Below are 56,814 nucleotides of genomic sequence, written 5' to 3' on the forward strand. Positions count from 1 at the left end.
TCGCGGCCCTCTACGGTCAGGTCGCGGAGCTGGTCCGCGACGGCGGTGTCTTCATGAACGCGGACCACATGATCGACGACTCGACGCCCCGCATCAACGCCGCGGAGCGCGCGCAGCGCCACACCCGTATGGATCAGGCCAAGGCGAACGGTGCCCTGGACTGGGCCGAGTGGTGGCAGCTGGCGGCGAAGGACCCGGTCCTCGCCGAGCCCACGGCCCGCCGCTTCGAGATCTACGGCGAGCACGCAGAGGGCGACATGCCGCCCGTCGAGTGGCACGCGCGCGTACTGCGCGAAACGGGTTTCGGGGAGGCCCGGCCGGTGTGGTGCTCGCCCTCGGACACGCTGCTGCTGGCTCTCAAGTAGCGCCGGGCCAGCAGCACGAGGGAGGGGCGGTACGGGAATCCCGTACCGCCCCTCCACCTGCGAGTCGACCGTCAGAGCACCTTGGACAGGAACGCCTGCGTCCGCTCGTGCTGCGGGTTGGTCAGGACCTCGCGCGGGTCGCCGGACTCGACGACCACGCCGCCGTCCATGAAGACCAGGCTGTCGCCGACCTCGCGGGCGAAGCCCATCTCGTGGGTGACGACGACCATCGTCATGCCGGACTCGGCGAGGTCGCGCATGACGTCGAGGACGTCACCGACCAGCTCCGGGTCGAGGGCCGAGGTCGGCTCGTCGAACAGCATCAGCTTCGGGTCCATCGCGAGCGCCCGGGCGATGGCGACGCGCTGCTGCTGGCCGCCGGAGAGCTGCGAGGGGTAGCTGCCGGCCTTGTCGGCCAGGCCGACGCGGTCGAGCAGCTCCCGGGCGCGCTCCTTGGCCGCGTTCCTGCCCACGCCCTTGACCTGGATGGGCGCCTCCATGACGTTCTCCTGCGCCGTCATGTGCGGGAACAGGTTGAACCGCTGGAACACCATGCCGATGTCCCGCCGCTGCTGCGCGACCTCGCTGTCCTTGAGCTCGTACAGCTTGTCGCCCTTCTGGCGGTAGCCGACCAGCTCACCCTCGACGTACAGCCGACCGGCGTTGATCTTCTCCAGGTGGTTGATGCACCGCAGGAACGTCGACTTGCCGGAGCCGGAGGGGCCGATGAGGCAGAACACCTCGCCGGACTTCACCTCCAGGTCGATGCCCTTGAGGACCTGTACCGGACCGAAGGACTTGTGGACGCCCTCGGCCTTCACCATGGCCGTCATACCGAGCCCCTTTCGCGGCTGAAGGCCATCAGGTTGACCTTGATCTTCTGCCACGGCGTCGGCGGCAGGTTCCGCAGCGAGCCACGGGCGTAACGGCGCTCCAGGTAGTACTGGAAGACGCTGAACACGCTGGTCATGACCAGGTACCAGATGCACGCCACGAACAGCATCTCCATCACGGCGTACGACGTGGAGCCGATCGTGGAGGTGGCGCGCAGCAGTTCGTTGTACGTCACCGCGTACACCAGCGACGAGGTCTTCAACATGTTGATGAACTCGTTGCCGGTCGGCGGCACGATCACCCGCATCGCCTGCGGGATCACGATGCGGCGCAGCGTCTTCGCGTGGCTCATGCCGAGCGCGTGCGAGGCCTCGGTCTGGCCCTCGTCGACGGCCATCAGACCGGCGCGGCAGATCTCCGCCATGTACGCCGCCTCGTTCAGGCCCAGCCCCAGCAGGGCGGCCATGAACGGGGTCATGACGTCGACCATCTCGTCCTTGTAGAACGGACCGAGATCCAGCATGGGGAAGATCAGCGCCAGGTTGAACCACAGCAGCAGCTGGACGTAGACCGGCGTGCCGCGGAAGAACCAGATGTAGACCCAGGCCACCCAGCTCGTCACCGGGTTCTTGGACAGGCGCATCACGGCCAGGATCACGCCGAGGACCACGCCCATGACCATCGCGAGGACGCTGATCAGCAGGGTGCGGCCGGCGCCGGCGAGGACCGTGGGGTCGAAGACGTAGTCGCCGACGGCCTGCCACTGGATCTTCTCGGCGGAGGCGAAGGCGTTGATCAGCAGGCCCACCAGGGCCAGCACGACGACGGCACTGACCCAGCGGCCGTAGTGCCTGACCGGGATGGCCTTGATCGCCTCGGGCGGGAGGGCCCCGCCCTCCTTGGAGACGGCGGCCGACGGCTTCGCGTCGGCCGGCTCCTTGTCGAACTTGTCAGTCACTGTGACTGCCCTTCAGTCTTGCCCGGGACGGTCACTTGCCGCCGTTGATCGCGGCCTTGTCGATCGCGCCGGACTCGGCGCCCCACTTCTTGAGGATCTCCTCGTACGTACCGTCCTCGATGATGGCGTTGACGGCCTCTTCGAGGGCAGCGGTGAGCTCCTTGTTGTCCTTGTTCACCGCGATGCCGAACGGACCGGCGTCGACCTGCTCGCCGACGACCTCGAAGTCGTTGCCGCCACCGGACTTGCGGGACAGGTCCACGGCCACCGGGTAGTCGTTGACGCCGGCGACGGCGCCGCCCGACTTCACGCGGGTCTGGGCCTCGGTGTCGTTCTCGAACGACTCGATGTTGATCTTCTTCTTGCCGTCGTCCGTGCAGGCCTTGGACTGGGTCTGCAGCGCCTTCTCGTACGTCGTACCGCGCTGCACGGCCGCCGTCTGCCCGCAGAGGTCCTCGATCGAGTTGATCTTCTTCGGGTTGCCCTTCTGGACGTACACGGCGGTGCCGGCCGTGAAGTAGTCGACGAAGTCGACACCCGGGCCGAGCTTCTTGCCCTTGTCGTCCAGGCCATCCTGGCGCTGCGGGGTGTCCGTGATGGAGGACATGGCGACGTCGTAGCGGCCCGAGTTCAGGGCCGTGATCAGGCCGTCGAAGGAGCCGGAGGTGAACTGGAACTCCACACCCAGCTTCTCGCCCAGGGCCGCGGCGATGTCGGGGTCCACGCCGACGATCTTGCCGCCCTCCTGGAACTCCATCGGGGCGTACTCGGCGTTCGTGCCTGCCTTGATGACGCCGGCGTCCTGGATCTTCTTGGGCAGCTTGGAGAAGAGCGGGGCGCTGTTGGCGTTCCCCGTCTCGTTGGTGCCCTCGCTGCCGCCGTCATTCGTCTGGTCACCGCAACCGGTGAGAATCAGGGCGCCTGCGACCGCGATCGAGGCGACCGCTGCCAGCCGGGAGCGTGTGGCGGTCGTACGACGGGTGGTGCTTGCGGTCATGGTGGGTTCCTCCGGCGGATGGGTGGAGTTGCCGATGGGGCGGGCCCCCGCCGGGACTCGGCAGGTGCCTTGGTTTCATAGGCCGACGAGAGCACACGCCTTCGAGTGTCGCGACCTCGTGTGATTACGGCATCTTGCCATTCGGACTGAGGCATTCAGGGCGCTCGCGATGTCAAAATCGGATAACGGGTTACCCCCGAACCGTCTCAGGTCGGTACATCCTGACCGCACCTTCTGCGGGAATCTGCCCTTCCGGCCGGAAGATCTTCGGCCTATCTCAGGATGCGGGCCGGCCGTCGGCCTGGTGTGCGGGCTGTTGGCCGCCTTTCGTGGTTTCCAGTGTGGATTGTCTACTTATTGTCCGCTTATTTGGCCATGAATCGCAGTGGTTCCGTCGTCGGCTCGTGTCCGATTCGTGTTGTCGCTGTGGGTGTTTTCCTGCCCGCCATGTGATCTTGCACGTATTGGACTCGTCGGGGCGCGGTCCGTCCGGTAAGAAGGTTCTTTACACCCCTCATCCGGGGCTCGTGGCGCGTGTGCGGCGCGCCGTCGCGTATGGGTCCGTACGTCGTACGTCGTACGTATCAACGAGCAGGGCCATACGCGGTCCCGCCCACTTCTCACCAGGAGTGGTTCCACCCTCAAACCATGAACACTTAAGGGGTCAGACAAAGTGGCAGCGGAGATCGTCAATCCTCGCGGCGGAGGCAATACCGATCAGGACGGTGGGGTCGAACCCCTCGATTCCTTCGATCCGGCCTTCGCGCTGCATCGTGGCGGCAAGATGGCCGTGCAGGCCACCGTGCCGGTCCGTGACAAGGACGACCTGTCCCTGGCGTACACGCCCGGCGTCGCGAAGGTGTGCAGCGCGATTGCCGAGCAGCCGGAGCTCGTGCACGACTACACGTGGAAGTCGTCCGTCGTCGCCGTCGTGACCGACGGCACGGCTGTGCTGGGGCTCGGGGACATCGGGCCTGAGGCCTCCCTTCCGGTGATGGAGGGGAAGGCGATTCTTTTCAAGCAGTTCGGTGGTGTCGACGCGGTGCCGATCGCGCTCGACTGCACGGGCGTCGACGAGATCGTCGAGACCGTGGTTCGCCTCGCGCCGTCCTTCGGTGGTGTGAACCTGGAGGACATCTCGGCGCCTCGGTGCTTCGAGATCGAGCGGAAGCTGCAGGAGCGGCTGGACATCCCGATCTTCCACGACGACCAGCACGGTACGGCTGTCGTGACGCTGGCTGCGCTGCGCAACGCCGCGCGGCTGACCGGGAAGGGGCTCGGGGATCTGCGGGCCGTCATCTCGGGGGCGGGCGCGGCCGGTGTCGCCATCGCGAAGATGCTGGTCGAGGCCGGGATCGGGGATGTCGCCGTGGCGGACCGCAAGGGTGTGGTCTCCGCCGACCGGGACGACCTGACGTCGGTCAAGCGGGAGCTGGCCGGGTTCACGAACAAGGCCGGGATCACCGGGTCGCTGGAGGCGGCGCTGGCGGGCGCGGACGTGTTTATCGGGGTTTCCGGTGGCACGGTGCCGGAGGAGGCTGTCGCCTCCATGGCCGAGGGCGCGTTCGTCTTCGCCATGGCCAACCCGAATCCCGAGGTGCACCCCGATGTCGCGCACAAGTACGCGGCGGTCGTTGCCACCGGGCGGTCGGACTTCCCGAACCAGATCAACAACGTGCTCGCGTTCCCGGGGATCTTCGCCGGAGCGCTTCAGGTCCGGGCCTCCCGGATCACCGAAGGCATGAAGATCGCGGCGGCCGAGGCGCTGGCGTCGGTCGTCGGGGACGACCTGGCCGCGGACTACGTCATCCCGTCGCCGTTCGACGAGCGGGTCGCTCCGGCCGTTACGGCGGCCGTTGCCGCTGCGGCGCGGGCGGAAGGCGTTGCGCGGCGCTGATGTGCCGTTGAGTGAATGGCCCCGTCCGTCCGGACGGGGCCATTTCTCTGCCCCGGGCCGGGGCCGTTCGGGTGGGCAGGGGTTCGCGTCCAGACCTGCGCCGGCCCGTGTGCCTTGGCAAGAGGGTGTGTCTCACAGGGAGTCGCGGTTCCGTCGGTCGGCGGCGGAGCCTATCGTCAAGGTCATGTTCGCTGTCTACGCCGCCCGAATCGACCGCGACCAGCCGCTCTCCGGATTGGAGTTGGGGGAGCAGCCGGCCCCCGAGGTCCGTCCCGGCTGGAGTGCCGTCAACGTCAAGGCCGCTTCCCTCAACCATCACGACCTCTGGTCACTGCGGGGGGTGGGCCTGCCCGAGGACCGGCTGCCGATGATCCTCGGCTGTGACGCCGCCGGGATCGATGAGGACGGCAATGAGGTCGTCCTGCACTCCGTGATCGGACAGAGCGGGCACGGGGTGGGCCCCAAGGAGCCTCGTTCCATTCTCACCGAGCGGTATCAGGGGACGTTCGCTGAGCAGGTCGCCGTGCCGACCTGGAACGTCCTGCCGAAGCCCAAGGAGCTCTCGTTCGCCGAGGCCGCCTGTCTGCCGACCGCCTGGCTGACCGCGTATCGGATGCTGTTCACCAACGCGGGGGTACGGCCCGGAGACTCCGTGCTCGTGCAGGGGGCCGGGGGTGGCGTCGCCACCGCTGCCATCGTGCTCGGGAAGGCCGCGGGGCTGCGTGTGTTCGCCACCAGCCGGGATGAGGCCAAGCGCAAGCGGGCCCTCGAGCTGGGGGCCGTGGAGGCCGTGGAGTCGGGGGCCCGGCTGCCGCAGCGGGTCGATGCCGTGATCGAGACCGTGGGCGCCGCCACGTGGTCGCACTCCGTCAAGTCGCTGAAGCCCGGGGGCACGCTCGTCATCTCGGGTGCGACCAGTGGTGATCGGCCCTCGCATGCCGAACTCACCCGGATCTTCTTCCTGGAGTTGAAGATCGTCGGATCCACGATGGGGACCAAGGACGAGCTCGAGGATCTGCTCTCCTTCTGTGCCGCCACCGGTGTGCGGCCTGTGATCGATGAGGTGCTTCCCATGGACCGGGCCCGTGAGGGCTTCGAGCGGATGGAGTCGGGGGAGCAGTTCGGGAAGATCGTGCTCACCAACGAGTAGTCCGAAGTTCGGAGTACGACTACGGCACCTGCGGCTTGCGGCGGGTTCGGGGCTTTGCCTCGGGCCCGCTGTTTTTTCGGCCGGTCTGTCAACTGGGGTTGACGAGTCCAGGTGCGTCAACTTACGTTGACAGCATGACCGAAGCAACAGATCTTGCGGCGCGGGCGGGCGATCGTGATCCTCGGGTCGGGCTACGGGCCGTGGCCGCGCTGCGCCGGCTGCTGGAGCAGCTGGAGGCCGTGCAGGTGCGCAGTGCGCGCAATCAGGGGTGGTCGTGGCAGGAGATCGCCGCGGAACTCGGGGTCAGCAGGCAGGCCGTGCACAAGAAGTACGGGAGGCGTTGATGTTCGAGCGGTTCACGAAGGATGCCCGTGCCGTGGTCACGGGGGCCGTTGAGCACGCCGAGAGGGGAGGGGTGCAGACCGTCGGCGCCGAGCACATGCTGCTCGCCCTGCTCGATCGGGAGGGAAGCCGGGCCTCGTTCGCGCTTGCCGCGCTCGGCGGTGGGGAGTGGTTGGAGTCCGCGCGGCTGGCATTGGGGGAGGCTCGGCGGCGGGGTGGGCTTTCGCAGGCCGAAGCAGAGGCGCTGGCCGGGTTGGGGATCGACGTGGGGGAGATCGTCGCCCGGGTCGAGGAGGTCCATGGTGTGGGGGCGATGTCCGGGGACCGGAAGGACACGGGGTGGTGGTCGGGGCGCCGCTCCTTCAGCCGGGAGGCCAAGGACGTGCTGGAGCGATCACTGCGTATCGCCATCGCGCGCCGGGATCGGCACATCGGCGACGAGCACATCCTCCTGGCCCTGACCAGCCGCCCCGGCGTCCCGGCCGAGGTCCTCGCAGATCACGGCGTGACGTATGAGGCTGCGATCCGGGTGCTGGGGGGAGGGGGAGAGGGGGAGGCCAAGGCTGGGTGAGGAGGGGGAAGGGGTCGGGGAAGCCCGGCTGTTGTGCCGCTGGGCGTGGCTGCGGGGGCTCGGCTCCTGGGCCGGCCTGCCTGGGCAGTGCGGTGCCGCTGAAGTGGGCGCCGCGCTGCCCAGGGGCGTGGCGTCAGGGCTTCGGTGTGCGCAGTAGTGCTCCGATGTGTGCTGCCGCTGTCGACAAGTGGCGGCGGGCGTCGCGGAGTTGGTCCGGGGTCACGCCGTGGTCCCTTGCCGCGTCTCGGATGTCGTCGCGGAAGCGGTCGAGCAGGCGGTCGAGGTCGCGGGCCGGGTCGTCGGTGGGCGACTCGTGGGCCCAGGTGGGTTCGTAGTCGGCCGGGAAGTCCTCGGGGGTGCCGGAGTAGTCGGTGGGCTGCTGTGCCGACTTGGGGGTGCCGGGGCGGCCGAAGCCGAAGTCCCTGCCGAACTCCTTGCTGTAGTCCTTGCCGAAGTCGCCGAACTCCTTGGCCAGTTCGGTCAGGCCCTCCCGTACGCCCGTGGGCCAGTCGCCGCGCGCGAAGTGGTCCTGTACGTGTTCCTGGACCCGGCGGGCGATGCGCTGGACCTCCTCCTGGGCCTGGGCGCGGGCGTGGTCCTGGGCCTCCTTGGCCTGACGTCGGGCACGCTGGGCCTCCTCGCGGGCGCGGCGGCTCTCGTCCTTGGCGCGTCGGGCCTGTTCTTTCCACTCCTGCTTGGCGCGGCGCATCTCGTCCTTGGCGGCGCGCCACGCCTCCTTGTCGGTGTAGTCGGAGAAGTCGCCGAAGGGGCTGTCCGTCTTGGCGGACGAGCCCGTGCGGGCCTCGGTCGCGGCTGCCCGCATCTCGCGGCGCAGGTCGCCCGCCGCGCCGCGCACATCGGCCCGGATCTCGGCGGCGAGTTCGGCGACCGACTCCCTGATCTCCAGCTCCAGGTCGGCCAGCTCGCCGCTACGGTCGGCCAGTTCGGCGCGGCCGGCGTCGGTGATGGCGTAGACCTTGCGGCCGCCCTCGGTGGTGTGGGTGACCAGGCCCTCGGCCTCCAGCTTGGCGAGGCGGGGGTAGACGGTGCCGGCCGACGGTGCGTACAGCCCCTGGAAGCGCTCTTCGAGGAGGCGGATCACCTCGTAGCCGTGGCGCGGGGCCTCGTCCAGCAGCTTCAGCAGGTACAGGCGGAGGCGGCCGTGGGCGAAGACGGGGGGCATGTCAGAGCACCTTCTTGTCGGTCGTGCCGTCGGCCGGGGCGTGGGGTGGGGCGTCGGTCGGTTCCTCGCCCTGGCCGGAGACGGAATTGTCCCCCGGGCCATGGTGTGTGTCGCTCAGCGGGGCCGTCGTCGGGGCCCTGTCCGCCATCGGGACGGCGTCCGTCGTGGGCTCGGGGTCATCCCAGGCCTCCGCCTCCCACGGCTCCTCCTCCCGCGGTGGGCGGCGCAGCAGCGCGATCGAGCCGGAGACCGTCGTCGCCCGGAGCTTGCCGGTGCCGGCGCCCAGGCGGCCGGTGATCTTGTGGGCGCCCCACTGGCCGTGGACCCGCAGGCCCTCGAAGGCGTTGGAGATCGTGCCGCTCGCGGTGTTGGCCTCCACGTCCGCGTCCGCCGGGGCCGGCAGGCGGATGGCGATCTCGCCGGAGACGCTGGTCAGCCGGACGTCGGTCGGGCCGTCCGGGTCGAGGTCGACGATCATGGAGCCGCTGACCGAGTCGGCCTTCACGGAGGAACCCGAGCCCTCCACGACCGTGAGGTCGCCGGAGACGGAGTTGAAGCGGAGGTCGCCGGTGACGGCCTGGGCCTCCAGGTTCCCGGAGACCGTGTCGGCGCGGACCGGGCCGGACAGGGCGACGAGTGTGGTGTCCCCGGTGACGCCCTTGACCACCGACGGGCCCTGGATCCCGGAGACCACTGCCCCGGCGCCGACCACACCCACCTCGACGCGCGTGTCCGTCGGCACCGCGAGGGAGACCACCGCGCTGCGGCGCCAGCCCTTGCGGTCGAGCCACTTGAGGAAGCCCTTCCAGGGCAGGTCCTCGTACGCCACCGACAGGGTGCCGCCCTCCTGGGTGACCACCAGGGGCGGTCCCTCGATCTCGGAGACCTGCAGGCGGGCGGAACCTTCGTCCGTGCCCACGACGTTCACCGTTCCGTTGACGATGCGCACATGGAGCTCGCTCACCGGCTCGTCGAAGGTGAGCTTCCTGGGCTCTGCTACGGACCACTCGGACATGGTGCGGACCTCCTGGGCGACCGGACACGGCCGCGCGGGCCGGGGCGGACCTGAACAATGAGCAATGACACGCCATATCGCGTCTCCTGCTAAACACGATATATCGCGGACGGGGAAAGTCAAGGCACTCGTTCTGGTGATCACAAGTCACGCGAAGTGGATAAATCGGCCTAGCGTGTTGGCATGCCGACGGAAGAGTCCAGCGTCGCCCGCCAGGCCCGTCCCGCCCCGGGCGCCCTGCTGCTCTGCCGCGCGGACCCCGAGTCCGTCGGGCCCGTCGCCCGGCTGCTGCGCGAGGACATGCTGCTCGTGCCGGCCGGCGGGGAGTGGAGCGTGCTCGTGCCCGAGGGGCGGCCCTGGCTGGAGGACGACGAGCCGATCGACCGCGTCCTCACCGGCTGGGCCACCGCCCTCGCCGTCGGCGCGCACTGGCCCGTCCTCGCCCTGTGGTGGGACACCGACCGCGCGGGATACACCCTCGCCTCCGGCTTCCGTCGCCCCGTCGGTTACGTCTGGCTCGCCAACGGCACCCCGGTCGGCGAGGACGAGGCGATGCGCACCTTCGCGGGCCGGCTCGGTCTCGATCCGGTCCTGGACGTGCAGTCCCTCGACGAGCTGACGCGCCCCGACCCCGAGGCCGACGCGCGGGCACGCATGCGTGGCCTGGTCGCCGTCCTCACGCGCGCGGGACTGTCCCTGCCCGATGGCCTCGCGCCCGGCGAAAGCGCCGACAGCCTCGACTCGGCCGCCCGGGCACAGCCACACATCCGCCTCATCGAGTGGTGGGGCTGGCGCGAAGCCTTCCGCGCGGAACTCGACGCCGTCGAGGGCGGCCGCCTCGGCCCCTGGCTCCCCTGGGCCGGCGGCCGCAAGGCCCGCGCCCTCGCCCTGACCCAGATCGCGACCGGCCTGCCCCTCGCGGCCTGGGGCCTGCGCCGGCACAGCGGCGGCTGGCTCGCGGCGGGCACGGTGCTGTTGGCCCACGGTGTGCTGGGGCTGGCGTACGAGGCGGTGCGGCCGCTGGACTGACGGGGCTGGGGAGGTTGGGGGGTGGTGGCTGGGTTGAGGGGCTAGCGGCGAGCGAGGGGGGTACGGCGGCTGGGTTGGGGGGCTAGCGGCGAGCGAGGGGGGTACTACGGCTGGGCTGGAGGGCGAGGCGGTGGTGCGGCGCCTGCTGTGGGGTTTGCGGCGGTGGTGCGGGGGTCGCGCAGGGGTGCCTTGTCGGCGGATGGATGGGGGAGGGTGACGCCGGCCGGGTGGGGGTCGGAGGGGGCTGCGGTGGTGGTGTGGGGTTCGGGAGGGGGTGGGTCGGCTTGGCCTTGGCGGTGGGTGAATCGAGGTGGGTGGGGGTGGTCTGGGTAGCCGGGCCGGATTGGGGGCTGCGGCGGTCGTGCGGGGCTGCCTCGTCGGTCGCTCGATCGGGGAAGGTGACGCTGGTTCGGCCGCAGGGAGGAGGCGAGTCCACGGCCGTCGTGCGAGGTCCGCACGGCGATGGTTCGGCGGAAGTGCCGCTGGAGGAGGGCCCGCGGCGGAGGTGCGGTGCGGCCACTGGGCTGAGGGCTCTCCGATGCCGACGGTCGTCGCTGTCCGCCAGCCGTACTGCCGCGTGCCCCGGCCCCGCCACCGGTGCCCGCTCGGGAGGCCGTACAAGGGCGTCCCGCATCGAGGCGAAGGCATCCGCCGGGGGCGTCCTGCGAGAACGGACCCCTCACACCCGGAGAGTCGGCCGACCCCCTGCTCGTCGCCTAGACGTCGTCGTCCTCGTCGTCCAGCCGGGCCAGCCACGTCGCCAGACGCTCCACCGGTACCTCGAAGTCGGGGTTCAGGTCGACGAAGGTGCGCAGCTGCTCGGCCAGCCACTCGAAGGTGATCTCCTCCTCGCCGCGCCGCTTCTCCAGTTCTTCGATGCCTCGGTCGGTGAAGTACATGCAGTGAGGATATGTCGTGCCCGGCACGCATGCGTGCCGGGCCGGTGCCGCCAGTGCCGGGCCGTCCTCCGGCCCGTGGAACACTGGGCGGCGAGAGGTTGTCTATCCATACGGAGACGGATCTTCATGGGCGCGCACTTCGACCAAGTACCCCTTGTCGGAACGGGGCTTGATCCGGCCGGGGACATCGACGGCTGGCTGGCCTCCGCGCCGGTGCACGCCCTGGTCGAGGCATTCTCCAGGACCGAGCAGGATCATGAACTGGCCCGCGACCTGGCCGCCGAGAAGGGCGACGTCGCCGAGCGCCTGGCGCGGCTCGACGCGTTCACCGACCGGTGGGACACGCGCCGTGGCCGGGAGCGCAACCTGGCCGACGAGCTGCCGATGCGGCCGGACCAGGAGGAACTGGTGCTGGCGGCGGCTGAGGCGCTCGGCATGCACGGCGGCACCCGGCTCCGCTACGACCGCTACGACCACGTCCTCATGCTCGGCGGCCTCATCCGCGCCTGCCTGGTGCGCACCGCGTACGCCGCTCATCTGGTGCAGACCGGACGGGTGACCGCCGGCTCAGTCACCGCCCTCGGCGGCCACCGCCCCTTCGTGGGCGACGAGTTCGAGCTTGCCGCCCAGGCCGGGGCGCCCGAACTCGAGGAGGAGTACGAGGCGATGGACTTCGGGACGCGTCGTGCCTTCGGGCTCGGTGCGCCGGAGTCTGTGGAGGGTGAGGAGTCCGACCTGCCCGGCGGAACCTGGGGCGTGCGCCGGTACCGGACGCCCGACGGGATGCCTGTCCAGGTCGTGGCCGCGCCGTCCAGCGAGCCGGAGCGGCGGCGTGCGGACACACCGGACAGCTACGCCTTCTTCGCCAAGCAGATCGCCGCGCTGCAGCCCGGGGAGCGGCTGCTGCTGGTGACCACGGCCATCTATGTGCCGGCACAGCACGCCGCCGCCGTGCGGATGCTGAAGCTGCCGTACGGGGTGGAGGTGGACACCGTCGGGAACGAGCCGGGGGTGCTGGCGGGGATGGCCGCGCAGCAGTTCAGCGCGACCAAGTATCTGCTCGAGGTGCGGTCGACCGTGCGGTCGCTGGCCCGGCTCGTGGATGCCCTGCGCCAGACACCCTGAGCTCGGACACCCCTGCGCTAGGTGGCGTCCGCCGTCAGGGCGGCGAGGCACTCGGCCTCGGCCGCCCTGGCCTGCTTCGCGCCCTTCTCGCTCGCCAGCTCGCGGTAGAGCTTCAGTGACTCGCGGGCCTGGACGAGTGCCTCCTCAGCTCGCCCCTGACCCAGCAGGGCCGCCGACAGCAGCAGGTGCGCCCGGGCCTGGCCGAACCGGGCCTGCGCGGGCTCGTAGTACGCGAGTGCCTCCCGCAGCTGCTGCTCCGCCGACTCGTGGTCGCCCTGTCTGCTCCGCAGGTCGGCGCCGACGAGCAGGGCGTCCGGGTAGGCGAAGCTGCGGGTGCGGTGCAGGAGTTCGAGTGCACGGCTGTGGATGGCCACGGCGTCGTCGACGTGGCCCAGGAGTCCCAGCACCGACGCGCGGTTGTTGATCGCGTGGGCGAGACCGCGGATGTCGCCGGCCGCCTCGTAGAGCTCCTCGGCGAGGCTCAGCAAGGGAAGGGCGTCCTCGTACGAGCTGTCCTGGAGGCGCAGGACGACCCCGGTCAGGTTGAGGCAACGCGCCTCCCCCAGGGAGTAGTCGAGCTCCTGGAACAGCGACCCGGCGGTGATCAGATTCGGCAGCGCGCGAGCGTACTCGCCGCGTAACCGCCAGATCATCCCCAGCGTGTAATTGGCCTCGGCCATCCCGAACTCGTCCTCCAGCGAGGTGAATTCGGTCAACGCCCGCTCGCAGTCGGCCACGGCACCGGCTCGGTCACCGAGGTTTTCCCGGACGTAGCCGCTCCGGGTGAGCATGTCCGCCGCCGCGGTTCTGTCACCCGCTGCCGCGTAGTGGTCGTGGGCCGCCCGCAGTGCCTCGCGCGCCGCGTCCTGCTGCCCCGCCACCCGGTAGGCCTCACCCAGCAGTGCGTTCAGATCCGCCACGGCCCTCGGGTCCCGCCCACGCGCGGCCGTCAGCCCCGTCTCGTACGCCTTGATGGCCACGTCCGTCTCGGACGCCAGGGACAGGAAGTGGCCGATGGCCCGAGGAATGCGCCATTGATACGAGGTCTGCCCGAATTCCTCGGCGAGGTCGGCACAGCGCAGCAGGTTCTCCCGCTCGGCCCGGAACCAGGCCAGCGCTGCCTTCCGGTCGGAGACGTCGGGGAGCTGGGCATGCTCGCAGTCGGGACTGTCGGCGACCGGCCGGGCCGGAATCAGCGTGCGCTGCGCCGCCAGCGCCACTGCCAGGTAGAAGTCCAGCAGCTGCCCCGCCACCTTCCGATGCCGTTCCCACCCCCGCTCGTCGGCGGCGAGCCGCTCCCGTGCGAACTCCCGCAGCAGGTCGTGCATGTGCAGCCGCCCGCCCTCGTCGCCGACCAGGCTCTCCGTGACCAGGACGTCGATCGCGTCCTCGGCCGCCACCGGATCGTCCACCAGCGCCGCCGCGGCCCGCATGCTCACACTCCCCGGCGGATGGAGTCCCAGCCGACGGAACAACTCCCGCTCACGGTCACCCAGACAACCGTACGACGTGCTGAACGCGGCGTGGATCGACAGATGCCCGGCGCGCAGGCCCTTCAGCCGGTCCGTCTCCTTGGCCATCTCGTCTCGGATCCGGGCGAGCGGGTAACGTCGCTGCCGCCCGGCCGCCAGCGACGCCTTGACCCGGATCGCCAGCGGCAGAAAGCCGCACAGCCGGACGATGTCCCGCACCGCCTCCGGATCCGTGGCGGCCCGCGGCTCGCCGACAATGGCCGTGAACAGCCGTACGGACGTCTCCTCGTCGAACTCCTCCAGCGCCAACGGCACCGACCCCTCCACACCCAGCTCGTCCAGTCTGCGACGGCTGGTGACCAGGACCAGGGAGCCGGGGTGTTCGGGGAGGAGTTCGGTGATCTGCTGGTACGAGTCGGCGTTGTCCAGGACGACGATCAGGCGACGGCGGCGCATGACGTCGCGCCACATCCGGCCCAGACGGGCGGTGTCGTTGAGGTTCTGCGGCTTGCCCAAGGTGGCCTGCAGTACCGCCAGGAGGGCGTGTTCGGTCGACAGCGGGCGGTGCTCGGCGCCCGCCTTGTGGGCCTCCAGGTCCAGCAACAGCTGCCCGTCCGGGTAGTCCGGCGCGAGCTTGTGGGCGAGGTGGACGGCCAGCTTCGTCTTGCCGAGTCCGCCCATGCCGGCGATGGAGTGGATCGCCGGGCCCACCGTGTTCTCTCTGATCTGCTCGATCAGTTCGGCGATCTCGCGGGCGCGGCCGGTGAAGTCGCGGATGTCGGCGGGCAACTCGTAGGAAGTGCCGAGACCGTCCCACTCCGACTCGGCACTCCGCTGCTGGGGAATCGCGGCGGCCGTCAGCGCCTCCCGCACCAGCGGCAGCCGCTCCGCGACGAGTCCGACCGGCAGCACCCAGGACATCCGCTCGGCCTGTAACGCCAGGACGACGATGCCGAACACCTTGCTGCCATCCGCGTCGCAGACTCCGCCGCCGCTGAAGCCCTGCTGGATCTCGACGCCGTTGCCGTGGCGGTCGTTGAGCTGGACCCAGCCCGTGGTCATCGTCTCGCCGATCACAGTGGCGGACGCGTGCACGCCGGCGGCGAGGTCACGGTGTCTGGGGTAGCCGTAGGCCCAGACCGTGTCACCGCGTCGCCAGTCCGTGTTCAGCGGAGCCGGTACCGCGTCGGTCGGCGCGGCGGCGGTCAGGCGCAGTACCGCCGCGTCGCCCTCCTGGCGCTCACCCACGGGCCACCAGCCGCCCTCGGCAACGGTGGCGGGGAGCGGGGCCGGGGACGCCGTGCCGAGGAACTCGACCAGTACCTGTCCGTCCGGCGCGTCGAAAGGGCCCGGGCGCAGAGCGTCCGTGACCACGTGGGCGCAGGTGAGGACCAGGTTCTGCCCGAGATGGACGCCCGCACCGCAGATCGTGCCGTCGGTGGCGGAGATGCGTACCGACCACCCCTTGAAGCTCACGCCGACGGGTCCCTCTTCTCCCAGCCCAGCTTGACGACGATATGCCCCTCGACCCCCGCCTTGGTCAGCACCGCGCCCGCGCTCGCGTTCAGCTTCACGCCGAACTCCAGCTCCACCGTGGTGGGCTGGGCCGCCTGGAACGTGCGCAGGGTGGCTTCGGCGGCCTGTCTGATGGGGGCCAGGGCCTCCTCCAGGGACACGGAGGCCTCGCGCATACGGTCGCCGACGCGGGAGGCGCGGACCATGCCGGGCTCGTCGTCCTCGACCTCCACGACCAGTCGCGCGGAACTGTCCTCGTCGTCCATGGCGATCCGCAGCAGCTCGGCCATTCGTTCCCCCGTGGGTCACAACCCGCCTTGCTGACGGGTCGGTTCAGCGTGTCCGCCCCTCAATCTAGTCGCACGGCAGGCGAGTTGACCGTAAACGCCGGAAGGCCCGGCCCCGAGTCACATGGACTCGGGGCCGGGCCTTCCGATCGGACCCGTGCAGAGGGTCGGGCCTGAGGGGCTCAGGCCTCGAACACCTCACGCACCAGCTGCTCCTGCTCGGCCTGGTGCCGCTTGGCGGAACCGACGGCCGGGGACGAGCCGTGCGGACGCGAGATGCGGCGCAGGCGCTCGCCGTGCGGGACGTCGGCACCGACCGCGAGGTCCAGGTGGTCGATCAGGTTGAGCGCGATGAACGGCCACGCACCCTGGTTCGCCGGCTCCTCCTGGGCCCACAGGTACTTCTCGGCGTTCGGGTACTTGGCGATCTCGGCCTGGAGCTCGGCACCCGGCAGCGGGTACAGGCGCTCGATGCGGATGATCGCCGTGTCCGTGACGCCGCGCTTCTTCCGCTCGGCCTCGATGTCGTAGTAGACCTTGCCGGCGCAGAAGACGACCTTCTTGACCGCGGCCGGGTCGACCGACGCATCGCCGATGACCGGCTTGAACTGCCCGGTCGTGAACTCCTCCGCCTTGGAGGCGGCGGCCTTCAGACGCAGCATCGACTTCGGGGTGAAGACGACCAGCGGCTTGTGGTGCGGGTTGTGCGACTGCCACCGCAGGAGGTGGAAGTAGTTCGACGGGGACGTCGGCATCGCGACCGTCATGTTGTTCTGCGCGCACAGCTGGAGGAAGCGCTCCGGGCGGGCGGACGAGTGGTCCGGGCCCTGGCCCTCGTAGCCGTGGGGGAGGAGCAGAACCACGCCGGACGTCTGCGCCCACTTCTGCTCCGCCGACGAGATGAACTCGTCCACGACCGTCTGGGCGCCGTTGACGAAGTCGCCGAACTGGGCCTCCCACATCACGAGCGCGTCCGGGCGGGCCAGCGAGTAGCCGTACTCGAAGCCCATGGCCGCGTACTCGGACAGCAGGGAGTTGTAGACGTTCAGCCGCGCCTGGTCCTCGGAGAGGTACTGCAGCGGCGTGTACTCCTCGCCCGTCTCGCGGTCGATGATCACCGCGTGACGCTGGCCGAACGTACCGCGCTGCGAGTCCTGGCCGGCCAGCCGGACCGGGACGCCGTCCAGCAGGAGGGAGCCGACCGCGAGGGTCTCGCCCATGCCCCAGTCGATGGTGCCGTCCTCGACCATCGACGCCCGGCGCTGCAGCTGCGGCAGCAGACGCGGGTGGACGGTGATGTGGTCGGGGATGTTGACCTGGGACTCGGCGATCCGCTTGACGGTCTCCGTGGTGATCGCCGTGCTGACGGCCACCGGGAACTCGGCCTGCGGGTCGGAGGGCTCCGCGACGGCCGGCTGCGAGGTGGCCTCGCGGACCTCCGTGAAGACCTTCTCCAGCTGGCCCTGGTAGTCCTGCAGGGCCTGCTCGGCCTCTTCCAGGGTGATGTCGCCGCGACCGATGAGGGACTCGGTGTAGAGCTTGCGCACCGAGCGCTTCTTGTCGATCAGGTCGTACATCAGCGGCTGGGTGAAGGCCGGGTTGTCCGACTCGTTGTGACCGCGGCGGCGGTAGCAGATGAGGTCGATCACGACGTCCTTGTTGAACGCCTGGCGGAACTCGAAGGCCAGGCGGGCAACGCGGACGACCGCCTCGGGGTCGTCGCCGTTGACGTGGAAGATCGGGGCCTCGATCATCCGGGCCACGTCGGTCGAGTACATGGAGGAGCGCGAGGACTCGGGCGCCGCCGTGAAGCCGACCTGGTTGTTGATGACGATGTGGACCGTGCCGCCGGTGCGGTAGCCGCGCAGCTGAGACATGTTGAGCGTCTCGGCCACGACGCCCTGGCCCGCGAAGGCCGCGTCACCGTGCAGGGCGACGGGCAGGACGGTGAAGTCCGTGCCGCCCTTGTTGATGATGTCCTGCTTGGCGCGCGCGACGCCTTCCAGGACCGGGTCGACCGCCTCGAGGTGGGAGGGGTTGGCGGTGAGCGAGACCTTGATCTGCTCGCCGTCCAGGCCCGTGAAGGTGCCCTCGGCGCCCAGGTGGTACTTCACGTCGCCGGAGCCGTGCATCGACTTCGGGTCGAGGTTGCCCTCGAACTCGCGGAAGATCTGCGCGTACGACTTGCCGACGATGTTCGCGAGCACGTTCAGCCGGCCGCGGTGGGCCATGCCGATGACGACCTCGTCCAGCCGCGACTCGGCGGCCGAGTCGAGGACCGCGTCCAGCAGCGGGATGACGGACTCGCCGCCCTCCAGGCTGAAGCGCTTCTGGCCGACGTACTTCGTCTGCAGGAAGGTCTCGAAGGCCTCCGCCGCGTTCAGCCGGCGCAGGATGCGCAGCTGCTCCTCGCGCTCCGGCTTGGTGTGCGGGCGCTCGATGCGGTCCTGGATCCACTTGCGCTGCTTGGGGTCCTGGATGTGCATGAACTCGATGCCGGTGGTGCGGCAGTACGAGTCGCGCAGCACGCCGAGGATGTCGCGCAGCTTCATCAGGGACTTGCCGGAGAAGCCGCCGACCGCGAACTCGCGCTCCAGGTCCCAGAGCGTGAGGCCGTGCTCGGTGATGTCCAGGTCGGGGTGCTTGCGCTGCTGGTACTCCAGCGGGTCGGTGTCGGCCATGACGTGGCCGCGGACCCGGTAGGAGTGGATCAGCTCGAAGACGCGGGCGGCCTTCGTGACGTCGTCGTCGTGGCTGGCGTCGATGTCCTTGAGCCAGCGGACCGGCTCGTAGGGGATGCGCAGCGACTCGAAGATCTCGTCGTAGAAGTTGCCCTCGCCGAGCAGGAAGTTCGCGACGACCCGCAGGAACTCGCCGGACGCGGCGCCCTGGATGACCCGGTGGTCGTAGGTCGACGTGAGCGTCATGACCTTCGAGATGCCGAGCTTGTTCAGGGTGTCCTGGGAGGTGCCCTGGAACTCCGCCGGGTAGTCCATGGAGCCGACGCCCATGATGACCGACTGGCCGGGCATCAGACGCGGGACGGAGTGCACGGTGCCGAGGCCGCCGGGGTTGGTCAGGGAGACCGTGACGCCGGTGAAGTCGTCCATGCCGAGCTTGCCGTCGCGGGCGCGGCGGACGATGTCCTCGTAGGCCTGCCAGAACTCGAAGAAGTTCAGGGTCTCGGCCTTCTTGATGCCCGCGACCACGAGCTGGCGGTCGCCGTTGGGCTTGACCAGGTCGATGGCGAGGCCGAAGTTGATGTGCTCCGGCTTGACCAGGGTCGGCTTGCCGTCCTTCTCCGCGAAGGAGTAGTTCATCGACGGCATGGCCTTGATGGCCTGCACCATCGCGTAGCCGATCAGGTGCGTGAAGGAGATCTTCCCGCCCCGGGCGCGCTTCAGGTGGTTGTTGATGACGATGCGGTTGTCGAAGAGCAGCTTCACCGGGACCGCGCGCACGGACGTGGCCGTGGGCACCTCCAGCGAGGCGTTCATGTTCTTCGCGACCGCGGCGGACGGGCCGCGCAGCGTCACGTACTCGGGACCGTCGGCGGCAGCGGCGGTGGGCTCGGCCTTCTTCGGCTGAGCGGGCTTCGCGGCCGGGGCGGGCGCGGCAGGCTTCGACGCAGCCGGAGCCGGGGCCGCAGCGGCGGGCGCGGCGGCAGCGGGCTTCGGGGCCGCGGGGGCCGGCGCGGGGACCGACGGGGCGGCCGGAGCAGCCGGGGCGGCGGGGGCCGCCGGAGCCGTGCTGGTGGTTCCCGCGGCCCCCGCGGCCGCGGTACCCGCCGGAGCCGAGGCGGCAGGCGCTCCCGGCTTGTAGTCGGCGAAGAAGTCCCACCAGGCACGGTCTACCGAATTCGGGTCCTGGAGGTACTGCTGATAGATCTCGTCGACGAGCCACTCGTTCGGCCCGAACGCGGCCGCGGGGTTCTTGCCCGCTTGGTCGGTGTCGGTCGAGATGCTCGAGTTACTGGGGGACTGTGGCGACACGGCGGCAACCGCCCTCTTCCGCTTCACAAGGTGATGGACAGCGGGAATAAAGGCTACGCCTCCATGGCCGAGAAGGTCAGGCTGAGCAAGGTCATCGTCGTGTAAGTCACATCGGAAAGCGTGTTTCGGGCCTGGAAATGGCGGGAAACAAGCGTGGTTCCACTTCGGATGACCGCACAGGGGACGACGGGATCTCGACCTGGCGCGCCCAAAGCGCAGGTCCGTACCTGATCACACGTGTCCGTCAGGCAGGACGCACGTGGATCTTGATGCTCCGCTTCGAACTTTACGTCAACTTGGTACGGAAGGCTGCCCGGGAAGTGTGACAAGAATCCGGCAACCCCGCTCGGATTCGGCCACCCCGATCCGGCCGCCGTGCAGATCGACGGCCCAGCGTGCGATCGCCAGACCCAGACCCGTACCGCCGTCGCTGCCCGGCCCGTGCGGCCGGCGGACGGCGCCGCGGTTGAAGCGCTCGAAGACCTTGTGCCAGTCCGCCTTCGGAATCCCCGGCCCCTCGTCCAGGACCTCCAGAACCAGTGACTCCGGCTGCACCCCGCGCCGCGCCTTGACCGTCACGCGGCCGTGCGGCGGGCTGTGCTTGATCGCGTTGTCGATGAGGTTGGCGACGACCTGGTGGATGCGCTCGGGGTCGGCGTGCGCCGTCAGCTCCGGCGGGGAGACGTCGAGGTGCAGATGGACGTCCGTGCGGGTGTGGCTGCCGGAGCCCGACGCCATGCCCCCGCGCGCGGAGGACACCATGTTGGCCTCCTTCAGCACGCCGGACAGGTACGGCCACACCTCGAAGCGCCGCATGTGCAGCGGTACGACGCCGTTGTCCAGGCGGGACAGGTCCAGGAGCGTCTCCACGAGCCTGCCGAGCCGCTCGGTCTGCTTCAGGGCGGTGCGCATGGTCTCGGGGTCGGCCTCGGCGATGCCGTCGACCACGTTCTCCAGGACGGCCCGCAGGCCCGCGATCGGGGTGCGCAGCTCGTGCGAGACGTTCGCCACCAGCTCCTTGCGCTGCTGGTCCTGGGCCTCCAGCTCGTCGGCCATGAGGTTGATCGTCCCGGCCAGGTCGCCCAGCTCGTCGCGGCGGTTCTCGCGCACCCGGCGGGTGTAGTCGCCGTGCGAGATGGACCGGGCCACCGTGTTCATCTCGTCCAGCGGCGCGGTGAGCGAATGGGCCACGAACTGCGTAATGAGCAGTGTGGCGATCATCGAGAAGACCGTGATGAAGCGCAGCTCCGTCTGCGTGCGCACCGCGATCATCGACAGGCCGGTGGTGATCAGTACCGCGATGATGACCAGCGCGCCCAGCTTGGTCTTGATCGAGAACGGACGTACGCCGCCCCAGGGCTCCCCGGGGCCTCTCCGTGCGGCCGGTCCGTCGCTCATGGCGTCGGCGTCTCCAGGGCGTAGCCCACGCCGTGCACCGTACGGATCCGCTCGGCGCCGATCTTCCGGCGCAGCGCCTTGATGTGGCTGTCGACCGTGCGGGTGCCGGAGGCGTCCGCCCAGTCCCACACCTCGGCGAGCAGCTGCTCACGGGAGAGCACCGCGCGCGGGGTGTTCGCCAGGCACACCAGCAGGTCGAACTCGGTGGGCGTGAGGTGAACATCCTCACTGCGCACCCGCACCCGGCGCTGCGCGTGGTCGATCTCCAGCTCGCCGAGCCGCAGGATGCCCGACCGCGGGGTCGTGGCGGCCAGTGCGGCCCGCTCGACCCGGCGCAGCAGCACATGCACGCGTGCCGCCAGCTCCCGCATCGAGAACGGCTTGGTCATGTAGTCGTCGGCGCCCACGCCGAGCCCGACCAGCATGTCGGTCTCGTCGTCGCGCGCGGTCAGCATCATCACCGGAACCGGCCGCTGGGCCTGCACACGACGGCAGACTTCCAGACCGTCGAAGCCCGGCAGCATGATGTCGAGGATCAGCAGGTCGGGCTGCCACGCCTCGGCCGTGTCGACCGCCGCCGGACCGTCGCCGGCCGTCTGTACGAGGAATCCCTCGGCACGCAGGCGGGCCGCGATGGCGTCCACGATGGTCGGATCGTCCTCGACCACCAGGACCCGGCGCTGCGCGCCCGGGGTCGCCGCCGTGCCGTTGTGGGAGGTGTGTGTCTGCTCCATCGCCCGCCCCAAAGTTGCTTTCCGGAATCCGTGGGGTGATCCCGCTGACTGGCTATGCCTGCTCATGCTTGCGATTGACGCTTGAATGATCCGCGTCAGGTGAGCAGAGTACGGGGAGTCACCGCGCCAGGGCTATCCAGGTCGTACGGCGAGGTGTACGACGTCCGGAACGCCCCGGGCAACGGGGATCTCTTCGGTACGCACCTGTTGGAATCCGGCATTACACAAGGTTTCTTCGAATTCCGGTGATGGCTGTGCGGACCATACGGCAAGCACCCCGCCGGGCCTCAACGCCCCTGCGCAGCCTGCCAGTCCGGCCGGTGAGTAGAGGCCGTCGTTGCCCTCGGTGACAGTCCAGCCGGGCCCGTTGTCGATGTCGAGGCACAGGGCGTCATACGTGGCGGAAGTCTCATGTACGTACGCCACGAGATCCGTTTCCAGAATCTCGGTGCGCGGGTCCGCGAGGGCCGGGGCGGAGAAGTCGGACAACGGGCCGTCGAGATGCCAGTCGATAATCGCTCGCTCGCGCTCGACGACGGTGATCCTTCCCGGGCGCGGATCGGCCGCTGCGTGTGCGAGCGAGAACCCGACGCCGAGCCCGCCGATCAGCATGTTGGGCCCCGGCCGGCCGTCCAGCGCGCCGAGTGCAGCGTCGACGAGCAGCCGTTCCGAGCGGCCGTCGGAGGTGTCCATCAGGAAGCAGCCGTTCGCGATGATCTGGAGCAGCTCACCGTGCCGCCGCAGCACGACCTCACCGTGCGGGCCCTCGCGACGGTCCAGGACTTCGGGGATGTCGTACGAAGTGGGCATCGGGCCATCCTGGCAGGCCCGAATGGTGGGCTGAACGTTTTGCCGGGGGCTGGTTGAGAGGTTGCTGAGAATCGTCCTTGTTGTGGCGCCGGTCACAGACACGCGTGGGACGCGGGCGAAGGGTGGGGGAAACGGAAAGGGCGCCTCACCTTGGAACGGACTGCGGCCGGGGGCGTGCCGGGCTCGGCTCCCGTGCCCGGTGAGGCGGGCCTGCCCGAGGTTGCCGAGCTGCTGGACGGGATGCCGCGGCAGCGCGGACCACTGGGCGCGACGGCGACTGCGCCGAGCCCCTCTGAAGCGTCCGCGTCCCTGCCCCGCCACGGCCGCCCCTGGCGTCTGCTCCCCACTCCCACCGGCACACCGTTCACCTTCGCCTACGCCGCCGTACTGGCCGGCACCTCGCTCGTCACCAGGTATGCCGACCCCGCCCTCGTCCACGCCCTGCACCAGGGCTCCAGCACCGACGTGGCGCACCTCGTGGGCACGCCCGTGACGGTGCTGCTCGCCAGCGCGCTGTGGATCGCGGGCGGTTTCGTGGCGCCGTACACGCTTGCCTTCCTGTTGGTGCTCACCGCGCTGGAGCGACGGATCGGCGGCATGCGCACGGCCGTCGTCTTCCTGACCGGGCACGTCCTGGCCACCCTCGTGACCGAGGTCCCGGTGGGGCTCGCCGTACTGGTCGGCCACCTTCCCGACAGCTCGCTGCACCGTCTCGACTACGGCGTCAGCTTCGGCGTCGCCACGGGCATCGGCGCGCTGAGCGGGCTGCTGCGGCCGTGGCTGCGGTGGACGGTGCCGGCGCTGTTCGGCGGGATGCTGATCCAGGACCTCGTCGCTCTCACGGACCCGCTGACCAATTGGGGCCACCTGATCGCCCTGGCCATCGGGATCGCCATGTGGCCGGTCGTGCGCGGGTGGTACCCGGCGGAGTCGGCCGGTCTCGGGCGACCACACGTGCGGGTCGCGACCGGCGCCCGGTAGGCACTCCCGGCCCCGCCGCTCGACCGGGGTCGCCCCGCCCCGGCGTCATGAGCAGGTCCGGCTCGGCGCCGCGCATGCCGAGCGCGCACAGGCCGCTGACGAGGCCGGGGACGGTGCGGGAAGGATCAGGCCCCGGCCACCGTTCACCCGACAGAAGCCGAGGTCACGGCCTGTGGCGTAACTGATCGCTCACAGCGAACGGGGGCCGGGGAACATTCGAAGCGTCCCGTGCATTGAGTCGGCATAACTCAACTTGACTGCCGAAGGGGAGATCATGGCTTCGACGTCCACACCGCTCACCCTGCCCGTGCTGCCGCTCGACGACGAGGTGGTGCTGCCCGGAATGGTGGTCCCGCTGGACCTGAACGACGCCGACGTGCGCGCCGCGGTGGAGGCCGCTCAGGCCGCCGCGAGGTCACAGCCAGGAAAGCCACGGGTACTGCTGGTGCCACGCATCGACGGGACGTACGCGAGCACCGGTGTGCTCGGCACCGTCGAGCAGGTCGGCCGGCTGGCCGACGGCGACCCGGGCGCCCTGATCCGCGGTCGCGGCCGCGTGCGGATCGGCGCCGGGACGACCGGACCGGGTGCGGCACTGTGGGTCGAGGGGACCCGCCTCGACGAGAGCGTGCCCGAGCCGCTGCCCGGACAGGTCACCGACCTGGTGAAGGAGTACAAGGCCCTCGCCACCGCCTGGCTGCGCAAGCGCGGCGCCTGGCAGGTCGTCGACCGCGTCCAGGCCATCGACGACGTCTCCGCCCTTGCCGACAACTCCGGTTACTCGCCCTTCCTGAGCACCGAGCAGAAGGTGGAGCTCCTGGAGACCGCCGACCCGGTCGTCCGCCTCAAGCTCGCCACTCAGCAGCTGCGCGACCACCTCGCCGAGCAGGATGTCGCCGAGACCATCGCCAAGGACGTCCAGGAGGGTGTCGACAAGCAGCAGCGCGAGTTCCTGCTCCGGCGTCAGCTGGAGGCCGTACGCAAGGAACTGCGTGAGATCAACGGCGAGCAGGACGGCGAGGAGTCCGACGACTACCGCGCCCGCGTCGAGGCCGCCGACCTCCCCGAGAACGTCCGCGAGGCCGCGCTCAAGGAGGTCGACAAGCTGGAGCGGTCCTCGGACCAGTCGCCCGAGGGGTCGTGGATCCGGACCTGGCTCGACACCGTGCTCGAACTGCCGTGGAACGAGCGGACCGAGGACGCGTACGACATCCAGGGGGCCAAGGCGATCCTCGACGCCGAGCACGCCGGTCTGGAGGACGTGAAGGAGCGCATCACCGAGTACCTCGCGGTGCGCAAGCGCCGTACCGACCGCGGCCTGGGTGTCGTCGGCGGCCGGCGTGGCGGTGCCGTGCTGGCGCTGGTCGGCCCGCCCGGCGTCGGCAAGACCTCGCTCGGCGAATCCGTCGCGCACGCCATGGGCCGCAAGTTCGTCCGCGTCGCCCTCGGTGGCGTACGGGACGAGGCGGAGATCCGCGGCCACCGGCGTACGTACGTCGGCGCGCTGCCCGGCCGGATCGTGCGGGCCATCAAGGAGGCCGGGTCGATGAACCCGGTGGTGCTGCTCGACGAGATCGACAAGGTGGGGTCCGACTTCCGGGGCGACCCGGCGGCCGCCCTGCTGGAGGTCCTGGACCCGGCCCAGAACCACACCTTCCGCGACCACTACCTGGAAGTGGAACTGGACCTGTCGGACGTGGTCTTCCTCGCCACCGCCAACGTCCTGGAGGCCGTCCCGGAGGCCCTGCTCGACCGTATGGAGCTGGTCCGCCTCGACGGCTACACCGAGGACGAGAAGATCGTCATCGCGCGTGACCACCTGCTCCCGCGCCAGCTGGAGCGGGCGGGCCTGAACAAGGACGAGGTCGCCATCGACGAGGGCGCCCTGCGCAAGCTCGCCGGTGAGTACACGCGCGAAGCGGGCGTCCGCACCCTGGAGCGGTCCATCGCGAGGCTGCTGCGCAAGGTGGCGGCACAGCACGAACTGGGCGAGCGGGAGCTGCCGTTCACCGTCGAGGACGGCGACCTGCGCGGCCTGATCGGCCGGCCGCACCACGTGCCCGAGTCCGCCCAGGACCCGGCGGAGCGCCGTACGGCCGTGCCGGGCGTGGCGACCGGGCTGGCGGTGACGGGCGCGGGCGGTGACGTCCTGTTCGTCGAGGCGTCGCTGGCCGACCCGGAGACGGGCGCGGCGGGTCTGACGCTGACCGGCCAGCTGGGTGACGTGATGAAGGAGAGCGCACAGATCGCCCTGTCCTTCCTCCGCTCGCGCGGCGCGGAACTGGAGCTACCGGTCGCCGACCTCAAGGACCGGGGCGTGCACATCCACTTCCCGGCGGGCGCGGTCCCCAAGGACGGCCCGAGCGCCGGCATCACGATGACGACGGCGCTGGCATCGCTCCTGTCCGGCCGGCTGGTCCGCACGGACGTGGCGATGACCGGCGAGGTCTCGCTGACGGGCCGGGTGCTGCCGATCGGTGGCGTGAAGCAGAAGCTGCTGGCGGCACACCGCGCCGGGGTCAGCACGGTGATCATCCCCAAGCGCAACGAGGCCGACCTGGACGACGTCCCGGCCGAGGTGCTGGACAAGCTCGACGTCCACGCCGTGACCGACGTCCGCCAGGTCCTGGAACTGGCGCTGTCGCCGGCCACCAACGGCGCGGCGCCGGAGGTTCCGATCGCGGCGTGACGGACGCGACCGGATGGGCAAGGCCCGGGTTCCCGTGAGGGAGTCCCGGGCCTTCGCCGCAGGCGGTTGCGGATGTGGGTCAGCCGTTCGCCAGAGCCTGGAGCCTGTCCAGCGCTCCGTTGAACCTGTTGTGGTCGCCGACGGTCGGGCCGGAGGACGTGTACTGCCACATCGTGTAGTAGCTCCAGCCGGCCGGGAGTTCACCCACGGCGGCGGCGTACCGCGCGATCCACAGCGGATTGGCGGAGGCGAAGCCGCTGTGGTTGCCGGTGCACTGCTTCCACCAACTGGTGGCCGTGTAGATGACGGGGTCGCGGCCCGTGCGGGCCTTGTACCGGGTCACGAAGTCGCGGATCCAGGTGACCATCGCGGCCGGGGTCTTGCCGTAGCAGGCGTCGCCGTACGGGTTCCACTCGATGTCGAGGGCGCCCGGCAGGGTCCTGCCGTCGCGGGACCAGCCGCCGCCGTGGTCGACGAAGTAGTCCGCCTGGGTTGCTCCATTGGTGGTGTCCGGGGTGGCGAAGTGGTAGGCGCCGCGGATCATGCCGACGTTGTAGGAGCCGTTGTACTGCTGGGCGAAGTAGGGGTTGGTGTAGTAGGTCCCCTCGGTGGCCTTCACGTAGGCCCACTTGACCCCGCTGTTCCACAGGGTCGGCCAGGCGACGTCGCCCTGATGACTGGAGACGTCCACGCCTTCCGTCTGGGCGGCCAGGACATCGGCGGGGAGGCTCTCCTCCCCGTCGTGGGCCACGACGCCCATGCCCATGTAGGCGGAGCCGCGGGGCGGGGTGTCGTCGGCGGTGGCGGGAGAGGGGTGAGCGGCGAGGAGTAGGGAGAGGACGGCGGCGAGCAGGAGCCCGGCGAGGTGCGGGCGCCGGCGGCGGAGCGGTTCGGGTCTGTGCACGGGCATTAGCGTGCCTCCGAAGGCTCGGTGACGCTCGGTGGGGAGACGCGCATGGCTGTGGCGTGCGCATGCCAGTCGGGGTCTGGTTCACGGCGCCGGCACAGACGCTAGGCGCGCAGAAGAGCAGGTGGAAGGGGGTCCGGAGGCTGCCGTTGGTCCACGCCTGCGAAATACTGGCGGAGCTGCGGCAATCACGGCGGTCGGCGGAAACTTTCAGGACCGGGAAACTCGAGGCAGGGGCTGACGTGCACGAAGACGGAAACGGCGACGGGTCGCGCGTGGAACCCGGGGGCGCCTCCGCCGGAGGAGTGGCCGGTGGTGGTCCGGGCCGGCCCGAGTTCCTCGATCTGGAACGCGAGTTGACGGTGCTGTTCCGGCGCGCCCGGGCCAAGCAGGGCGAGATGGCCCGCGAGGTCCATCCGGACCTGGAGTCGGCGGCGTACGGCCTGTTGGTCCGTCTGGATGAGTCCGGGCGGCTGCGGGCCACCGAACTCGCCGCGTACATCGGTGTCGGCAAGGCCACCATGTCCCGCCAGCTGCGCGCACTGGAGGACCTCGGCCTGGTCGCCCGCGAGCCGGACCCCGCCGACGGACGGGCATGGCTGGTGCACCTCACGGAGGAGGGGCGTGGCCGGGTCGCCAAGGTGCGCGAGGCACGGCGGGAGCGTTATGTCGCGCAGCTCTCCCACTGGGACCGGCGTGAGGTCGCGGAGCTGGCGCGGCTGCTGAACCAGTTGAACCGGGGGATGGAGAAGTAGACCCCGCGGAGCGTCGGGCTCCGTCGCTCACGCCTCCGCGTGTCCGCCGCTCACGCCCCGCGTGTCCGTCGCTCACGCCCCGCGTGTCCGCCGCTCACGGCTCCCTGCGTCTGACGCTCACGCCCCACGCGTCTGACGCTCACGCCCCACGCGTCCGTCGCTCACGGCTCCCGAGCCCGCCGCTCACGGCTCGGCGTGTTCGCCGCTCACCACTGCACGTACACGACCGTCGCGTCGTCGTGCGTCTTGCTGCGCCCCAGAAACGTCCGCTCCTCCGCGTCGGCCCGCTCCAGCGCCCGTACCCGGTCCACCAGCCCCTGTGCCCCCTCCTTGCGTACGAAGGTGAAGCAGTCCCCCCAGTCGCCCTGCCGGAACTTCTCCACCCAGCGAGTCGCGCCGTCCGTCAGCGCGGCCAGCGCCCGCACCTCGCCGCGTGGCAGGACCCCCGTCACCGCCCGCGCCGCCACCGACGGATCGGCGGCGACCGTGAAGAAGCCGCCCTCCTTGTTGCGGACATGGGCGTCGATCAGGGCGTCCGTGGCCAGGGAGGCGCGGGGGAGGCGGGTCAGGCGGTCGTCCAGGTACGGGGTGATCGCGCCGTCGGCCGACTCCACCAGGAGGGCCGAGTCGGACAGGATCAGGTACTCCAGCGCGTCCGCCGACCAGCGGGCCAGGACCACTGTGGCCTGTGGGGTGCGTGGGTGAGAAAGGTCACAGGTTTGCGCGTGAGCCTCGGCGGTACGCGCGATTGCACGGGCCAGGACATCGGCGAGCGGAACATCAGGGAGTGAAACGGTCAGTTCGGTCAGGGCTCCGCCGAGCCGTGCGGTGAACCAGGGGACGGAATGCAGACAGCCCGTCTCGCCCCTCGGTGGGGTCACTCCGTCCAGGACCACCAGGACGCCGCCCTGTCCCGAGGCGGGAAGGCCGACACTCGCGAAGTCCTCGTTGGGGCGGGCCGGATCGCCGGGCTCCGAAACAAGCTCAGTTCGCATTCGGCCAGTCTGCACGAGCCCTTCACAAGGGTCACGAAGGGGTCGCAGGAGATGCTGAAAGGGTGCAGGCGCGCAGGTCAGGCGTCTGATTTGGGAGGGAATGGAGCGCTCCGGCAAGGCGTGGCGGCGAATACTGCCACCGCCTGCCCCAGACGTCCAACCGGCCTGCCGTACAAGGCGGGTGCAAGCGCCAGAGGAACTTGCCCGCCAACTCTCCTCCGGGGTTCACTCCTTCGGGTGGCGGGTCAGGTGATGCGCGGCCGTTGCCCACCGGCACTGGGAGGGTCGGGGACCGGTGAGGACACCCCCAGCTCGAGCAATGTCGAGAGCTTGGGGAAGGGGTGCACGCGAGGTCGGCGGTAGTTGACGGAGCGTCATCCGGACCCATGGGTATCACGAGTCAGGAATGCGAGCACCGGTGCAGAAGATGCGGCCACGTCGCTCAGGCAAGAAGACGGCCTCCGCGGGGGGCGCACAGCCCACTCCCGGCACCACCACCGACGCCACACCCGCCGGCAAGGGGCGCTCGACCCACGTACGGAACCGGCTGATCGTCGCCGTCGCCGTCGTGGCCGCCGCCATCGCCGGGGCCGGCGTCCCCTCGGTCGTCGCCGCCTCCGGGCAACTGCACGACTCCCAGGAGCTGGTGACCCTCGCCGCCCAGACCGAGGACGCGCTCACCCTCGCGCACTCCCTGGCGGACGAGCGCGACGAGGTCACGACGTACGTCGCCGCCGGCCGTCCCAAGTCCAAGGCGCCCAGCGAGCAGCGCAGCGCCCGCGTCGACCGGCAGGTCGAGGAGCTGCGCGCCGACCCCGACGCGCCCGCCTCCCTGCACGACGACCTCGACGGCATCGGGGCCCTGCGCAGGGGCGCGCTCACCGGCAAGAGCACCGCGCTGGAAGCGCACAACGCCTACTCGGCCACCATCACCGAACTGCACCGGCTCGCCGAGCGGCTGGCCGAGCAGATGCCGCCCCGCGCGGGCTCCGGTGCCTACGCGCTGGCCGAGCTGGACTCCGCCGTACAGCAGGCCGCCGCCACCCGGGGGCTGCTGCTCGCCGCGCTGAGCGTGCCGACCACCACCGAGACCGTCATCGACCCGGTCACCGGCGTCCCGACCACCCGCGAGACCGCCTCGGAGGCCGACGCCGAGCAGCGCGCCGCCCTCAGCGCCGCCGCCCAGCAGGCCCGCCTGCGCTCCGACGCCGCCGTCGCCGACTTCCGCGACTCCGCCCCGAAGACCGCGCGCACCTCGTACGACTCCACGGTCACCGGCCCCGAGATCGGCACCGCCGAGCGGTACCTCGCCGCCCTCACCGACCAGGCCACGCTGTCCGACCGCGACCTGGCCACCGACGCCGGACGCGTCGAGGCCGCCCTCTCCGCCCGCGTCGACATGATGCGCGGCGTCGAGTCCGCCCTCTACGACCGCCGCACCAAGGCCCTGGAGGAGCTGCGCGACGACGACGTCACCGCGCTGGAGATCCGGATCGCGATCCTCGGCGCCCTGATGCTGCTCGCCGTGGGCGTCGCCACGGGCATGGCCCGCAGCCTCACCCGGCCCCTCGCCGTGCTGCGCCTGGGCTCCGCCCGGCTCGCGCAGGCCGAGGACCCGGCGGCTCAGGAGCCGGTCAAGTTCACCGGGCGCAGGGACGAGTTCGCCCAGGTCGTCGACTCCGTCAACGCCCTGCACGCGCACGCCCTCGCCCTCCACGAGCGCATCGGCACCCTGGAGTCCGACCGCAAGCACCTCGTCGGGCAGCGCCAGAAGATGGCCGACGCCCGCGAGGAGCTGCGTACCGAACTCGCCGAGTCCGCCGCCCAGCTGGAACGCCTGCGCGACAGCATCGGCAGCACCTTCGTCAACCTGGCCCTGCGCACCCTCGGCCTCGTCGAGCGTCAGCTCGCCGTCATCGAGGGCCTGGAGGAGCGCGAGCAGGACCCCGAGCGCCTCGCCACCCTGTTCAAACTGGACCACTTCGCCACGGTCATGCGCCGGCACAGCGAGAACCTCCTCGTCCTGGCCGGCACCGAGCATGTCCAGCAGCACGCCGGACCGGTGCCGCTGGTCGACGTCGTGCGCGCGGCGGTCAGCGAGATCGAGCGGTACGAGCGGGTCCGTATCGCCGCGTTGCCGCCGCACGCGCACGTGGCGGGCTTCGCGGCCGACGACCTCTCCCACCTGCTGGCCGAGCTGATGGAGAACGCCACGTCGTTCTCCCCGCCCGACCTGCCCGTCGAGATCTCCGGCTGGTTGCTGGAGAGCGGCGAGGTGATGATCTCCGTCCAGGACGAGGGCATCGGCATGACGGGCGAGCGCATGTCCCGCCTCAACTCCCGTCTCGCCGACTTCGACCCGGAGAACTCCTACGACCAGGAGGGCGATGAAGGCCTGGGCCTCGGCCTGTACGTCGTCGCCCGCCTCGCCCACCGCCACGGCGTCCGCGTCCAGTTGCGCGAGCAGAAGCAGGGCGGCGTCGCGGCGGTCGCGGTCCTGCCCAAGGGCCTGCTGGCGGCGGCCCAGCCGGCCGCGGTCCCCTCGGACACGCCGCACCACACCGGCGCCCACACCTTCTCCCTCCCGGGCGCCGACGCGGAGGCCAACTCCAACGTCCTGCCCGGCCGCGGCAAGGGCGGGGACCTGCTGGTGGCACTGGCGGAGAGGGCGGTACGGGGAGCCGGGGACGCCGACACGGCCGTACGGGAGACCGAGGACGCCGAGGAGCCCGTACACCGGGCGGTGGCACCCGAGGCCGAGCGGGAGCGCGAGCATCCCGCCGAGACGACGATGGAGCTGCTGATCCCGGCGCAGGCGACGGGGGAGGAACCGCCGGCAGCGGCCGAACCGGTAGCCGTCGAACCCGCGGCCGCCGACAGCGAGGACGCCCCGCAGGGGCCACCCGCACCCGACGACGCCGCCGGAGGCGAAGCCGAGGCGGTGCACGAACGCGTCCCCGACGAGGCGGATGAACCCGTCACCGACAAGGGCCTGCCCAAGCGCACCCCGAAGATCACCGCCCCCGCCCAGGCCCCGCGCCGGCGGACCGGCACGGTGGACGCCGACGCCCTCCGCAGGAGGCTGGGGGGCTTCCGCCAGGGAGCGGCGGCCGGCTACCGCGACGTACAGGCGGAGATCGCCGAACACACGGGCCAGAACCCGGCACCGAGCACGGAAACCGAAGCAGCCACGGGGGGCACAGCCGAGGAGGCAAGCAGTTGACCGCGCCCAGTACCTTCGGACTGAGCAGTGAAGCCCGCAACCTGCACTGGTTGTTGACGAATCTGGTCGAGGAGGTGCCGGGCATCCAGTCAGTCGCGGTGGTCTCCTCCGACGGGTTGCTCCTGCTCTCCTCGGACCACGCCCGCAACGAGGCTGCCCGGGAGGCCAGGACCGACCGGCCCACCGGCCCCCGGGGCTCCTCCGCCGACCTCGCCACCATCGTCTCCGGCATCGGCAGCCTCACCATCGGGGCCGCCAAGCTGATGCAGTTCGGCGGCGTGAAGCACACGATGGTCGCGATGGACGAGGGCAGCCTCTTCGTGATGTCCATCAGCGACGGGTCGCTGCTCGGTGTGCACGGCTCCGCGGACTGCGACATGAGCGTGGTGGCCTACCACATGGCGCTCTTCGTCGGCCGGGCCGGCCATGTCCTCACCCCCGAACTCCGCAGCGAGCTACGGAAATCCCTAGATGCCGCGTCGGCAGGGAGTACCCGATGAGCAATGCCCCGAAGAACAGGCAGCAACTCCCCGTACGCGGCGGCGACCGCAAAGCCGCCCGCGTACGCCCCTACTCGCTCACCGGCGGCCGTACCCGCTTCGGCCACGTCCTCCTCGTGGAGACGTTCGTGGCGGCGCTGGAGGCCCCGCAGGAGCGCAAGGAACTGACGAATGGCTCCCTCAACACCCGGGTGATGCCGGAGTTGCGGGCCATCGTCGAACTGTGCCGCCGGATGCGCACGGTGGCCGAGATCGCCGCGCTGCTGAAGATGCCGCTCGGCGTGGTCCGGGTGCTCCTCAGCGACCTCGCGGACCAGGGAAAGATCCGGGTGTACGGCACGGGAACCGGTCACGGCACGGGCCGGCCGGACCGTGCTCTGCTGGAAAGGGTGCTGAGTGGACTCCGTCGTCTCTGACGCCGCTCGCGGTGTCTCCCCGCTCCTCGGCCAAGAGGGGCCCGAACAGCCCTGGCAGACGGATCGCACCCGGGCCCCCATAGCCACGAAGATAGTCGTGGCCGGTGGCTTCGGCGTCGGCAAGACCACGCTGGTCACGGCCGTCTCGGAGATCACGCCCCTGCAGACCGAGGCGCTGATGACCGAGGCGAGCGAGGAGACCGACGACCTCACCTCGACGCCCGGCAAGCTGACCACCACCGTGGCCATGGACTTCGGCCGCATCACGCTCGACGACGACCTGGTGCTCTACCTGTTCGGCACGCCGGGCCAGCAGCGGTTCTGGTTCATGTGGGACGACCTGGTGCGCGGCGCGATCGGCGCGGTCGTGCTGGCCGACACCCGGCGACTGAAGGACTGCTTCCCGGCGCTGGACTACTTCGAGAGCTGCGGACTGCCGTACGTCGTCGCGGTCAACCACTTCGACGGCAGCGATCTGTTCGAGCCGGACGACGTGCGGGAGGCATTGACGATCCCGGCGCACATACCTGTAATGATCATGGACGCGCGGCGGCGGATCTCGGTCATCGAGACTCTCCTGTCCCTCGTCGGCCACGCGCTGGACGTCACCCCCGAGTAGGAGAACAACCCCGGATGCGGAAGATACTCGTCGTCGGAGCCGGCCAGTCCGGACTCCAGATAGCCCTCGGACTCCAGTCGAACGGGTACGAGGTCACCCTGATGTCCAACCGGACGGCGGACGAGATCCGCTCCGGCCGGGTCATGTCCACGCAGTGCATGTTCCACACGGCACTCCAGCACGAGCGCGATCTCCAGCTGAACTTCTGGGAGTCCCAGGCCCCGAAGATCGAGGGACTCGGCGTCTCGGTGGCGGCTCCCGGCTCCTGGGGCGAGGGCCCCGCGGCGCGGGCGATCGACTGGCTGGGGCGCCTCGACGGCTTCGCGCAGTCGGTCGACCAGCGGGTGAAGATGGCCGGCTGGATGGAGACGTTCGCGCAGCGCGGCGGCCAGCTGGTCATCCACGGCGCGGCGGTCGGCGACCTCGACTACTTCTCCCGTACGTACGACCTGGTGCTGGTGTCGGCCGGCAAGGGCGAGCTCGTCCAGATGTTCGGGCGGGATGCCGAGCGGTCCCCGTACGGCGAGCCGCAGCGCGCGCTTGCCGTGGCGTACGTCCACGGCCTGGGCCCGCGTCCGGAGCACCCGGACACCGAAGGCGTCCGCTGCAACCTCGTACCCGGCGTCGGCGAGCTGTTCGTCATGCCCACCCTGACGACCTCCGGGCGGGCGGACATCCTGTTCTGGGAGGGCATACCCGGCGGGCCGCTCGATGTCTTCGACGGCGTGAAGGACCCGGCGGAGCACCTCTCCCTGACCCTGGAACTCATGGAGAAGTACGTCCCCTGGGAGTACGCCCGGGCGACCAAGGTCGAGCTCACGGACGCGGGCGGCACGCTGAGCGGGCGGTACGCGCCGACCGTGCGCAACCCCGTCGGGCAGCTTCCCGGCGGCGGGCTCGTGCTGGGTGTGGCCGATGTCGTGGTCGCCAACGACCCGATCACCGGGCAGGGCTCCAACTCCGCGTCCAAGTGCGCTGCCGCGTACCTCGCCTCGATCCTCGAGCACGGGGACAAGGAGTTCGACGAGGCGTGGATGCGCGCCACCTTCGACCGTTACTGGGACACCGCGCAGCACGTCACCAAGTGGACGAACGCGATGCTGGCGCCGCCGCCCGAGCACATCCTCAACCTCATCGGCGCGGCCGGGCAGTTGCCGCCCGTCGCCGACCGGTTCGCCAACGGCTTCAATGATCCGTCCGACTTTGAGAACTTCTTTTATGAGCCGGAGAAGACCGGGGCTTACCTCGCGGAGGTTTCGGGGGCCTGACCTCGGGGCGTACCGCCCCCAGGAGCGGGTTCGACGCGATCGGGGAGACCTTGATCTTCTCGCCGGGGCGTGGGGCCTGGATCACCTTGCCCTTGCCGACGTACATGGCCACGTGTGTGGCGTCCGGGAAGTAGATCACCAGGTCGCCCGGTCGCAGTTCGGTCAGGGGGATGCGGTCGAGCCGTGCCCACTGCTCCTGGCTCGTGCGGGGGATGCGGGTGCCGGCGTGCGCCCAGGCCTCGGACGTCAGGCCCGAGCAGTCGTATGACTTCGGGCCCTCCGCGCCCCACTTGTAGGGCTTTCCGAGCTGCTTCCTGGCGTAGCGGATCGCACGGTTGGCCTCGGAGGACGGCTTGTGGTCCTCCTTGGCCAGGCCGCCGGATGCCATGAGGTCCTTCTGGGCTTTGGTGATGCTCTTCTTCTCGAACGCCGCCAGGGCGGTGAGCTGGTCGGCGGTCAGGGACGCCAGGAGCTCCTCGACCTTCTTGAGACGCTTGTGCACGGCGTCCCTGTTCTTCCTCTGGCGTTCGGCCAGGACGAGTTGGTCGTCCAAGGCCTTGCGGGCCCTGTGGGCCAGTTCGTCGGCCTTGTGTTCCGTGCCGGTCAGGCGGCCGACCGTTTCGGCGCGCTCGCGTGCCAGCAGGCCGATGACGTGGCCCTGGTCCAGGGCGTGCTGGGGGTCGCGGGCCAGAAGCAGGCGCACATACGGGGAGATGTCGGTGGTGTTCTGGTACTGCTGGCGGGCCAGGCGGCCGGCCGCGCCCCGGCTGTCGTGCAGGGAGAGGCGGGCGCGGGACAGGGCGGTGTCCAGGCGGGTGACCTCGGTGCGCTGCTTCTTGAGCTTTTCCTCGGTGGCGTTGTAGGTCTCCGTCGCCTTCTCGGTCTCGCGGTAGAGGCGCTGAAGGTCTGTCAGGAGCCGTGCGGTGGACTGCTCTTGTGGGTCGGGTGCGGGCTCGGGCGCCGCAGTCGCGGGTGAGGATGCGGCTGCCGACGCGAGGATCGTCGCGGTCGCCGTGGCCGCCGACACCGCCGTCGTGCGTGCCCGACGCAGCAGCCTTCGCCTTCCTGACACGTCATCACCTCCGGTGCGGAGAGGCTTTCTGCTCCGTACCGTGAGGATCAGGCGGGGGAGGCCGGTTCGCGCGGTAGGTGTGCGCAGCTCGGCCCAGTGACTTCACTCGTTCGAGTCGTGCGGCTTGCTCTGCGGCGTGGTGTCTGGCTTGGACCAGGGCCAGTTCAGGCGGCGGCTGTGCTTGCCCTCGGGGTCGTACTCGTACTTCCAGCGCTGGGAGAGGCTCATGCGGGTGCCCGGTGTGCGGGGGACGCGGCGGTAGACGAGGACCGTGGGCTCGCCGCCGTGCGGGTCGGGGACGGGGATGCGGTACGTCTTGGGCGGGTGGCCCGTGATGCCCAGCAGTACGGGCAGGACCCGGCCGTCCATGGGGCCGCCCTCGAAGGGGGTGTCTTCGCTCTTCACGGCACCAGTCTCAGCTATCCGCGGTCGGCTGTTCGGTCGGCTGCTCCGCCAGCTTCTCGGTCAGGGCGGCGGTCTGAGGGTCCCGGCCCGCGGTGACGGAGAGTGCGGCCACGAACTGCTCCACCAGCCAGTCCCGCAGTTCCTCCACGGGGGGCTGCTTGCCCTCGTCCAGCCAGATCAGGGAGGCCGCCTCGACCGCGGTGATCCACATCCGTACGGTCATGCGGAGCAGGCGACCGGGGTCGGTGACGTCCAGGTGGCGCAGGACGTGCTCCGCCGCGGCGCGTCGTACGCCGTCGACGATGGCCGTCGTGCGGGACGTCTCCACCACGCTGCCGCCCTGGAGCAGGGCGCTGAATCCGGCGTCGTGCTGGTCGACGAAGGTCAGGTAGCGGTCGAGGGCGCGGGACAGCCGGGGGACGAGGGGGCCTTCCCGGGGTTCGTCGAAGCAGTGCTGGAGTTCTTCGGCGGCCGAGCGCAGGGCGGCCTCGTAGAGCTGTTGCTTGCCGCCGGGGAAGTAGCGGTACACCAGGGGGCGGGAGACGCCGGCTGCCTCTGCCACGTCGTCCAGGGAGACGTCCTCGGGGGCTCGGTGTGCGAAGAGCGTGAGGGCGGCGTTGAGGAGTTGGGTGCGGCGTTCCTCGACGCTCAGGCGACGGTAGGCGGGGGTGGGGGCCGAGGGCGTCATGACCAGCAGGGTAGTCGCCGGGGGTGGGGCGTCTTGCCTCCGGCGGTTGGGCGGGGGTGCCTGCGGCGGCCTGTTGCTGTTCGGTGGGGGTGCGCGTAGCGCCTGCGGGTGTGGGGTGGTCGGGGCCGTGCCGGGGGGTGTCCGTCCTCGGTCGGGCGGTTGAGCTCTCTCAAGAGGTGCTGGTTCTTGACGCCCGCCGCTGCGGGCGGACACCCCCCGACACGGCCCCTTGCCGCCGTACGCGGGTGCCGCGCCGTGGGGGTGCGCCCCCTGGTTACGCCAGCAGGCCCGATGACTTCCACAGGCGGCGGCCCGCTCCGCGCAGTACGCCTATGTCGTCCAGGAAGTCCGTCAGGCGTTTCGCGCCTGTCTGCATGACCTCGCGGCGGTGGGCGCTGGCCTTGACCTGGGCCATGGCCTCGCGCCTGTCCAGGCCTACGTTCGTATAGACCTCGGGGTTGACGAAGGCCACGGAGAAGACGCGGGCGAACTCGCCGGAGGTGATGCGGGTGAACTCCTGGGACCACCTCGGGGCCGTCACCATCTGGCGGCGCAGTTCCTCACGGGCGTAGCGGACGTGGCGGGCCTCCTCGACCACGTGGATGCGGGTGACGCCCCGGACCAGGGGCTGGACGCGCTCGTCCGGGAAGGTCAGGCGCTGCATCCAGTCGAGGACCTCCTCGCCGAGGAGGGTGGCCGTGAAGGAGCCGGGGGTGGTGGAGATCGTCTTGAAGAGGCGGCCCAGGTTCTGGTGTGCGCGGCTGACGGGGTACCAGGGTGTGTCGCCGTGGGAGATCAGGCGGGCGAACATCTTGGAGTGGCGGCACTCGTCCTCGATCTCGGTGAGTGCGTAGCGGACGTGTGCGCTCGTCGCCGCCTTGTCGTAGATGTGGCGGACCAGGAGCTGCATGAGGATGATCTCGAACCAGATGCCCAGGGAGGCGAGGGCCGCGGCCTCGTGCTGGGAGAGGAGGACGCGCTGTTCCTCGCTCATGCGCTTCCATAGCGGGGTGTCGTAGAGCGAGACCAGCTCGGGGGGCCAGAACCACTTGCCCTCCTCGTAGGGCGCGTCCCAGTCCAGTTCCTTGTCGGGGTCGAAGGAGTGCTTGGCGGAAGAGGCGAGCAGCCGCTCGGCCACCTGCTCGCGGTCCTTGAGCAGGCCGAGTGCGTCGCGCAGCCCGTCGATCGCGTCGGCTTCCGTCAGGGTCGTCATCGGTCTCTCACCTCTGTTACCCGGGGGTACGTCGTCCGACTGTTATGAGACTGCTTGTCAGCAAGCTCGTCAATCCCTTGCGCAGGACTTGTTGACCGCTCGTCTATCGCGTGTGAGCCTGCGAGGCATGCCGACATACGACCTGTACGCCAAGGATCCGGGGCAATCGATCTGGCAGGTGCCGGCGTCCGGCGCGGCCCGTTTCAGCTGGGAGTACGACGGCGGGCGTGACCGGCTTCTGGCCCTGTACCAGAAGGGCAAGGACAAGCAGTGGGACGGGCAGCTGCGGATCGACTGGGAGTTGGAGGTCGATCCGTACGACGCGCTCGGTACGCCGGACGAGTCGATGGCGCTGTACGGGACGCCGTACTGGGCCAGGATGAGCGAGCGGGAGAAGGGCGAGCTGCGCAAGCACTACGCCTCCTGGCAGTTCAGCCAGTTCCTCCACGGTGAGCAGGGCGCGATGATCTGCGCCGCGCGGATCGTGGAGTCGGTGCCGGACATGGACGCGAAGTTCTACTCGGCCACGCAGACCATGGACGAGGCGCGGCACGCCGAGATCTACGGGCGCTTTCTGCACGAGAAGATCGGCATGGTCTATCCGATCAACGACAACCTGCAGTCACTGCTGGGCGACACGCTGCGGGACAGCCGCTGGGACATGCCCTACCTCGGGATGCAGGTGCTGATCGAGGGGCTGGCGCTGGCCGCCTTCGGGATGATCCGGGACACCACCGACAAGCCCCTGCCCAAGCAGATCCTGGCCTATGTGATGCAGGACGAGGCACGGCACGTGGCCTTCGGGCGGATGGCGCTTCGGGACTACTACAAGCAGCTGAGCGACGCCGAGCTCCGGGAGCGTGAGGAGTTCGCCATCGAGGGCTGCTATCTGATGCGGGACCGGCTGCGAGGCGTCGAGGTCCTGGAGAACTTCGGCATTCCGAAGGCCGAGGCCGAGCAGATCAGCGAGCGGTCCGAGTTTCTGCAGTTGTTCCGGCGGCTGCTCTTCTCGCGCATCGTCCCCTGCGTCAAGGACATCGGGCTGTGGGGCGAGCGCCTCCAGCAGGCCTATGTGGACATGGGGGTGTTCGAGATGGGGGACTCGAATCTGGACCTGCTCATGGCTCAGGACGAGGAGGTCGCCGAGAAGCTCGATGCCGAGCGGTTCGCGGCGGAGGAGCGGGAGCGGGTCGCGGAGGTCGAGGGTGCGATCGAGGCGGGGGCCGAGGCCGAGCCGTCCTAGGCAGAGCCGTCCTGGACGGATCCGCCCCTAGACCGAGCAGCCCAGGCCGTCCGGCACCTCGCCGAGCAGCGGCTTCGCCCCCTGTGGCGGGAACGACGTGCGCAGCGTGAAGGCGTAGGGGGTCGGGCCGTTCGTGCGCAGGTGCAGGAGCCGGGACTCGGCCTCCGCGACCGTCGGGCGGTGGCCCGCGGGGACCCACCACAGGGTCACCATCGCCTCCTGCACTTTTTCGAACCACTCGCGGCGGCGGGCCAGCATCTCGCGGTGGCGGCCCTGGTACATGTACGCGGTCAGGGCGTTCGTGTCCCGCCACACCGACATGTTGATGATCAGCCAGTCGTCGCCGAAGACGCTCACGTCCGTCGCGTCGCCCGTGTCGCCCTCCAGCCGCCACACGAAGCCGTCTGCGGCGTCGGCATCGGCGTTCACCGGGTCGAGGTTGTCGACGAAGTCCTTCAACTGCGGGGAGTCCAGCGGAGCCTTGAGGCGGGCGATGTTGACCTGGGCGAGTTCGTAGGCGGCTTCCTGCGCGGCTGATGTCGTCATGGACCGAACGATAGGTCGGGCGGCGGCGGGATTGCAGGGGGTGTCTCAGCACGTGGGCATGGTCGCCTGCGTCAACTGTCCTCGCGTGAGGAGGACTTCAGTACCGCCTCCATCACCGCCCGCGCGATCGGCGCCGCGTCCCCGCCGCCGCTGATCTCGCCCCGGTCGGCGTCCGCGTCCTCCACCACCACGGCTACGGCGACCTTGGGCTCCAGGTCGGTGTCGCCCTGCGCCCAGGAGACGAACCAGGCGTAGGGCGTGCCGGAGTTGCCGAGGCCGTGCTGGGCCGTGCCGGTCTTGCCGCCCACCGTCGTGCCCGGGATCCAGGCGTTCGTGCCGGTGCCCTCGCGTACCACGTCCACCATGAGTTCCTTGAGGAGGACGGCGGTCGACGGGCGCATGGCCTGCCGCATCGGGCGGGATCCGGCCGTCGAGACCGTGGAGCCGCCCGCCCTGGTCGTGCGCTCCACCAGGTACGGCGACCGTACCTGGCCGCCGTTCGCCACGGCCGCCGCGACCATCGCCATCTGCAGGGGGGTGGCGCGGGTGTTGTACTGGCCGATCGACGACAGGGCGAGCTGGGCCTTGTCCACCTCGGTGTCGAAGGTGCTCTCGGCGACCGAGTAGGGGATCTTGAGGTTCGGGTCGTTGAAGCCGAAGGCTCCCGCGGTCGCCGCCATCCGGTCCACCCCGACCTTGACGCCCAGCTTGGCGAACACCGTGTTGCACGACCACTCGAAGGCCTTGCGCAGCGGTGCGTTCCGGCAGCCCTTGGACTCGTTCGTGAGCGAGGTCCTGGTGCCCGGGAGGGTGTACGGCTCCGGGGAGTCGGTGCGGTCGTCCAGGTTCTCGACGACGCCCGAGTCCAGGGCCGCCGCCGCCGTCATCACCTTGAAGGTCGAACCCGGCGGATACGTCTTGCGCACCGCCCGGTTGAGCATCGGCTTGTCGGCGTCGCGGTTCAGGGTCGACCAGGACCTGGCCACGGCCGAGCGGTTCCCGGACAGGACGGACGGGTCGTACGACGGGGCGGACACCAGGGCCAGGATCCGGCCCGTCGACGGCTCGATGGCCGCCACCGCGCCCTTGCGGCCGGCGAGGCCCTCGTACGCTGCCTCCTGCGCAGCCCTGCGAAGCGTGGTCACGACGTTGCCGCCGGGGTTGAGGTCGCGGACGGCGACGCCGTTCCACAGCGGGAACGGCGTCAGCAGCGGGTTCGTGCCCGACAGGACGCCGTCCTCGGCGTGCTCCAGCAGGGTCGTGCCGTACACCTGCGAGGCGAAGCCGGTGACGGGGGCGTACATCGGGCCGTTCGTGTACGTCCGTTCGTAGCGGAGGTGCTCGCCGGTGTCCCGGGAGCCGGTGACCGGTGTGCCGTCGACCAGGATGTCGCCGCGCGGCTGCCCGTAACGGGCGATCGTGGTGCGGCGGTTGGCGATGTTGTCGTCGTAGGACGGAGCCTCGAAGACCTGGATGCGGGCGGCGTTCACGAGCAGCGCGATCAGCAGCAGCGCGCAGAAGAAGGCGGCGTGCCGGATGTGCCGGGTCATCGGGCGGCCTCCGCGGTGGCGTCGGGTTCCGTCGGCACGGCGGCCTCCTCGCTCTTGGGGACGCCGAGGCGGCTGCGCGCCCGGTCGCTCACCCGGATCAGCAGCGCCACGATCGCCCAGTTGGTGACCACCGAGGAGCCGCCCTGTGCCAGGAACGGCATCGCCATGCCGGTCAGCGGGATGAGGCCCGTCACCCCGCCGGCGATCACGAACACCTGGAGCGCCACGATCGAGGCGAGCCCCACCGCGAGGAGGCGGCCGAAGGGGTCGCGCAGGGCGAGGCCCGCCCGGTAGCCGCGCTCCACCAGCAGGCCGTAGAGCAGGAAGATCGCGGACAGGCCCGCCAGGCCCAGCTCCTCCCCGGCCGTCGCCAGGATGAAGTCGGACTTGGCGGCGAAGCCGATCAGGATCGAGTGGCCGAGGCCCAGTCCGGTGCCGAGCATGCCGCCCGCCGCGAAGGCGAACAGCGACTGGGACAGCTGGTTCGGGCCCTCGCCCGCCTCGATCGACGCGAACGGATGCTGCCAGTCCTCGACCCTGCCGTGCACATGCGGCTCCAACTGCCCCACGGCCACCGCGCCGAGCGCCGCGAGCAGCAGGCCGAGTGCGATCCAGCCGGTGCGGCCGGTGGCGACGTAGAGAAGGACCACGAACAGGCCGAAGAACAACAGCGAGGTGCCCAGGTCGCGTTCGAGGATCAGTACGCCCACGCTCAGCAGCCAGATGGCGACGATCGGGCCGAGGACGCGCCCGGTGGGCAGTTGCAGCCGGTTGACGCCGAAGACGCGCCGGCCGGTGTACGCCAGCGCGCTGCGGTTGGCGGCCAGGTACGCCGCGAAGAACACCGCGAGCAGCACCTTCGCGAACTCACCGGGCTGGATGGAGAATCCGGCGATCCGGATCCAGATGCGGGCGCCGTTCACGGCCGGGAAGAAGATCGGCAGGGTGAGGAGAACGAGCGCGGCCACCACGCACACGTAGGAGTAGCGCTGGAGCACGCGGTGGTCGCGCAGCAGGAGGACGACCACGATGAACAGGGCCACCCCCAGCGTGGACCACACGAGTTGGGCGGGCGCCGCCCGGTCGTCCGGTGTCTCCAGGTCGAGCCGGTAGATCAGGACCAGGCCGAGGCCGTTGAGCAGCACGCCGATCGGCAGCAGCAGCGGGTCGGCGCAGGGGGCGCGCAGGCGCACCGCCAGATGCGCGACCAGCGCGAGTACGCCGAGCCCGGCGCCGTAGCCGGCTGCGCCGGGCGGGACGGTGCCGTTCTTGGCGAGGCCGACCGCGCAGTAGCCGTACACGGAGAGCAGGACGGCCACGACGATGAGGGCCAGTTCGATGCCACGGCGCCGGGGGAGACGTGCGGCGGGAGCGGGCGCGTCCGCTGCCACCAGGGTGGATCCGGCCTTGGTCATGTCCGGAACTTACCCAATTAGTCCGTCTTGTGTGCCTTACGGCTCAGCGCCAGCGTGGCTTGGGGCCGATGGAGCGAGGAGGGGCGCTCTGTCCGCGATCGCGTCTAGCGGAGCGTCAGCGTCGCAACGGCTCCGCCGTCCGCCGAATTGGTGAACGTCAGCCGTGCGCCCAGCACCTCCGCCTGCCCCAACGCGATGGTCAGCCCCAGCCCGTGCCCCTTGGACCCGCCCTCCGTCCGGAACCGCTGCGGCCCGTGCGCGACGAGGTACTCCGGATAGCCCACGCCGTGATCCCGCACGGTCACCACGGGGCCCTCCACCGTCAGAACGACCGGCCCACGCCCGTGTTTGTGCGCGTTCGCCACCAGATTCCCCAACACCCGCTCCAGCCGCCGCCGGTCGGTCTCCACCACGGCGTCCCGAACGACGACTACCTCGGTTTCCGTCCCGGACGCCCGCACCACCCGCTCGGCCAACGCCCCGAGCGGCTCGGTGTCCAGCTCCGACCGCTCACGTCCGCTGTCCAGCCGCGAGATCTCCAGCAGATCCTCGGTCAGGGTGCGCAGCGCCGCCACCCGGTCCTGCACCAACTCGGTCGGCCGCCCCGTCGGGAGCAGCTCGGCCGCCGCGTGCAGCCCGGTCAACGGCGTACGCAGCTCGTGCGCCACGTCCGCCGTGAAGCGCTGCTCGGCGAGCAGCTTGCTCTGCAGCGAGGACGCCATGGAGTCGAGGGCGGCCGCCACGGAGGCCACCTCGTCCTGCGGCCGGGTCGGATCCTTCGTACGGGGATCGTCGACCCGCGCGTCCAGGTCGCCTCCGCTGATCCGCCGGGCCACCCGGGCCGTGGCGTGCAGCCGGCGCGTCACCCGCGTCACCGCGAACGCGCCCACCAGCACCGTCGCCCCGATCGCCAGCGCCGACGACCACACGATCGCGCGGTCCAGCCCCTCGATGGTGCGGGCCTGCTGCGAGTAGTCGACCTCGACCGCGAGGGCCCGCTCGCCGTCGGCGGGGCCGGCCGCCCACATCGTGGGGCGCCCCCGGTGGTCGGCGACCATCGTGCCGCGCTCCCCGGCCACCGCCAGCTCCCGCAGCGACTCGGGCAGCTCCGGCGGATCCAGGCCGACGCCGGACGGGAGGGTGTCCCCGGCCTCGAACGCGGTCGTCGCGTCCTCCAGCCGGGACAGCGCGAGGTCGCGGGCCTGGCCGACGGTCTGGTTCGTCACCGAGACGTGCACGAGGATGCCGAGCAGCGCGGCGAGCGCGCAGCACATCACCGTGATGAAGAGGGCGGCCTTCACGGCGAGCGGGCCGGCCCACTGGGGGAGCCCGAGTCTCATGGGGTGCTCGCCGACGGGGTGGCGGACGGGGAGAGGGAGGGCGACGCGGAGCGTGAGGGCGAGGGGCGGGGCGTCTTCTTGTGCGGGCCGGTGCGCAGCATCTCGTCGTGCGTGAGCAGCATCGCCTTCTGGTCCGCGTCCCAGGTCCACTGCAGCCGGTACTCGTACCCGGCGACCTCGGACGGCGAGCGTATGATCACCGACCGTCCGGCCAGCTCGACGCCGCTGACGGCGTCGTCCCAGGCCATCACCTGCACGAGCCGGTGCTTCTCGACGGTGTAGACGCGCACCGCGGTGGTCTTGCCCGGCATCAGCCGGAAGCCGAGCGTCAGCTCGGGCCGTCCGTCGCCGGTCAGATCCCGGTAGTACGGCCGCAGCACCGGGCACTCGCCGCGCCCGGCGCCCTCGTCGCAATCGGCCATCAGGCTGCCGGTCTCGCGGTACGGCGCGTCCTTGCCGCTGTACTCGTCCCGGTGGCCGGCGATCTCCTTGCGTACGACCGACACCGGCTGCACATCGCGGATGTCGCCCTTGGGCAGGTCGACGCCCTTCACGACCTCCCTGTTCACCTCGCCCACGAGATAGGCGGGGCTGGACGCCGGCGTCAGCTTCGGCCACAGCTTGTCCGGGCTCACCGCGACCTCGGTCGGGCCCGCGCCCTGGAGCCCCCCGGCGTCACCGCAGGCGGTCGTGGCCGCCAGCAGCAGGGCGACGAGCACGACGAGGCGCGCGGGGCGGCTGCGGGGCACGGTTCTCCTGGGGATCGGGTGGTGTCGGCCCGTACACACTATTCGGACGGAAGTCCTTTTTGCGCACCCGGTGGGCGGACGGGCGAAACGATTACTCGGCGAGCTCCTCAAGGAGCCGGGCGGTCGACAGTCCGGCACGGAGGTAGTCGACGAACAGCTCGTTGTGCAGGGCCCACGGAGAGCGGCGGGAGCGTATCAGCCGGATCGCCTGCTCGGCGGAGTGGTTCCGGCGGACCAGGGCGTGGGCGATGACGAGCCCCGAGCGGTTGTAGCCGTGGTAGCAGCGCACGAGGACCCTGCGGCCCCCGTCCAGCGCCTCGCACGCGGCCTCGGCCAGCCGTATCACCCCCGCGAGCTGGGTGCCGTCCAGCGGTCCGTCGGGGATCGGCCACACATGGTGCGCCACGCCGGGATCGGGCCCGTGGCCGGGCAGGCGCAGCAGAGTCTGTACGAGATCGAACTCGTCCCGTACGACGGCGAACTCCACTTGGCCCGACTGCCCCCGGAACTCGTGACCGCCCATCCACAGGCCGGGCACGATCTCGCTCCACGGGCTGTCCGGAGCCGGTACGTCGGGTTGCTTCCTGCGGGTACGCAACGGCACCTCCCCCACCCCTCGCGGGGGGTCTGCCCAACTCCTCTCAAAGGTAACCGGGTTCTTGCCCGCGCAGCACCCCGCCTGTTCCCATGGTCAGTGGGGTGATGGTGCATGAGCGGACTGCGCGTCATACCGACCTGGCGGCACGGCCAGGAGCGGCTCTACGTCTGCCTCACGGACGGGCGGAACATCGCCTGGTACGACCGTGAGGCGGCCCGGATCAACCTGCTCAGCGACGACCGCAGAGAGGATGTGCTGGAGGCGCTCGGGCCCTTCGTCACCGGCCCGGTGACGGTGGGGCCGCCCCCCGTCCCCACACCCGCCGAGCTGGCCCGGCTGACCCTGCATCCGGACGACGACCTGGCGCCCAACCGTCCTGGCGAGGCGCTCCTGGTCTCCCTCGACCGCGACCCGGTACCCGCCGGCCGACTCCGCCGTCCCGACCCGCGGCAGCGGGCGCTGACGGCGGAGCAGACGGTCGGAGCGGAGCTGGACCGGCTCGACGGCGCGGGCTGGCACACACTGCACTCCGTGCCGCTGCCCGGCGGCGACCGCATCCATCACCTCGTGATCGGCCCCGGCGGGCTGTTCGCGCTGTACAGCCTGTACGCCCGTAAGCAGAAGGTGACCGTCGCCGACCCGATGGTCACCCTCGGCCGCCGGGACTCCCACCCCCTGCTCCGCCGCGTCCGCGCCGACGCCGACCGCGCCTCCTACGCCCTCACCGCCGAGGTCCACCCCGTCCTCGCCCTGGTCGCCCCGTCCGACCTGACCGTCACCGGGCCGCTCCGGGAGGTCCGCGTCGTCAAGGACACGGAGGTGACGGGGCTGGCCCGGGAGGGCGGGGTCCTGAAACCGGCGGACGTGGAGGCGCTGCACGCGATGGCTCGGGACCGGGGGGTGTGGCCGGCCGCCGGCTGAGGAGTGGGGTCGGCCACCGCAGGCCTTGCTGGGGGCTGCCGCCCCCAGACCCCCGCTCCGGCCCTGAACGGGCCTCGTCCTCAAACTCCCCCAGAGGGGGTGCCCCCAGACGGGCTGAATTGCCTGGACCGGCGCTTGAAACTACGGCAACGACCCTGCACGGTCCCCGTCCAGCAGCGGAGCCAAGAGGTCGCCGTACTCCTGCAGCCGCCCGGCCAGGTCCGGCGCGAGGATGGTCAACGCCTCGGGGGAGCGGCAGCCCTCCACCTCGTCCCACGTCACCGGGGCGGACACGGCAGGCTCACGCCGAGCGCGCAGCGTGTACGGCGTCGCCGTCGTCTTGCGGGCGGCATTCTGGCTCCAGTCCACGAACACCTTGCCGGCCCGCAGACTCTTCGTCATCCGGTGGACCGCCAGCCGGGGCATGGCCTTCTCGGCCTCCACGGCAAGCTCCTTGGCGTACTCGGTGGCCCGCTCGGACGAGGCGGGACGGATGGCCGCGGCGAGATGCAGCCCCTTCGAGCCGGACGTCTTGGGGTACGCCTCGATACCGTCCGCCGCCAGCCGTTCCCGCAGCCAGAGGGCCACCTCGCAGCACTCCACCACCCCGGCGGGCGAACCGGGGTCGAGGTCGAAGACCAGCCGGTCGGCCTCGCCGGGAGCGTCGATCACCCACTGGGGCGTATGGAACTCGGTGACGAGGTTGGCCGCCCACATCAGACTGGCGAGGTCCTGCACGAACACCATGCGGGCCGGCCCCTCGACACGGGGGACCTCGGCCGTGGTGACCCAGTCGGGAGTGCCCGGCGGCACGTTCTTGGTGAAGAAGACCTGGCCGTCCGGACCGTCGGGGTACCGCAGGAAGGACACCGGCCGATCCCGCAGATGCGGCAGCAGGGCGTCGGCCGTGGTCGCGTAGTAGTGCAGCAGCTCGCCCTTGGTGAAGCCGGTCGCCGGATACAGCACCTTCTCCAGATTGCTGAGCGCCAGCCGTCGCCCCTCCACCTCTGTGATCGGCGTCATACGATGAGAATTCCAGAAAATACGGAGGATGTCCGGGTGATCCTGGCAAACCGATCGAAAGGGTGCTGCACGTGCGATCCATCTGGAACGGCGCCATCTCGTTCGGCCTGGTCAGCATCCCGATCAAGCTCGTGAACGCCACGGAGAACCGCTCGATCTCCTTCCGTCAGATCCACACCGAGGACGGCGGCCGTATCCGTTACCGCAAGGTCTGCGAACTGGAGGACCGCGAGGTCACCCAGGCCGAGATCGGCAAGGGCTACGAGGACGCGGACGGCACGATCATCCCGATCACCGACGAGGACCTGTCCCACCTGCCGCTCCCGACCGCGAAGACGATCGAGATCGTGGCGTTCGTGCCGGCGGAGCGCATCGACCCGCTCCAGATGGACAGCGCCTACTACCTCGCGGCGGGCGGCGCGCCCGCGGCCAAGCCGTACACCCTGCTGCGGGAGGCGTTGAAGCGGAGCCAGAAGGTGGCGATCGCCAAGTACGCCCTCCGCGGCCGTGAACGCCTGGGCATGCTGCGCGTGGTCGAGGACGCCATCGCCATGCACGGGCTGCTGTGGCCGGACGAGGTCCGCGCCCCGGAGGGCGTCGCGCCCGACGCGCACGTCACCGTGAACGACAAGGAGCTGGACCTCGCGGACGCCCTGATGGACACCCTCGGCGAGATCGAACTCGATGAACTGCACGACGAGTACCGCGAGGCCCTGGAGGAGGTCGTCGCCGCGAAGGCCGCCGGCGAGGCCCCGCCGGAGTCACCCGAACCGGCGAAGTCCGGCAAGGTCCTCGACCTGATGGCGGCCCTGGAGAAGAGCGTGCGGGCGGCGAAGGAGTCGCGCGGCGAGGAGCCGGCGGAGGCGGAGGTCAGGTCCCTGCCCCAGCGCAAGACGGCCCGGGCGGCGCCCAAACAGGCGGCGGGCAAGAAGTCGACTGCGGCGACGAAGAAGGCGGCGGCCAAGAAGACCGCGTCGTCGGCCAAGAAGTCCACCGCGAAGACGGCCCAGGGTGCGAAGAAGACGGCAGCCAAGTCGACGGCGAAGAGCACCGCCAAGAGCACCGCGAAGAAGACCACGGCCAAGAAGACGGCGTCACGCAAGCGCACCGCCTGAAGTCTCCGCGGGCGCCCTATCTCCGCCGCAGCGCCAGCACAGCGTTGTGCCCACCGAACCCGAACGAGTTGCTGAGCACCAGGTCCCCGTCCACCGGCAGCGCCCGCGGCACCCCCCTCACCACATCCAGCCCGATCCCGTCGTCGACCTCCCCGCACCCGACGGTCGGCGGCACCACCCCGTGATACAGCGTCAGGGCGGCGGCGACGGCCTCGAGCAGCCCCCGCCACAGCTCGACGGCCCCGACGCCCAGCGGTGTGATCGCCCCGAGGCCGGTCACGACGACCCTCCGGGGTGCCGGGGTATGTGCGGCGGCCTCGCTCATCGGGGCATGCCCCCTCACGTCGTTGAAAGGGAAACATGCCCAGTTCTCTCAGCTCTTGCACGTCACCTCGTGCGCGTCGGTTCGACGCCCCGCCTCACATCAGCAGCGAGGTGATCAGCGCGAGCAACTCGTCCCTGCGCGGGGTGAGATAGAAGTGGTTCCCCTCGAAGGCCCGGACGTCCAGCCCTTCGGTCGTGACGTCCGCCCATGCCGAGAGATCCTCGATCGTGCAGGCGGGATCGCGGTCGCCGCCGCAGGCCGTGACCGGAACTCCCAGCCGGCGCAGACGGGTCGGGCGGTACGTCGCCAGCAGCCCGAAGTCCGCGCGCAGGGCCGGCATGATCACCGGCCGCAGCGCGGGGTGTTCGTAGACGGCGGCGCCCTCGGGGTCCAGTCGCCGGACGTGATCCAGGATCTCGGTGTCGGTCTGGAGCGGGCGCGGCGGCTGCTCCTGCGGGACACGGGGCCGGGTGCGGCCCGACACGATCAGGCGGGTGAGGGTGCGGCCGGGGACGCCCTCCAGACGGCGGGCCACCTCGTACGCCACCGACGAACCCATGCTGTGCCCGAAGAAGGCCAACGGCAGGTCGTCGGTCACCTCGTGCAGCAGGGCCGTCGTGATCGCGTCCGCCAGCTCCTCCATCGTGGTCGCGCACGGGTCGGAGAAGCGGTCCTGGCGGCCGGGGTACTGCACCGACACGACCTCGATCTCCGGTGGCGTCAGCGTGGCCCAGTCGTGGAAGAAGCCCGCCGCGCCGCCGGCATGGGGAAAGCACACCAGGCGGATCTTCGCGCCGGGTGCGCTGACGCCCCTGAGCCATCGGGTCCCGCTGTCCGGGAGCGGGACGGTCATGACTCCGCCTCGAACTCGGACAGGAGGGCGTCGAGGGCGCCGTCGGCGCCACCGTTCTGCTTCATCTCGACGATGCGGTTCGTCATGTCCTTCAGTGTGACCGGTTCGAGGAACAGCTGGATCGGTACGTCGATGCCCAGCTCGTCGCGGAGCCTTCCGGCGAGGTGCACGGCCGTCAGTGAGTCGCCGCCCGCCTCGAAGTACGTCTGCTGCAGATCGGCGGCGCCGTTGAGATCCAGCGCCTCGATCACCAACTCGGCCACCACGGCCTCGAGTTCGTCCTCAGGCGACGGCGACGGCGACGACGACGTCGATGCCGGTGTCGGCGGGCCCGGCGCCTGAGCCGTCCCTTCCGCCGCCGCGGGCCGCCTCAGCGTCAGCGCGCCGTAGCTGTCACCCGCGAACGGGTGCGTCGGGAGCGACACCCGCCGTGCGTCTCCGTCGAGGGCCGGCCAGGTCACCTCCTCGCCGCCGAGCCAGGCCTCGCCCCGGGGGTCGGTCGTGGTGTCCCGGCGGCCCCCGGCCAGCGCCGCGAGCTTGTCGGCGGCCTCCCGTGCCCCGGCGGCCACGACATAACCGCGTACGGGCATCGCGACCCGGCCCGTGCGCAGGGTGTGGGCGACATCGGCCAGGGACGGGGCGTCCGCGTCGCGCAGCCGCCTCGCCAACCGGTCCGCGACAGCGCCGAGTTGGCGCTCGGTACGGGCCGACAGCGGCAGGACCAGCGGGTGCGCGGCCGGATCCGGTCGGGTCGGCCGCTCCGGTGCCTCCTGCACCACCACGTGCACATTCGTGCCGCCGATCCCCACCGACGTCACGCCCGCCAGCCGGGGCAGGCCCGCCCTGTCCGGCCACTCCTCCGCCGCCGTCACCAACCGCAGCGGCGAGTCCCGGAGGGCGGTGACCGGGCTGGTGACGTCCACCGTCGGGACCAGCGTGGCGTTCTCCAGCATCAGGATCGTCTTGATCAGCGCCGCCGCCCCGGCCGCCGCGTCCGCATGCCCGATGTTCGACTTCACCGAGCCGATGCCGATGCCGATGCCGTCACCGCCCGCGAAGGCCGCGCTCGCCGCCTCGAGTTCGATCCGGTCCCCCAGCTCCGTCCCGGTCCCGTGCGCCTCCACGTACTGTGCCGCCGACGGCTCCAGCCCCGCCGCCGCCCACGCCTCCGTGATCGCGGCCGTCTGCTGGTCCACCCCCGGAGCGGTGAACCCGACCTTGCCGGAACCGTCGTTGGTGACCGCCGTACCCCGGATCACCGCGCGCACCGGGTCGCCGTCGGCCAGCGCGTCCTCCAGCCGGCGCAGCACCAGCACGCCCACCCCGCTGCCCGGCACCGTGCCGGCCGCCTTCTCGTCGAAGGGGCGGCAGCGGCCGTCGGGGGAGAAGATCCCGCCCTGGTAGTGGACGTAGCCCTGCTTGCGCACACTGCCGACGGCCACGCCGCCCGCGAGCGCGGTGTCGCACTCGCCGAGGAGGAGGGCCTGTACGGCGAGATGGACCGCCGTGAGCGAGGTCGAACAGGCCGTCTGGACCGTCATGCTCGGGCCGTCCAGCCCCAGTCGGTACGAGATCCACGGTGCCAGGAACTCGCGGTCGGTGAGGATACGGACCTGAAGGGCGCCGATCGCCGACGCGAGCGCCGGGTCCGTGCCGGCGGCCAGGGCGTGTTCGGTCGGGCTGCCGCCCACGTACACGCCAGTACGGGACGCGGCGTTCAGCGGGGCGTGGCCCGCGTCCTCCAGGGCGGACCAGGCGGTCTCCAGCAGTACCCGGTGCTGCGGGTCCAGGGCCGCCGCCTCGGTGCGGCTGAAGCCGAAGAGGTCCGCCTCGAAGCGGTCCGCGTCCGCGAGCCGGCCCTGTGCGGCGACGTACGCGGGGTTGCGCAGCTCCGCCGCGTCAGCGCCGTCGGCGAGCAACTCCTTCTCGGTGAAGGTGGACAGGGAGCGGACGCCGTCGCGCAGGTTGGCCCAGTAGGCCTCCAGGTCCGGCGCACCGGGGAAGCGGCCGCTCATGCCGACGACGGCCACCGCGGATTCGAGATCCTGCATCGGGACTTCCTCGGTCGTCATCGCGTCGTGCCTTTCCTGGAACGGATCTTCTGCAGGGCCGCCCGGCGGTCGCTGCCGCGCCGGGCCGCCTCCTCGCGGGGTGCGGTGTTCTCGGCCGTACTGTCGAGGTGGGCCGCCACGGCAGCCACCGTCGGATACCGGAAGAGGTCGACCAGGGTGAGGCCCCGGTGGTCCGGGTGCTCCTGGAGCGCCGCGAGCACCGCCAGCAGCCGTACCGAATTCCCGCCGAGGTCGAAGAAGTTGTCGTGCACGCCGACCCGGTCCAGGGTCAGCACCCGCTGCCAGACCTCGGCCACGCGCTGCTCGGTCGCGCTGCCCGGAGCGGCGTACGACTCGCTCAACGCCGGCCGTGACGAGGGCGGCTCGGGAAGCCGGGACCGGTCGATCTTGCCGGAGCGGTTCAGGGGCAGCTCCGGCAGGCGTACGAAGACATCCGGGACCATGTAGCCGGGGAGCCGCTGCGCCAAGTGGGCACGCAGCACCGCGTCCGGCATCTGCGCGGTGGTGACCAGGTACGCCACCAACCGCTGCTCGGCACCGTCCCCGCGCACCGCGGCAGCGGCCACCGTGACATCGGCATGTCCTGCCAGCAGGGCCTCGATCTCGCCCAGTTCGATCCGGTAGCCGCGCAGCTTCACCTGGGAGTCCCCGCGGCCGAGGTAGTGCAGCACGTCGTGCGCGTCGACACGGCACAGGTCCCCGGTGCGGTACATCCGGCTGCCGGGCGGGCCGTACGGGTCGGCGACGAAGCGTTCGGCCGTCATCCCGGGCTGGCCGATGTAGCCGCGGGCCAGCGTGGCCCCGGCGACGTACAGCTCGCCGGTCACGCCGACCGGGACCGGGCGCAGCCGGCGGTCCAGTACGTAGGCGCGGGAGCCGGGGACGGTGTGACCGATCACCACCGGCTCGCCCGGACGCAGATCGGCCGTGGTGGAGTACACCGTGGCCTCGCTGGGGCCGTACGCGTTGACGATCCGGCGGCCCTCCTCGCCGAGCCGCTCCACCAGCTCGGCCGGGCACGCCTCGCCGCCGACCGCGAGCGTGCGCAGCTCGGGCAGGGCGCCCGGGGCGCGGGGCAGGGTCATCGCGGCGGACGGCGGCAGGAAGACGTACGTGATGCGGGAGTCCCTGAGCCGTGCCTGGAGCGTCTCGCCGAGTCGCTCGTCGTCCTGCGCGATGTGCAGTTCCGCGCCCGCGACCCAGGGGAAGAACAGGTCGGACACGGCCACGTCGAAGCCGAACGACACGAACTGGAGGACGCGGTCCTCGGCGGTCACCGGGAACACGGGGCGCACGTTCGTCGCGAGGTTCAGCAGCGAGCGGTGCTCGACGGCGACACCCTTCGGGACGCCGGTGGAGCCGGAGGTGTAGAGGACGTAGGCGAGGTCGCCGGGGGCGCACGACACCGGGGTCCGCGCGGGTGCCGTGTGCGTGTCCTCGTCGACCCGCAGTTCCGGTACGTCCGTCCCGGCCAGGCCTGTCGTCTCCGCCGCCGTCAGCAGCAGGGACGTGCCCGAGTCGGCGATCATGTAGGCGAGGCGGGCCGCCGGATGGGCCGGGTCCAGGGGTACGTATGCGGCGCCGGCGCGGAGCACCGCGAGGGCGGCGATGCCCATGTCGGTACCCCTCGGCAGCAGCAGGCCGACTCGGTCGCCGCGGCGTACGCCGTGCTCGCGCAGGCGGGCCGCGAGGGTGTCGGCGCGGGTCAGCAGTTCGCGGTACGTGAGCCGTTGCCGGCCGCAGACCAGGGCGGTGGCCTCCGGCTGTTTGGCCGCGCGGTCCGCTATGAGTTCGGGTACCAGGTGCGCCTTGGGGGGTGCCGCGTTGTGTCGTATGGCGGCTGCGGGTTCGTTGTGGCTGGTCGCGCAGTTCCCCGCGCCCCTTCTCGGCGCTGCCCTCCCCGGTGTCTGGTTGTGCAGGGCGAGTAGCCGGGCGCGTTCGTGCGGCGGGAGCATGTCGACTGTCGACAAGGGCGCGTCCGGTTGAGCCAGCAACCCCTCCACCAGCGTCTCGAAGCACCGCACCCACCGGCGTACCGTCTCCGCCTCGAACAGGGCGCTGCGGTGGATGAGATACGCGGCGAGGTCCTCGCCCCAGCGCTCCACCTGGAGGTGGAAGTCGAACTTCGCGGTGTCCAGGCCGACATGGACGCGCTCGGTCTCGGCGCCGGCCAGGCGCAGCGTCAGTTCGGTGTCGTCGTCGTAGCCGAAGACCACCTGGACGACCGGGTCGTGGCTGATCTCGCGGGCGGGGGCGACAGCGTTCACGACGGCCTCGAAGGGGGCGTCCTGGTACGGCTGGGAGTCCAGCAGGGCGGTGCGCAGGCGGTCGATCAGGTCGTGGTACGACGGGTCGCCGGACAGGTCGATCCGCAGGGCCAGGGTGTTGGTCAGCATGCCGACCAGGTCCTGGAGTTCCGGACGGTCCCGGCCGGAGACGGGAAAGCCGATCACCAGGTCCTCGGCGCCCGAGAGCCGGCTCACGAACGCGGCGTACGCGGCGAAGACGGCCATGAACGGCGTTCCGCCGCGCGCCCGTGCCGTCTCGGCGATCCGCTCGCGGACCCCGGCCGGCAGCGTGAACCGTTCGGTGCCGCCCGCCGCCGAACGGACCGCACCGCGCGGCCGGTCCAAGGGCAGCGGGACCGTCCCGGCGGCGCCCCGCAGCCGCTCGGCCCAGTACGCGACGGAGCCGGCGTACTCGCCGCTCGCCTGCCGTTCGCGCTGCCAGGACGCGAAGTCCGGGAACTGAAGGGCGAGTTCGGGCAGCGTATGGGCCAGCCCCTTGGTCTCGTTCTCGTAGCCGGCCGACAGTTCCCGCAGCAGCACGCCCAGCGACCAGCCGTCGCAGACCAGGTGGTGGGCGACGAGCAGGATGCGGTGGCTGCCGTCGGCGATGGCGTACAGCGTGCAGCGCAGCAGCGGGCCGGTCGTCACGTCGAAGGGTCGGGCGGCCTCCGCGCGCATCCGGGTGTCCACCTCGGCCACGGGGACATCGCGCTCCACGCGCGGCTCGGCCCGCCCGGCCGCCGACACGATCTGCAGCGGCACTCCGTCGGTGCCGGTGCGGAACACCGTGCGCAGCGACTCGTGCCGGACGACGAGCGCGTCGAGGGCACGGCCGAAGGCGGCCATGTCGAAGGGCCCGTGCACGGTGAAGGCGGCGGGCACGTGGTAGGTCGCGCTGCCCGGGTCCATGTGGTCCAGGACGAGCAGCCGGGCCTGCGCGTCCGAGGTCGGGAACTCGTACTCCTCAGTGGTCCCGGTACCGATGTCGTCAGCGTCCATCTGCCTGTGCTCCGTCCCCCGTGCGGTCCCTTGCCAGTACGTTCTCCACGGCCGTGGCGATCTCGCCGACCGGCCCCGCCGTGAGCACATCGCTGTGCTCGCAGTCCAGTTCGTGCACGTCCACTCCGGCCGAGCAGTTCTGCCACGCCGCGTGCTTCTCCTCCGTCGTGGCCTCCGCCGTGCGGGTGGCCGAGAAGAGGGTCACGCGGCCGTCGTACGGCGACGGCCGCCAGGCGCGGGCCAGCTCGATGTACCGCTCCATGGCGGCGACCAGGGTGTCGAGGCGCCGTTCGTCCAGGTCGGCCAGCAGGGCGCTGTGCGCGTGGACGCGGGCGACGACCTCGGCCCGCTCCAGTGGTCCCGGCCCGGCCGGACCCCCGGGCAGCGCGTTGCGCAGCAGGTTGTCCAGCGCTGACTGCTCCACGACCGCCGGGTCCAGCGGTACGCGTGCCACCTCGGGCGGCTTCGGCATCGCGTCCAGCACGGCGACGAGCCCGACCTTCTCGCCGGCCGCGCGCAGCCGCACCGCCACCTCATGGGCGATCGGCCCGCCGAAGGACCGGCCGAGCAGCAGATACGGCCCGTGCGGCCGCACCGCCCGGATGCGCGACACGTAGCTCTCCGCCAACTCCGCCATCGTCCGCGGCAGTTGCTCGCCCTGCAGCACCGGCGTCTGCAACGCGTACACCGGCCGCCCGGGCGCGAGGTGCGGCAGCAGCGCCGCATACGCCCAGCCGAGCCCCAGCCCCGGGTGCAGACAGAACAGCGGGGGCAGGTCGCCCTCGCGGCGCAGGGTGAGCAGCGGGGCGTAGGCGTCGTCGTCCCGGTCCTCCGCCTGCCCTGTCGCCAGGCGCGCGGCGAGCGCGGCGGGTGTGGGCGCCTCGAACAGCACGGCCGGGGGCACCCGGATACCCAGCTCCGCCTGGATCCGCGCGGTCAGACGCAGGGCGAGCAGCGAGTGGCCGCCGTGCGCGAAGAAGTCGGCGTCGGGGCCGAGCCCGTCCACGCCCAGCACCTGCGCGAACAGCGCGCACAACCGTTGCTCGCGCCCCGGCCGGGCGATCCGCCTCCCACTGTCCCGACGGCCGCCCTCCGGCTCGGGCTCGGGCAGCACGGCCCGGTCGACCTTGCCGTGCACGGTCAGGGGGACGGCGTCCAGGCGGGCCCACGCCGACGGCAGCAGATGCGCGGGCAGCGTGCGCGCCGCGTGCTCCCGTACGAGGTCCAGGTCGCCGCCCACGACATACGCGACCAGCCTCTTGCCGCCGTCCGGCCCGGGGCGCGCGGCGACCACGGCCCGCTCCACGCCCGGGCAGCCGGCCAGGGCGGCCTCCACCTCGCCGGGCTCGATCCGGAAGCCGCGCACCTTGACCTGGTCGTCACCGCGGCCCATGAACTCCAGGTCACCGCCCGCGAGCCGGCGCACCAGATCGCCCGTGCGGTACATCCGGGCGCCGGGCGGGCCGTACGGAT

At 70.9% G+C, this 56,814-nt stretch carries 47 protein-coding genes and 1 pseudogene (2 of these 48 cut by a window edge); 18 read left to right on the forward strand and 30 right to left on the reverse strand.

The genetic code is table 11. The annotated features are described in order from the left end of the window. Nucleotides 1-365, forward strand: partial view of a class I SAM-dependent methyltransferase gene (locus ACZ7M7_RS10970; protein ID WP_472114941.1) — the end only. It extends 406 nt beyond the left edge of the window; the window shows 365 of its 771 coding nt (coding positions 407-771); its start codon lies off the left edge, out of view; the stop codon is at nt 363-365. 71 nt (nt 366-436) lie between these two features. Here the strand turns inward: ACZ7M7_RS10970 and ACZ7M7_RS10975 are convergent, their stop codons facing one another. Genes ACZ7M7_RS10975 through ACZ7M7_RS10985 form a run of 3 tightly spaced genes read right to left on the reverse strand, consistent with a single transcriptional unit; the run spans nt 437 to nt 3,154 of the window. Further along, a complete protein-coding gene (locus ACZ7M7_RS10975) occupies nt 437-1,198 on the reverse strand; it encodes an amino acid ABC transporter ATP-binding protein (RefSeq protein ID WP_383602834.1) in 762 nt (253 codons plus the stop codon). Beyond that, nucleotides 1,195-2,157 carry an amino acid ABC transporter permease gene (locus tag ACZ7M7_RS10980; protein ID WP_383602830.1) on the reverse strand — a complete coding sequence of 321 codons (963 nt, stop codon included), beginning with the start codon at nt 2,155-2,157 and terminating at the stop codon, nt 1,195-1,197. The genes ACZ7M7_RS10975 and ACZ7M7_RS10980 overlap by 4 nt, the downstream gene beginning before the upstream one ends. Nucleotides 2,158-2,188: 31 nt before the next feature. Beyond that, on the reverse strand, nt 2,189-3,154 hold the full coding sequence (locus tag ACZ7M7_RS10985; protein WP_383602827.1) for an ABC transporter substrate-binding protein: 966 nt from the start codon (nt 3,152-3,154) through the stop codon (nt 2,189-2,191). 673 nt (nt 3,155-3,827) lie between these two features. Here ACZ7M7_RS10985 and ACZ7M7_RS10990 point away from each other — a divergent pair. From ACZ7M7_RS10990 to ACZ7M7_RS11005, 4 genes are all read left to right on the forward strand, one after another. Then, the gene (locus ACZ7M7_RS10990) at nt 3,828-5,051 is read left to right on the forward strand and encodes an NAD(P)-dependent malic enzyme (protein ID WP_383628284.1); all 1,224 of its coding nucleotides are present in this window, start codon (nt 3,828-3,830) and stop codon (nt 5,049-5,051) included. 184 nt (nt 5,052-5,235) lie between these two features. Further along, nucleotides 5,236-6,201: a zinc-binding dehydrogenase gene (locus ACZ7M7_RS10995; RefSeq protein ID WP_383602824.1), complete on the forward strand. Its 966-nt coding sequence runs from the start codon at nt 5,236-5,238 to the stop codon at nt 6,199-6,201. 134 nt (nt 6,202-6,335) lie between these two features. Then, nucleotides 6,336-6,545, forward strand: coding sequence for a helix-turn-helix domain-containing protein (locus ACZ7M7_RS11000; RefSeq protein ID WP_039651429.1), 210 nt, complete (start codon nt 6,336-6,338; stop codon nt 6,543-6,545). Further along, complete coding sequence (locus tag ACZ7M7_RS11005; RefSeq protein ID WP_472114947.1) at nt 6,545-7,114, forward strand: Clp protease N-terminal domain-containing protein; 570 nt, start codon at nt 6,545-6,547, stop codon at nt 7,112-7,114. The genes ACZ7M7_RS11000 and ACZ7M7_RS11005 overlap by 1 nt, the downstream gene beginning before the upstream one ends. A gap of 133 nt (nt 7,115-7,247) precedes the next feature. Here the strand turns inward: ACZ7M7_RS11005 and ACZ7M7_RS11010 are convergent, their stop codons facing one another. Both ACZ7M7_RS11010 and ACZ7M7_RS11015 read right to left on the reverse strand, forming a co-directional pair. Next, a complete protein-coding gene (locus ACZ7M7_RS11010) occupies nt 7,248-8,297 on the reverse strand; it encodes a helix-turn-helix transcriptional regulator (protein WP_472114950.1) in 1,050 nt (349 codons plus the stop codon). Nucleotide 8,298: 1 nt separating this feature from the next. Next, nucleotides 8,299-9,312: a DUF4097 family beta strand repeat-containing protein gene (locus ACZ7M7_RS11015; RefSeq protein WP_472114953.1), complete on the reverse strand. Its 1,014-nt coding sequence runs from the start codon at nt 9,310-9,312 to the stop codon at nt 8,299-8,301. Between the two features lie 183 nt (nt 9,313-9,495). Between ACZ7M7_RS11015 and ACZ7M7_RS11020 the strand changes: the two genes are divergently transcribed. Continuing rightward, a complete protein-coding gene (locus ACZ7M7_RS11020; protein WP_472114956.1) occupies nt 9,496-10,341 on the forward strand; it encodes a hypothetical protein in 846 nt (281 codons plus the stop codon). A gap of 716 nt (nt 10,342-11,057) precedes the next feature. Here ACZ7M7_RS11020 and ACZ7M7_RS11025 read toward each other — a convergent pair. Beyond that, entirely contained in the window at nt 11,058-11,240 is a 183-nt protein-coding gene (locus tag ACZ7M7_RS11025; protein ID WP_003997970.1) for a DUF6104 family protein, read from the reverse strand. Nucleotides 11,241-11,366: 126 nt separating this feature from the next. Between ACZ7M7_RS11025 and ACZ7M7_RS11030 the strand changes: the two genes are divergently transcribed. Continuing rightward, nucleotides 11,367-12,365 carry a hypothetical protein gene (locus ACZ7M7_RS11030; RefSeq protein ID WP_427839966.1) on the forward strand — a complete coding sequence of 333 codons (999 nt, stop codon included), beginning with the start codon at nt 11,367-11,369 and terminating at the stop codon, nt 12,363-12,365. A 17-nt stretch (nt 12,366-12,382) separates the two neighbouring features. On the opposite strand, the gene ACZ7M7_RS11035 is transcribed toward ACZ7M7_RS11030, so the two are convergent. The 6 genes from ACZ7M7_RS11035 to ACZ7M7_RS11060 all read right to left on the reverse strand — a co-directional run bounded on the left by ACZ7M7_RS11035 (nt 12,383) and on the right by ACZ7M7_RS11060 (nt 22,573). Continuing rightward, on the reverse strand, nt 12,383-15,313 hold the full coding sequence (locus tag ACZ7M7_RS11035) for an ATP-binding protein (RefSeq protein WP_472114959.1): 2,931 nt from the start codon (nt 15,311-15,313) through the stop codon (nt 12,383-12,385). After that, the gene (locus ACZ7M7_RS11040; RefSeq protein WP_472114962.1) at nt 15,310-15,642 is read right to left on the reverse strand and encodes a CU044_2847 family protein; all 333 of its coding nucleotides are present in this window, start codon (nt 15,640-15,642) and stop codon (nt 15,310-15,312) included. Before ACZ7M7_RS11040 ends, ACZ7M7_RS11035 begins: the two co-directional genes overlap by 4 nt. A 179-nt stretch (nt 15,643-15,821) precedes the next feature. Next, nucleotides 15,822-19,631: a multifunctional oxoglutarate decarboxylase/oxoglutarate dehydrogenase thiamine pyrophosphate-binding subunit/dihydrolipoyllysine-residue succinyltransferase subunit gene (locus tag ACZ7M7_RS11045; protein WP_472114965.1), complete on the reverse strand. Its 3,810-nt coding sequence runs from the start codon at nt 19,629-19,631 to the stop codon at nt 15,822-15,824. Nucleotides 19,632-19,922: 291 nt separating this feature from the next. Further along, complete coding sequence (locus ACZ7M7_RS11050) at nt 19,923-21,029, reverse strand: sensor histidine kinase (protein WP_383602795.1); 1,107 nt, start codon at nt 21,027-21,029, stop codon at nt 19,923-19,925. After that, nucleotides 21,026-21,763, reverse strand: coding sequence for a response regulator transcription factor (locus ACZ7M7_RS11055; protein WP_030956984.1), 738 nt, complete (start codon nt 21,761-21,763; stop codon nt 21,026-21,028). Before ACZ7M7_RS11055 ends, ACZ7M7_RS11050 begins: the two co-directional genes overlap by 4 nt. Before the next feature lie 132 nt (nt 21,764-21,895). Next, on the reverse strand, nt 21,896-22,573 hold the full coding sequence (locus ACZ7M7_RS11060) for a spermidine synthase family protein (RefSeq protein WP_451169478.1): 678 nt from the start codon (nt 22,571-22,573) through the stop codon (nt 21,896-21,898). 150 nt (nt 22,574-22,723) lie between these two features. Between ACZ7M7_RS11060 and ACZ7M7_RS11065 the strand changes: the two genes are divergently transcribed. Further along, nucleotides 22,724-23,554: a rhomboid-like protein gene (locus tag ACZ7M7_RS11065; protein WP_472114969.1), complete on the forward strand. Its 831-nt coding sequence runs from the start codon at nt 22,724-22,726 to the stop codon at nt 23,552-23,554. A 274-nt stretch (nt 23,555-23,828) separates the two neighbouring features. Next, on the forward strand, nt 23,829-26,243 hold the full coding sequence (lon, locus tag ACZ7M7_RS11070; RefSeq protein WP_472114972.1) for an endopeptidase La: 2,415 nt from the start codon (nt 23,829-23,831) through the stop codon (nt 26,241-26,243). A 79-nt stretch (nt 26,244-26,322) separates the two neighbouring features. Here lon and ACZ7M7_RS11075 read toward each other — a convergent pair whose 3' ends face one another. Beyond that, nucleotides 26,323-27,153 (reverse strand): lysozyme, encoded by an 831-nt coding sequence (locus ACZ7M7_RS11075; protein ID WP_472114975.1) that lies wholly within the window; start codon nt 27,151-27,153, stop codon nt 26,323-26,325. A 239-nt stretch (nt 27,154-27,392) separates the two neighbouring features. On the opposite strand from ACZ7M7_RS11075, the gene ACZ7M7_RS11080 reads away from it, so the two are divergent. Continuing rightward, complete coding sequence (locus ACZ7M7_RS11080; RefSeq protein ID WP_383602781.1) at nt 27,393-27,905, forward strand: MarR family winged helix-turn-helix transcriptional regulator; 513 nt, start codon at nt 27,393-27,395, stop codon at nt 27,903-27,905. Between the two features lie 206 nt (nt 27,906-28,111). Here the strand turns inward: ACZ7M7_RS11080 and ACZ7M7_RS11085 are convergent, their stop codons facing one another. Next, nucleotides 28,112-28,900, reverse strand: a complete 789-nt coding sequence (locus ACZ7M7_RS11085) for a protein phosphatase 2C domain-containing protein (protein WP_472114978.1) — start codon at nt 28,898-28,900, stop codon at nt 28,112-28,114. 406 nt (nt 28,901-29,306) lie between these two features. Here ACZ7M7_RS11085 and ACZ7M7_RS11090 point away from each other — a divergent pair, with 406 nt between their 5' ends. The 5 genes from ACZ7M7_RS11090 to ACZ7M7_RS11110 are packed head-to-tail and all read left to right on the forward strand — an operon-like array spanning nt 29,307 to nt 34,926. Then, nucleotides 29,307-32,123, forward strand: coding sequence for a sensor histidine kinase (locus tag ACZ7M7_RS11090; RefSeq protein ID WP_472114981.1), 2,817 nt, complete (start codon nt 29,307-29,309; stop codon nt 32,121-32,123). After that, on the forward strand, nt 32,120-32,623 hold the full coding sequence (locus ACZ7M7_RS11095; protein WP_383602772.1) for a roadblock/LC7 domain-containing protein: 504 nt from the start codon (nt 32,120-32,122) through the stop codon (nt 32,621-32,623). Before ACZ7M7_RS11090 ends, ACZ7M7_RS11095 begins: the two co-directional genes overlap by 4 nt. Continuing rightward, nucleotides 32,620-33,039 (forward strand): DUF742 domain-containing protein, encoded by a 420-nt coding sequence (locus ACZ7M7_RS11100; RefSeq protein WP_363035412.1) that lies wholly within the window; start codon nt 32,620-32,622, stop codon nt 33,037-33,039. Before ACZ7M7_RS11095 ends, ACZ7M7_RS11100 begins: the two co-directional genes overlap by 4 nt. Then, nucleotides 33,020-33,658, forward strand: a complete 639-nt coding sequence (locus tag ACZ7M7_RS11105; RefSeq protein ID WP_383602769.1) for a GTP-binding protein — start codon at nt 33,020-33,022, stop codon at nt 33,656-33,658. The genes ACZ7M7_RS11100 and ACZ7M7_RS11105 overlap by 20 nt, the downstream gene beginning before the upstream one ends. Before the next feature lie 14 nt (nt 33,659-33,672). Further along, entirely contained in the window at nt 33,673-34,926 is a 1,254-nt protein-coding gene (locus ACZ7M7_RS11110) for a styrene monooxygenase/indole monooxygenase family protein (RefSeq protein ID WP_472114985.1), read from the forward strand. Here ACZ7M7_RS11110 and ACZ7M7_RS11115 read toward each other — a convergent pair. The 4 genes from ACZ7M7_RS11115 to ACZ7M7_RS11130 all read right to left on the reverse strand — a co-directional run bounded on the left by ACZ7M7_RS11115 (nt 34,844) and on the right by ACZ7M7_RS11130 (nt 38,304). Further along, nucleotides 34,844-35,998 carry a C40 family peptidase gene (locus ACZ7M7_RS11115; RefSeq protein ID WP_472114988.1) on the reverse strand — a complete coding sequence of 385 codons (1,155 nt, stop codon included), beginning with the start codon at nt 35,996-35,998 and terminating at the stop codon, nt 34,844-34,846. The two genes, ACZ7M7_RS11110 and ACZ7M7_RS11115, sit on opposite strands and share 83 nt — an antisense overlap. A 102-nt stretch (nt 35,999-36,100) precedes the next feature. Next, entirely contained in the window at nt 36,101-36,403 is a 303-nt protein-coding gene (locus tag ACZ7M7_RS11120; protein ID WP_383602759.1) for a hypothetical protein, read from the reverse strand. Between the two features lie 10 nt (nt 36,404-36,413). Next, complete coding sequence (locus ACZ7M7_RS11125; protein WP_383602756.1) at nt 36,414-37,091, reverse strand: TetR/AcrR family transcriptional regulator; 678 nt, start codon at nt 37,089-37,091, stop codon at nt 36,414-36,416. 274 nt (nt 37,092-37,365) lie between these two features. Beyond that, the gene (locus tag ACZ7M7_RS11130) at nt 37,366-38,304 is read right to left on the reverse strand and encodes an AurF N-oxygenase family protein (protein WP_383602753.1); all 939 of its coding nucleotides are present in this window, start codon (nt 38,302-38,304) and stop codon (nt 37,366-37,368) included. Nucleotides 38,305-38,431: 127 nt separating this feature from the next. Between ACZ7M7_RS11130 and ACZ7M7_RS11135 the strand changes: the two genes are divergently transcribed. Further along, nucleotides 38,432-39,547, forward strand: coding sequence for a ferritin-like domain-containing protein (locus ACZ7M7_RS11135; protein ID WP_472114991.1), 1,116 nt, complete (start codon nt 38,432-38,434; stop codon nt 39,545-39,547). Between the two features lie 27 nt (nt 39,548-39,574). Here the strand turns inward: ACZ7M7_RS11135 and ACZ7M7_RS11140 are convergent, their stop codons facing one another. From ACZ7M7_RS11140 to ACZ7M7_RS11165, 6 genes are all read right to left on the reverse strand, one after another. Continuing rightward, on the reverse strand, nt 39,575-40,093 hold the full coding sequence (locus ACZ7M7_RS11140; RefSeq protein ID WP_383628311.1) for a DUF3291 domain-containing protein: 519 nt from the start codon (nt 40,091-40,093) through the stop codon (nt 39,575-39,577). A gap of 71 nt (nt 40,094-40,164) precedes the next feature. Continuing rightward, on the reverse strand, nt 40,165-41,643 hold the full coding sequence (locus ACZ7M7_RS11145; protein ID WP_472114994.1) for a penicillin-binding transpeptidase domain-containing protein: 1,479 nt from the start codon (nt 41,641-41,643) through the stop codon (nt 40,165-40,167). Then, nucleotides 41,640-43,058 (reverse strand): FtsW/RodA/SpoVE family cell cycle protein, encoded by a 1,419-nt coding sequence (locus ACZ7M7_RS11150; protein WP_472114997.1) that lies wholly within the window; start codon nt 43,056-43,058, stop codon nt 41,640-41,642. The genes ACZ7M7_RS11145 and ACZ7M7_RS11150 overlap by 4 nt, the downstream gene beginning before the upstream one ends. Nucleotides 43,059-43,162: 104 nt before the next feature. Beyond that, entirely contained in the window at nt 43,163-44,398 is a 1,236-nt protein-coding gene (locus ACZ7M7_RS11155) for an ATP-binding protein (RefSeq protein ID WP_472115000.1), read from the reverse strand. Next, complete coding sequence (locus tag ACZ7M7_RS11160) at nt 44,395-45,147, reverse strand: hypothetical protein (protein WP_472115003.1); 753 nt, start codon at nt 45,145-45,147, stop codon at nt 44,395-44,397. The genes ACZ7M7_RS11155 and ACZ7M7_RS11160 overlap by 4 nt, the downstream gene beginning before the upstream one ends. 91 nt (nt 45,148-45,238) lie before the next feature. Continuing rightward, nucleotides 45,239-45,745, reverse strand: coding sequence for a protein-tyrosine phosphatase family protein (locus tag ACZ7M7_RS11165; protein WP_383602735.1), 507 nt, complete (start codon nt 45,743-45,745; stop codon nt 45,239-45,241). Nucleotides 45,746-45,856: 111 nt separating this feature from the next. Here ACZ7M7_RS11165 and ACZ7M7_RS11170 point away from each other — a divergent pair, with 111 nt between their 5' ends. Further along, nucleotides 45,857-46,666: a nuclease-related domain-containing protein gene (locus ACZ7M7_RS11170; protein WP_472115008.1), complete on the forward strand. Its 810-nt coding sequence runs from the start codon at nt 45,857-45,859 to the stop codon at nt 46,664-46,666. A gap of 141 nt (nt 46,667-46,807) precedes the next feature. Here ACZ7M7_RS11170 and ligD read toward each other — a convergent pair whose 3' ends face one another. Continuing rightward, nucleotides 46,808-47,689 carry a non-homologous end-joining DNA ligase gene (gene ligD / locus ACZ7M7_RS11175; protein WP_472115011.1) on the reverse strand — a complete coding sequence of 294 codons (882 nt, stop codon included), beginning with the start codon at nt 47,687-47,689 and terminating at the stop codon, nt 46,808-46,810. Between the two features lie 71 nt (nt 47,690-47,760). Between ligD and ku the strand changes: the two genes are divergently transcribed. Beyond that, on the forward strand, nt 47,761-48,804 hold the full coding sequence (ku, locus tag ACZ7M7_RS11180) for a non-homologous end joining protein Ku (RefSeq protein ID WP_383628323.1): 1,044 nt from the start codon (nt 47,761-47,763) through the stop codon (nt 48,802-48,804). Nucleotides 48,805-48,820: 16 nt separating this feature from the next. Here ku and ACZ7M7_RS11185 read toward each other — a convergent pair. From ACZ7M7_RS11185 to ACZ7M7_RS11205, 5 genes and pseudogenes are all read right to left on the reverse strand, one after another. Then, a pseudogene (locus tag ACZ7M7_RS11185) lies at nt 48,821-49,027 on the reverse strand (3-oxoacyl-ACP synthase); the annotation flags it as partial. Nucleotides 49,028-49,223: 196 nt separating this feature from the next. Then, complete coding sequence (locus ACZ7M7_RS11190; RefSeq protein ID WP_472115014.1) at nt 49,224-49,982, reverse strand: thioesterase II family protein; 759 nt, start codon at nt 49,980-49,982, stop codon at nt 49,224-49,226. Continuing rightward, nucleotides 49,979-52,033, reverse strand: coding sequence for a beta-ketoacyl synthase N-terminal-like domain-containing protein (locus ACZ7M7_RS11195; protein WP_472115017.1), 2,055 nt, complete (start codon nt 52,031-52,033; stop codon nt 49,979-49,981). The genes ACZ7M7_RS11190 and ACZ7M7_RS11195 overlap by 4 nt, the downstream gene beginning before the upstream one ends. A gap of 17 nt (nt 52,034-52,050) precedes the next feature. Beyond that, the gene (locus tag ACZ7M7_RS11200) at nt 52,051-55,341 is read right to left on the reverse strand and encodes a non-ribosomal peptide synthetase (RefSeq protein ID WP_472115020.1); all 3,291 of its coding nucleotides are present in this window, start codon (nt 55,339-55,341) and stop codon (nt 52,051-52,053) included. Further along, nucleotides 55,331-56,814, reverse strand: partial view of a non-ribosomal peptide synthetase gene (locus ACZ7M7_RS11205; RefSeq protein WP_472115023.1) — the final stretch only. It continues 2,386 nt past the right edge of the window; the window shows 1,484 of its 3,870 coding nt (coding positions 2,387-3,870); the start codon falls outside the window, past its right edge; the stop codon is at nt 55,331-55,333. Before ACZ7M7_RS11205 ends, ACZ7M7_RS11200 begins: the two co-directional genes overlap by 11 nt.

Source organism: Streptomyces sp. NPDC111606, from assembly GCF_055656945.1.

Bases quoted from the DNA above. Each gene is read 5' to 3' on its own strand.
- ACZ7M7_RS10975 (WP_383602834.1), bottom strand. From the start codon at position 1,198: ATGACGGCCATGGTGAAGGCCGAGGGCGTCCACAAGTCCTTCGGTCCG.
- ACZ7M7_RS10985 (WP_383602827.1), bottom strand. From the start codon at position 3,154: ATGACCGCAAGCACCACCCGTCGTACGACCGCCACACGCTCCCGGCTG.
- ACZ7M7_RS10995 (WP_383602824.1), top strand. From the start codon at position 5,236: ATGTTCGCTGTCTACGCCGCCCGAATCGACCGCGACCAGCCGCTCTCC.
- ACZ7M7_RS11000 (WP_039651429.1), top strand. From the start codon at position 6,336: ATGACCGAAGCAACAGATCTTGCGGCGCGGGCGGGCGATCGTGATCCT.
- ACZ7M7_RS11005 (WP_472114947.1), top strand. From the start codon at position 6,545: ATGTTCGAGCGGTTCACGAAGGATGCCCGTGCCGTGGTCACGGGGGCC.
- ACZ7M7_RS11010 (WP_472114950.1), bottom strand. From the start codon at position 8,297: ATGCCCCCCGTCTTCGCCCACGGCCGCCTCCGCCTGTACCTGCTGAAG.
- ACZ7M7_RS11015 (WP_472114953.1), bottom strand. From the start codon at position 9,312: ATGTCCGAGTGGTCCGTAGCAGAGCCCAGGAAGCTCACCTTCGACGAG.
- ACZ7M7_RS11020 (WP_472114956.1), top strand. From the start codon at position 9,496: ATGCCGACGGAAGAGTCCAGCGTCGCCCGCCAGGCCCGTCCCGCCCCG.
- ACZ7M7_RS11025 (WP_003997970.1), bottom strand. From the start codon at position 11,240: ATGTACTTCACCGACCGAGGCATCGAAGAACTGGAGAAGCGGCGCGGC.
- ACZ7M7_RS11030 (WP_427839966.1), top strand. From the start codon at position 11,367: ATGGGCGCGCACTTCGACCAAGTACCCCTTGTCGGAACGGGGCTTGAT.
- ACZ7M7_RS11040 (WP_472114962.1), bottom strand. From the start codon at position 15,642: ATGGCCGAGCTGCTGCGGATCGCCATGGACGACGAGGACAGTTCCGCG.
- ACZ7M7_RS11050 (WP_383602795.1), bottom strand. From the start codon at position 21,029: ATGAGCGACGGACCGGCCGCACGGAGAGGCCCCGGGGAGCCCTGGGGC.
- ACZ7M7_RS11055 (WP_030956984.1), bottom strand. From the start codon at position 21,763: ATGGAGCAGACACACACCTCCCACAACGGCACGGCGGCGACCCCGGGC.
- ACZ7M7_RS11060 (WP_451169478.1), bottom strand. From the start codon at position 22,573: ATGCCCACTTCGTACGACATCCCCGAAGTCCTGGACCGTCGCGAGGGC.
- lon (WP_472114972.1), top strand. From the start codon at position 23,829: ATGGCTTCGACGTCCACACCGCTCACCCTGCCCGTGCTGCCGCTCGAC.
- ACZ7M7_RS11075 (WP_472114975.1), bottom strand. From the start codon at position 27,153: ATGCCCGTGCACAGACCCGAACCGCTCCGCCGCCGGCGCCCGCACCTC.
- ACZ7M7_RS11085 (WP_472114978.1), bottom strand. From the start codon at position 28,900: ATGCGAACTGAGCTTGTTTCGGAGCCCGGCGATCCGGCCCGCCCCAAC.
- ACZ7M7_RS11090 (WP_472114981.1), top strand. From the start codon at position 29,307: ATGCGAGCACCGGTGCAGAAGATGCGGCCACGTCGCTCAGGCAAGAAG.
- ACZ7M7_RS11100 (WP_363035412.1), top strand. From the start codon at position 32,620: ATGAGCAATGCCCCGAAGAACAGGCAGCAACTCCCCGTACGCGGCGGC.
- ACZ7M7_RS11110 (WP_472114985.1), top strand. From the start codon at position 33,673: ATGCGGAAGATACTCGTCGTCGGAGCCGGCCAGTCCGGACTCCAGATA.
- ACZ7M7_RS11125 (WP_383602756.1), bottom strand. From the start codon at position 37,091: ATGACGCCCTCGGCCCCCACCCCCGCCTACCGTCGCCTGAGCGTCGAG.
- ACZ7M7_RS11130 (WP_383602753.1), bottom strand. From the start codon at position 38,304: ATGACGACCCTGACGGAAGCCGACGCGATCGACGGGCTGCGCGACGCA.
- ACZ7M7_RS11135 (WP_472114991.1), top strand. From the start codon at position 38,432: ATGCCGACATACGACCTGTACGCCAAGGATCCGGGGCAATCGATCTGG.
- ACZ7M7_RS11140 (WP_383628311.1), bottom strand. From the start codon at position 40,093: ATGACGACATCAGCCGCGCAGGAAGCCGCCTACGAACTCGCCCAGGTC.
- ACZ7M7_RS11145 (WP_472114994.1), bottom strand. From the start codon at position 41,643: ATGACCCGGCACATCCGGCACGCCGCCTTCTTCTGCGCGCTGCTGCTG.
- ACZ7M7_RS11150 (WP_472114997.1), bottom strand. From the start codon at position 43,058: ATGACCAAGGCCGGATCCACCCTGGTGGCAGCGGACGCGCCCGCTCCC.
- ACZ7M7_RS11155 (WP_472115000.1), bottom strand. From the start codon at position 44,398: ATGAGACTCGGGCTCCCCCAGTGGGCCGGCCCGCTCGCCGTGAAGGCC.
- ACZ7M7_RS11170 (WP_472115008.1), top strand. From the start codon at position 45,857: ATGAGCGGACTGCGCGTCATACCGACCTGGCGGCACGGCCAGGAGCGG.
- ligD (WP_472115011.1), bottom strand. From the start codon at position 47,689: ATGACGCCGATCACAGAGGTGGAGGGGCGACGGCTGGCGCTCAGCAAT.
- ACZ7M7_RS11190 (WP_472115014.1), bottom strand. From the start codon at position 49,982: ATGACCGTCCCGCTCCCGGACAGCGGGACCCGATGGCTCAGGGGCGTC.
- ACZ7M7_RS11195 (WP_472115017.1), bottom strand. From the start codon at position 52,033: ATGCAGGATCTCGAATCCGCGGTGGCCGTCGTCGGCATGAGCGGCCGC.
- ACZ7M7_RS11200 (WP_472115020.1), bottom strand. From the start codon at position 55,341: ATGGACGCTGACGACATCGGTACCGGGACCACTGAGGAGTACGAGTTC.